44 protein-coding genes, 3 tRNA genes and 2 pseudogenes (1 of these 49 running past the window's edge) are annotated in these 57,671 nt (G+C 71.2%); 22 read left to right on the top strand and 27 right to left on the bottom strand.

The features are described 5' to 3' along the window. Positions 1 to 1,094, top strand: a pseudogene (locus I0C86_RS05325) (hypothetical protein); the annotation flags it as partial. A 27-nt stretch (positions 1,095 to 1,121) separates the two neighbouring features. On the opposite strand, the gene I0C86_RS05330 reads toward I0C86_RS05325, so the two are convergent. Further along, positions 1,122 to 1,553: an uL11 family ribosomal protein gene (locus I0C86_RS05330; RefSeq protein WP_196200072.1), complete on the bottom strand. Its 432-nt coding sequence runs from the start codon at positions 1,551 to 1,553 to the stop codon at positions 1,122 to 1,124. Positions 1,554 to 1,622: 69 nt separating this feature from the next. Then, positions 1,623 to 4,280 (bottom strand): ATP-binding protein, encoded by a 2,658-nt coding sequence (locus I0C86_RS05335; RefSeq protein WP_196200073.1) that lies wholly within the window; start codon positions 4,278 to 4,280, stop codon positions 1,623 to 1,625. Positions 4,281 to 4,560: 280 nt separating this feature from the next. On the opposite strand from I0C86_RS05335, the gene I0C86_RS05340 reads away from it, so the two are divergent. Next, complete coding sequence (locus I0C86_RS05340; RefSeq protein WP_196200074.1) at positions 4,561 to 6,282, top strand: S8 family peptidase; 1,722 nt, start codon at positions 4,561 to 4,563, stop codon at positions 6,280 to 6,282. 309 nt (positions 6,283 to 6,591) lie between these two features. Beyond that, positions 6,592 to 8,016 (top strand): adenylosuccinate lyase, encoded by a 1,425-nt coding sequence (gene purB, locus I0C86_RS05345; RefSeq protein ID WP_196200075.1) that lies wholly within the window; start codon positions 6,592 to 6,594, stop codon positions 8,014 to 8,016. Positions 8,017 to 8,080: 64 nt separating this feature from the next. Here purB and I0C86_RS05350 read toward each other — a convergent pair whose 3' ends face one another. Beyond that, on the bottom strand, positions 8,081 to 8,539 hold the full coding sequence (locus tag I0C86_RS05350) for a YbjQ family protein (RefSeq protein ID WP_407676267.1): 459 nt from the start codon (positions 8,537 to 8,539) through the stop codon (positions 8,081 to 8,083). Between the two features lie 216 nt (positions 8,540 to 8,755). Beyond that, on the bottom strand, positions 8,756 to 9,436 hold the full coding sequence (locus tag I0C86_RS05355; RefSeq protein WP_196200077.1) for a S1 family peptidase: 681 nt from the start codon (positions 9,434 to 9,436) through the stop codon (positions 8,756 to 8,758). A 357-nt stretch (positions 9,437 to 9,793) separates the two neighbouring features. On the opposite strand from I0C86_RS05355, the gene purS reads away from it, so the two are divergent. The 4 genes from purS (at position 9,794) to I0C86_RS05375 (ending at position 14,451) form a co-directional block, all read left to right on the top strand. Further along, positions 9,794 to 10,057 carry a phosphoribosylformylglycinamidine synthase subunit PurS gene (gene purS / locus I0C86_RS05360; RefSeq protein ID WP_196200078.1) on the top strand — a complete coding sequence of 88 codons (264 nt, stop codon included), beginning with the start codon at positions 9,794 to 9,796 and terminating at the stop codon, positions 10,055 to 10,057. Then, entirely contained in the window at positions 10,054 to 10,737 is a 684-nt protein-coding gene (gene purQ / locus I0C86_RS05365; protein ID WP_196200079.1) for a phosphoribosylformylglycinamidine synthase subunit PurQ, read from the top strand. Before purS ends, purQ begins: the two co-directional genes overlap by 4 nt. Next, the gene (gene purL / locus I0C86_RS05370; RefSeq protein ID WP_230393598.1) at positions 10,734 to 13,613 is read left to right on the top strand and encodes a phosphoribosylformylglycinamidine synthase subunit PurL; all 2,880 of its coding nucleotides are present in this window, start codon (positions 10,734 to 10,736) and stop codon (positions 13,611 to 13,613) included. Before purQ ends, purL begins: the two co-directional genes overlap by 4 nt. Before the next feature lie 73 nt (positions 13,614 to 13,686). Next, on the top strand, positions 13,687 to 14,451 hold the full coding sequence (locus tag I0C86_RS05375) for a 2-phosphosulfolactate phosphatase (protein ID WP_196200080.1): 765 nt from the start codon (positions 13,687 to 13,689) through the stop codon (positions 14,449 to 14,451). 82 nt (positions 14,452 to 14,533) lie between these two features. Here the strand turns inward: I0C86_RS05375 and I0C86_RS44885 are convergent, their stop codons facing one another. Beyond that, on the bottom strand, positions 14,534 to 16,381 hold the full coding sequence (locus I0C86_RS44885; RefSeq protein ID WP_196200081.1) for a carboxypeptidase regulatory-like domain-containing protein: 1,848 nt from the start codon (positions 16,379 to 16,381) through the stop codon (positions 14,534 to 14,536). Between the two features lie 271 nt (positions 16,382 to 16,652). Between I0C86_RS44885 and I0C86_RS05385 the strand changes: the two genes are divergently transcribed. The 5 genes from I0C86_RS05385 (at position 16,653) to amcA (ending at position 21,544) form a co-directional block, all read left to right on the top strand. Further along, positions 16,653 to 17,015 (top strand): sterol carrier family protein, encoded by a 363-nt coding sequence (locus I0C86_RS05385; protein ID WP_407676268.1) that lies wholly within the window; start codon positions 16,653 to 16,655, stop codon positions 17,013 to 17,015. A 139-nt stretch (positions 17,016 to 17,154) separates the two neighbouring features. Continuing rightward, entirely contained in the window at positions 17,155 to 18,732 is a 1,578-nt protein-coding gene (gene purF, locus I0C86_RS05390; protein ID WP_323373476.1) for an amidophosphoribosyltransferase, read from the top strand. Between the two features lie 144 nt (positions 18,733 to 18,876). Further along, the gene (gene purM / locus I0C86_RS05395) at positions 18,877 to 20,022 is read left to right on the top strand and encodes a phosphoribosylformylglycinamidine cyclo-ligase (RefSeq protein WP_196200082.1); all 1,146 of its coding nucleotides are present in this window, start codon (positions 18,877 to 18,879) and stop codon (positions 20,020 to 20,022) included. 207 nt (positions 20,023 to 20,229) lie between these two features. Further along, positions 20,230 to 21,336, top strand: a complete 1,107-nt coding sequence (gene amcB, locus I0C86_RS05400) for a cyclophane-forming radical SAM peptide maturase AmcB (protein WP_323373480.1) — start codon at positions 20,230 to 20,232, stop codon at positions 21,334 to 21,336. Further along, positions 21,305 to 21,544 (top strand): multiple cyclophane-containing RiPP AmcA, encoded by a 240-nt coding sequence (amcA, locus tag I0C86_RS05405; RefSeq protein ID WP_196200084.1) that lies wholly within the window; start codon positions 21,305 to 21,307, stop codon positions 21,542 to 21,544. The genes amcB and amcA overlap by 32 nt, the downstream gene beginning before the upstream one ends. A 240-nt stretch (positions 21,545 to 21,784) precedes the next feature. Here amcA and I0C86_RS05410 read toward each other — a convergent pair whose 3' ends face one another. Next, entirely contained in the window at positions 21,785 to 22,000 is a 216-nt protein-coding gene (locus tag I0C86_RS05410; protein ID WP_196200085.1) for a DUF3073 domain-containing protein, read from the bottom strand. Positions 22,001 to 22,277: 277 nt separating this feature from the next. Beyond that, a complete protein-coding gene (locus tag I0C86_RS05415; protein ID WP_196200086.1) occupies positions 22,278 to 23,360 on the bottom strand; it encodes a Glu/Leu/Phe/Val family dehydrogenase in 1,083 nt (360 codons plus the stop codon). Positions 23,361 to 23,554: 194 nt separating this feature from the next. On the opposite strand from I0C86_RS05415, the gene I0C86_RS05420 reads away from it, so the two are divergent. Both I0C86_RS05420 and I0C86_RS05425 read left to right on the top strand, forming a co-directional pair. Continuing rightward, a complete protein-coding gene (locus tag I0C86_RS05420; protein ID WP_196200087.1) occupies positions 23,555 to 24,394 on the top strand; it encodes a hypothetical protein in 840 nt (279 codons plus the stop codon). A 265-nt stretch (positions 24,395 to 24,659) separates the two neighbouring features. Next, positions 24,660 to 24,869: a BldC family transcriptional regulator gene (locus I0C86_RS05425; RefSeq protein ID WP_007073996.1), complete on the top strand. Its 210-nt coding sequence runs from the start codon at positions 24,660 to 24,662 to the stop codon at positions 24,867 to 24,869. A 119-nt stretch (positions 24,870 to 24,988) separates the two neighbouring features. Here I0C86_RS05425 and I0C86_RS05430 read toward each other — a convergent pair whose 3' ends face one another. The 7 genes from I0C86_RS05430 to I0C86_RS05460 form a co-directional block, all read right to left on the bottom strand. After that, positions 24,989 to 25,828 carry an ABC transporter ATP-binding protein gene (locus I0C86_RS05430; protein WP_323373478.1) on the bottom strand — a complete coding sequence of 280 codons (840 nt, stop codon included), beginning with the start codon at positions 25,826 to 25,828 and terminating at the stop codon, positions 24,989 to 24,991. After that, complete coding sequence (locus I0C86_RS05435) at positions 25,825 to 26,808, bottom strand: ATP-binding cassette domain-containing protein (RefSeq protein WP_196200088.1); 984 nt, start codon at positions 26,806 to 26,808, stop codon at positions 25,825 to 25,827. The genes I0C86_RS05430 and I0C86_RS05435 overlap by 4 nt, the downstream gene beginning before the upstream one ends. Continuing rightward, positions 26,808 to 29,624, bottom strand: coding sequence for an FtsX-like permease family protein (locus tag I0C86_RS05440; protein WP_196200089.1), 2,817 nt, complete (start codon positions 29,622 to 29,624; stop codon positions 26,808 to 26,810). The genes I0C86_RS05435 and I0C86_RS05440 overlap by 1 nt, the downstream gene beginning before the upstream one ends. Positions 29,625 to 29,802: 178 nt before the next feature. Continuing rightward, a complete protein-coding gene (locus tag I0C86_RS05445; RefSeq protein WP_196200090.1) occupies positions 29,803 to 33,006 on the bottom strand; it encodes an ABC transporter permease in 3,204 nt (1,067 codons plus the stop codon). Between the two features lie 386 nt (positions 33,007 to 33,392). Next, positions 33,393 to 33,641: a hypothetical protein gene (locus tag I0C86_RS05450; protein WP_196200091.1), complete on the bottom strand. Its 249-nt coding sequence runs from the start codon at positions 33,639 to 33,641 to the stop codon at positions 33,393 to 33,395. A gap of 207 nt (positions 33,642 to 33,848) precedes the next feature. Then, positions 33,849 to 34,478 carry a hypothetical protein gene (locus I0C86_RS05455; protein WP_196200092.1) on the bottom strand — a complete coding sequence of 210 codons (630 nt, stop codon included), beginning with the start codon at positions 34,476 to 34,478 and terminating at the stop codon, positions 33,849 to 33,851. A 124-nt stretch (positions 34,479 to 34,602) separates the two neighbouring features. Beyond that, positions 34,603 to 35,961 (bottom strand): ABC transporter substrate-binding protein, encoded by a 1,359-nt coding sequence (locus I0C86_RS05460; protein ID WP_196200093.1) that lies wholly within the window; start codon positions 35,959 to 35,961, stop codon positions 34,603 to 34,605. A 171-nt stretch (positions 35,962 to 36,132) separates the two neighbouring features. On the opposite strand from I0C86_RS05460, the gene I0C86_RS05465 reads away from it, so the two are divergent. The 3 genes from I0C86_RS05465 to I0C86_RS05475 all read left to right on the top strand — a co-directional run bounded on the left by I0C86_RS05465 (position 36,133) and on the right by I0C86_RS05475 (position 39,715). Beyond that, positions 36,133 to 36,522, top strand: coding sequence for a hypothetical protein (locus tag I0C86_RS05465; RefSeq protein WP_196200094.1), 390 nt, complete (start codon positions 36,133 to 36,135; stop codon positions 36,520 to 36,522). A gap of 124 nt (positions 36,523 to 36,646) precedes the next feature. Continuing rightward, positions 36,647 to 37,363, top strand: coding sequence for a DUF2786 domain-containing protein (locus I0C86_RS05470; RefSeq protein WP_196200095.1), 717 nt, complete (start codon positions 36,647 to 36,649; stop codon positions 37,361 to 37,363). 168 nt (positions 37,364 to 37,531) lie between these two features. Next, complete coding sequence (locus I0C86_RS05475; RefSeq protein WP_196200096.1) at positions 37,532 to 39,715, top strand: FUSC family protein; 2,184 nt, start codon at positions 37,532 to 37,534, stop codon at positions 39,713 to 39,715. Positions 39,716 to 39,758: 43 nt separating this feature from the next. On the opposite strand, the gene I0C86_RS05480 is transcribed toward I0C86_RS05475, so the two are convergent. The 3 genes from I0C86_RS05480 to I0C86_RS05490 all read right to left on the bottom strand — a co-directional run bounded on the left by I0C86_RS05480 (position 39,759) and on the right by I0C86_RS05490 (position 43,514). Continuing rightward, complete coding sequence (locus I0C86_RS05480; RefSeq protein ID WP_196200097.1) at positions 39,759 to 40,283, bottom strand: SRPBCC family protein; 525 nt, start codon at positions 40,281 to 40,283, stop codon at positions 39,759 to 39,761. A gap of 79 nt (positions 40,284 to 40,362) precedes the next feature. Beyond that, positions 40,363 to 42,498 carry an MMPL family transporter gene (locus I0C86_RS05485; RefSeq protein ID WP_196200098.1) on the bottom strand — a complete coding sequence of 712 codons (2,136 nt, stop codon included), beginning with the start codon at positions 42,496 to 42,498 and terminating at the stop codon, positions 40,363 to 40,365. A gap of 506 nt (positions 42,499 to 43,004) precedes the next feature. Continuing rightward, positions 43,005 to 43,514, bottom strand: coding sequence for a hypothetical protein (locus I0C86_RS05490; RefSeq protein WP_196200099.1), 510 nt, complete (start codon positions 43,512 to 43,514; stop codon positions 43,005 to 43,007). Between the two features lie 367 nt (positions 43,515 to 43,881). Between I0C86_RS05490 and I0C86_RS05495 the strand changes: the two genes are divergently transcribed. Further along, on the top strand, positions 43,882 to 44,190 hold the full coding sequence (locus tag I0C86_RS05495) for a hypothetical protein (RefSeq protein WP_196200100.1): 309 nt from the start codon (positions 43,882 to 43,884) through the stop codon (positions 44,188 to 44,190). Between the two features lie 45 nt (positions 44,191 to 44,235). On the opposite strand, the gene I0C86_RS05500 is transcribed toward I0C86_RS05495, so the two are convergent. From I0C86_RS05500 to crtI, 9 genes and pseudogenes are all read right to left on the bottom strand, one after another. After that, positions 44,236 to 44,943: a response regulator gene (locus tag I0C86_RS05500; RefSeq protein WP_196200101.1), complete on the bottom strand. Its 708-nt coding sequence runs from the start codon at positions 44,941 to 44,943 to the stop codon at positions 44,236 to 44,238. Next, the gene (locus I0C86_RS05505; protein ID WP_196200102.1) at positions 44,940 to 46,190 is read right to left on the bottom strand and encodes a sensor histidine kinase; all 1,251 of its coding nucleotides are present in this window, start codon (positions 46,188 to 46,190) and stop codon (positions 44,940 to 44,942) included. The genes I0C86_RS05500 and I0C86_RS05505 overlap by 4 nt, the downstream gene beginning before the upstream one ends. A 278-nt stretch (positions 46,191 to 46,468) precedes the next feature. After that, positions 46,469 to 46,542, bottom strand: a tRNA-Phe gene (locus I0C86_RS05510). Positions 46,543 to 46,646: 104 nt separating this feature from the next. After that, positions 46,647 to 46,723 (bottom strand) — tRNA-Asp (locus I0C86_RS05515). Between the two features lie 39 nt (positions 46,724 to 46,762). Beyond that, positions 46,763 to 46,835, bottom strand: a tRNA-Glu gene (locus I0C86_RS05520). Positions 46,836 to 46,958: 123 nt separating this feature from the next. After that, on the bottom strand, positions 46,959 to 47,765 hold the full coding sequence (locus tag I0C86_RS05525) for a polysaccharide deacetylase family protein (protein ID WP_196200103.1): 807 nt from the start codon (positions 47,763 to 47,765) through the stop codon (positions 46,959 to 46,961). Positions 47,766 to 47,856: 91 nt separating this feature from the next. Then, on the bottom strand, positions 47,857 to 48,786 hold the full coding sequence (locus I0C86_RS05530) for a MerR family transcriptional regulator (protein WP_196200104.1): 930 nt from the start codon (positions 48,784 to 48,786) through the stop codon (positions 47,857 to 47,859). A 148-nt stretch (positions 48,787 to 48,934) separates the two neighbouring features. Then, positions 48,935 to 49,549 (bottom strand): annotated as a pseudogene (gene idi, locus I0C86_RS05535) (isopentenyl-diphosphate Delta-isomerase); the annotation flags it as partial. Continuing rightward, complete coding sequence (gene crtI, locus I0C86_RS05540) at positions 49,546 to 51,033, bottom strand: phytoene desaturase family protein (protein WP_196200106.1); 1,488 nt, start codon at positions 51,031 to 51,033, stop codon at positions 49,546 to 49,548. The pseudogene idi and the gene crtI, both read right to left, overlap by 4 nt. Positions 51,034 to 51,206: 173 nt before the next feature. Between crtI and I0C86_RS05545 the strand changes: the two genes are divergently transcribed. Continuing rightward, positions 51,207 to 52,196 (top strand): phytoene/squalene synthase family protein, encoded by a 990-nt coding sequence (locus I0C86_RS05545; RefSeq protein ID WP_196200107.1) that lies wholly within the window; start codon positions 51,207 to 51,209, stop codon positions 52,194 to 52,196. A gap of 20 nt (positions 52,197 to 52,216) precedes the next feature. On the opposite strand, the gene I0C86_RS05550 is transcribed toward I0C86_RS05545, so the two are convergent. Continuing rightward, positions 52,217 to 53,767: a bifunctional 3-(3-hydroxy-phenyl)propionate/3-hydroxycinnamic acid hydroxylase gene (locus I0C86_RS05550; RefSeq protein ID WP_196200108.1), complete on the bottom strand. Its 1,551-nt coding sequence runs from the start codon at positions 53,765 to 53,767 to the stop codon at positions 52,217 to 52,219. Between the two features lie 202 nt (positions 53,768 to 53,969). Here I0C86_RS05550 and I0C86_RS05555 point away from each other — a divergent pair, with 202 nt between their 5' ends. The 3 genes from I0C86_RS05555 to I0C86_RS05565 form a co-directional block, all read left to right on the top strand. Continuing rightward, positions 53,970 to 55,472, top strand: a complete 1,503-nt coding sequence (locus I0C86_RS05555; RefSeq protein WP_196200129.1) for a dihydrolipoyl dehydrogenase family protein — start codon at positions 53,970 to 53,972, stop codon at positions 55,470 to 55,472. Between the two features lie 52 nt (positions 55,473 to 55,524). Continuing rightward, positions 55,525 to 56,526 (top strand): LacI family DNA-binding transcriptional regulator, encoded by a 1,002-nt coding sequence (locus tag I0C86_RS05560; protein WP_196200109.1) that lies wholly within the window; start codon positions 55,525 to 55,527, stop codon positions 56,524 to 56,526. A gap of 619 nt (positions 56,527 to 57,145) precedes the next feature. Continuing rightward, positions 57,146 to 57,671, top strand: partial view of a glycoside hydrolase family 13 protein gene (locus I0C86_RS05565; RefSeq protein ID WP_323373481.1) — the 5' end (the start) only. Its footprint extends 1,097 nt past the window's final position; the window shows 526 of its 1,623 coding nt (coding positions 1-526); its start codon is at positions 57,146 to 57,148; its stop codon lies beyond the right edge, outside the window.

A 57,671-nucleotide genomic window follows, 5' to 3' on the forward strand; every position in this document is an offset into this window, starting at 1 on the left:
GTCCGGCGGTGCCGGCCGCCCACCCGGGTCGAGGGCTCTACCTCGGGTTGGTCATCGCCGCGCTGGTCGTCTTCCTCGGCATCATCGGCTGGGCGTCCTCGCCCTGGTTGCAGCACGCCGTCGGCGATCCCGGACTACCCCCCGAGATCAGCACCTCGGACGTACTCGTCAACACCTGGCTGCCGCCGTTCATCTCGGCGCTGGTCTCGGTCGGACTGGCAGCGGTTGCCGGCTTCGGCATCGGTGCGCTGCGCCCGCTCGGCCGGTGGAGCGAACTGCTTCTGGTCCCGTTCGCCCCGTGGCTCTTCGTCGGCGTCGGTCCGCTGATGGTCGCCAACTTCAAGCGGGCCTCCGAGGCTGAGCACCTCAACACGTTCATCGGCCTGATCCCGCCGATCTGGCTCTCCGTACCGGCGCTGTTCGTCTTCACGCTGCTGTTCCGGGGGCAGTGTCCGAAGTGGCGGGGCAGCGGCGACGTCGGTCGTACCCTGCTGATGCCGGCGCTGCCGATGGTGGCCGCCGCGTTCCTTCTGACCTGGCTGGTCAATGCCCAGCAGCCGCTCTGGTCGCGGCTGATCGCGTCGGACCCCGACAGGATGTCGGCGCCGATCCTGGCCGAGGTATTCATGGCCCAGCGAGGTGCCGTGGACGCCGACGTCCTGAGCCTGGTCCTGCCGCTGCCACTGCTGGTGCTGTTCCTGCTGGCGTTCGCCGCACTCCAGATCGGCTACCTGGACCGCCTGGCCATCCGGGTCGGCCGCTCGACGACCGAGTCGGCACCGAACACCGGGTTCGGCGTCGCGGTACCGCCGCAGCCGTACGGCCCGCCGGCCCAGGCGTACGGCCCACCACCCCAGGCGTACGGCCCGTCGGCCTATGGCGCTCCGCCGCATCAGTACGGTGCCCAACAGCCCTACGGTGCCCAACAGCCCTACAGTGCTCCGCAGCCCTACGGTGCTCCGCCGCCGCAGGTGCCGGGCGGTGCCGGGCCGGTGCCGCCGCAGTCCGGCCCGCACGGGGCCCCGTCGGCACCACCGGCCCCGCCACAGCCGCCACCGGCCGAGCCACCGCCGTCGGTCGGAAAGGCCGAGTAACGCTGGCTGACGTCACCATCGGTGTGATCACTCGTCGGCAATGAGCACACCCATCGAGCGGGCGGTGCCGGCGACCTGCCGCATCGCCGCCTCCACGTCATCGGTGTTGAGATCTGGCAGCTTGCGCTCGGCAACGTCACGGAGCTGCTGGCGGGACATCTTGGCCACCGCCTGGGTGCCGGGCCTTGCCGATCCGCCCGGCAGCCCGAGCACCTTGCGGATGAGGTACGCCGTCGGCGGCGTCTTGTAGCGCAGCGCGTACGAGCGGTCCTCGAAGACGGTCACCACGACCGGGACGACCTCTCCGCGCTGTGCCGCGGTGGCCGCGTCGTAGTCGAGCTTCAGCGCTCGGGTGTTGACACCGGTCGGGCCGAGCATCTTGCCGACGTCGACCATCGCGGCGTTGCCGGCGTCGAGTTCCAGGGTGATCTCGCGAGAAACCTTCTTCGGTGCAGCCATGCCGGCGACGCTATGGATTCCAGCAACTGGAAGGTCAAAGCGCCTGATCCCCGGGCCGACCCGGCCGGCTCAGCCGTCGTCGCCGGGAGCGGGAAGCGCGGCGAGCAGGGTACGGATGTTGTCGGCCTCCAGGGACTTCAGCTCGCTGTAGCCGGCGAGGGCGTGTTCGAAGTGCTGGCGGGCCCCGGCCGGATTCCCGAGGTCCCGGTGCGCGTAGCCGAGCCCGGCGTGGGCACGCGCCTGCGGTTCCCCGGCACCGATGTCGCCCGCGATGGCCAGCGCCTCGGTGTGGTGGGCGAGGGCGTCGACGTGCCGGCCGGTGCTGCACGCGGCCTCACCGAGACCGTTGAGTACCCAGGCCTGCACCTCCCGGTCGTCGATCTCGCGGCAGAGGCCCAGCGCCTCGGTGAAGTACTCGACGGCCCGGTCCGGCTGGCCGAGGCTGAGATGGACGCTGCCGAGGTTGTCCAGCGAGTTGGCCTGCCCCTGCCGGTGACCGAGCTGCCGGAACACGGTCAGTGCCTGCCGGAGATGCTCGGCCGCCGCCTCGTACCGGCTCAGCCGCTGCTCGGCGAGCCCGAGATTTGTCAACGCGGTCGCCTCGCCCAACCGGTTGCCGCTGCGGCCGAGCAGCGCGGCGGCACGCTCGAAATGTCCGACAGCGGGTTCGTAGCGGCCCCGCTGGGCGTCGACGGTGCCCAGGTTGCTCAGTGCGAGGCCCTGTTGGGCGTCGTCGCCGGTCGAGCGGGCGAGGTTCATGGCCCGGTCGAGATATCCGGCGGCCGGCTCGGGCCGACCCCTGAGCCGTTCCAGGTTGCCGAGGACGGTCAGGACCCGCGCCTGCTGGGTACGGTCGTCCGCCTGCTCCGTCACGGTCAGGGCCCGCTGGAGATGGTCGACGGCCCGCTCGTACTGGCACATGTGCAGGTGGGTGACGCCGATGCCGAGCAGGGCGTAGGCCCGGCCGGCCTCGTCGCCGGTCAGCTCGGCGGCCCGGTAAGCCTGGCTGTGGATGGTCAACGCGTCGGCGTAGTGGCCGCCGTCGAGGTAGCGGTACAGCAGGGCCGACAGGTCGATGGTGTGCGCGGGCCACCCGCCAGCACTGCCAGCACTGCCGGTACTGCTGGCACTTCCAACACCACCGGCTCCGCCGTGCGTGGCGAGGGCGGCCAGGTTGGGCAGTTCGGTGTCCAACCAGGCGCGTGCGACCTCGGGACCGGCCAGGGGACGGCCGGAAGTGGCCGGAGCGTCGACCCGGGGCCGCCAGCGGGTGTCGGTCAGGTCGAGGAGTTCCGTCGCGGCGCGGACCGTACCGAGGTAGGCGTCGAACAACCGTCCCAGGGCGGTGCGTCGCCCGGCATCGGTCTCGTGGGTGACGGCGAGGCGCGTCGCGTAGGCACGCAGCAGGTCGTGCATGCCGTACCGGCCGGTCGCGACGGGATGGACCAGGTGGGCCCGGGCCAGCACGTCCAGCTGACTGCGGGCCGACGCCGGGTCGGTGCCGGCGAGCGCGGCAGCCGCGTACTCGTCGAAATCCGCACCGGGGTGCAGGCCCAGCAGCCGGAAGGTGCGGGCGACCGGCGGCGGTAGGTGCTGCAACGACCAGGAGAAGACGGTGGTGACGGCGGCGCGCGGATCTCCGTCCGCGTCCATCAACTCCAGCCGTCGCTGCCGGTCGGCCAGCTCGGCGGTCAGCTCGGCCAGGGTGGCGGCCGGGTGTGCGGCGGCCCGTTCGGCGGCGACCCGCAGGGCCAGCGGCAGCCGCGCACACAGGTTCGCCAGCGTGGCGACCGCCTCCGGTTCGGTCTCGGCCCGTGACCCGACGAGCTGGGTCAGCAGCGCGACCGCGTCGGACAGCGGTAGCAGGTCGAGGTCGACCCGCCGGGCGCCGTCCCGGGCCACCAGACCCGCCAGCCTGTCCCGGCTGGTCACCACCACCGCGCAGGAGGGGGTGCCGGGCAGCAGCGGGCGGACCTGCTCCACCGTCGCCGCGTTGTCCAGCACGATCAACATCCGCTGGCCAGCCAACTGGGTACGGTAGCGGGCGGCCCGCTCGTCGATGTCGATCGGGATCTCCGCCCCGCTCACCCGCAACGAGGTCAGCAGCCGGGCCAGCGCGTCGGTGGGCGGCATCGGTTGCTCCGGGTCGTAGCCGCGCAGGTTCACGTACAACTGTCCGTCCGGGAAGCGGTCCGCCACCCGGTGGGCCCAGTGCACCGCGAGGGCGGTCTTGCCGACTCCGGCCGTACCGGAGACGGCCGAGATCACCACGGCGGTCGGTGCCGGGCCGGCGAGGATGGCGTCGAGGCGGGCAAGCTGCTCGCCGCGTCCCATGAAGGCGAAGACGTCCGCCGGCAACTGCCGTGGGACGGACCGCCGGCCTGCCTTGCCGGGCCGACGCGGGGTACGCCGTTGCTGTTCGGCGACCCGGTCCCGGACGGTGGCCAACACCCCCTGCTCCACCGGCGTGGCACCGAGCAGCCCGACCAGGACGTCGAACCGGTCGGTGGGCGGCAGGGTCCTGCCGGTCAGGTACTCCGCGACCGCCGCCGTCGACCAGCCGGTACGAGCGGCCAGCTCACGGTAGGTCAGTTCGCCGTCCCGGCGCTGCCGCGCGTGCCGGCGCCGAAGTGTCCGCAGTACCGTGGCCAGGTCGGACAGGGTTCGCACCTCGGACACGTCGAGTGGTGGATGGTCGAAGACGTGCCCATTCGAGCGGTGCGCCATCGTGGTGGGACCCCTCTGGTGTCCGGCCGACGGACGAAGCGTAGACGCCGGCACTGACTGATCAACAGTTGTCTGTCGATTTCTGCTGCTGTCCGGAATCCCGATCCCGTCGCCCGCTGATCCGCGACCATCGCCGGGTACAGCCCGGCGCTGCCGCTCGGATCTCGGGGAGGCGTGGCGGCGACGTGACGACGGCGTCCGTCAGCCCGCCACCCGGTCCCACTCCGGTGATCCGAACCGTGGCGGCCCGGCGCAGTGTTCTGCGGGAAGGAGACCGTCCATGTTCGACGATCACGTTGGCCGGCACGGCCCGGTCGGGAGCCGGCAACCGATACGCCGACGGCGCGGCATCACGGCCGCCGCCGCCCTCCTCGCGCTTCTGGCCGGGAGCCTCGTCGCGCCCGGAACGGCTGCCGGCGCCGAACCCACCCGCCGAGGCGGGCCCGCACCCCTGCTCGCCGCGAGCGGGCCAGCGGTGTCCGGGAGCTACATCGTCGTCCTTCACGGAAAGCCGGGGGCAGCCGCCACCGCACGCGGCGGCGCGGCCGTGTCCCGGGCGACGGCACTCGGCGGACGGGTGGAACACCGCTACCACAGCGCGCTCAACGGCTTCTCGGCGAAACTGACCACCGAGCAGGTCGCCGCGCTGCGCAACGACCCCGACGTGGCATACATCGCGCCCGACCAGAAGATCACTCTCGACACCACGCAGACCCCGGTCACCTGGGGCCTGGACCGGATCGACCAGCGTGACCGGCCGCTGAACAACACCTACGACTACAACCGGACCGGTGCGGGCGTCACGGTCTACGTCATCGACAGCGGAATCCGGGCCAGCCACGCCGAATTCGGTGGACGGGTGGCCGGCGGGTTCACCGCGATCAACGACGGCAACGGCACCAACGACTGCCACGGGCACGGCACGCACGTCGCCGGTACGGTCGGCTCCGCCGCGTACGGCGTGGCCAAGGGGGTACGGCTGGTTCCCGTCCGGGTGTTCGGCTGCTCGCCGAACACCAGCACGGCGGCGGTCGTCGCCGGGGTCGACTGGGTCACCGCCAACCGCACCGGACCGTCGGTGGCGAACATGAGCCTGGGCGGGCCGCCGCAGCCGGCGCTCGACGCCGCGGTCACGAACTCGATCAACGCCGGGGTGACGTACATCGTCGCGGCCGGCAACGACGCCGTCGACGCGTGCGGCCAGTCCCCGGCGTACCTGCCGAACGTCGTCACCGTCGCCGCCAGCGACTCCGGGGACGCCCGTACCTGGTTCTCCAACTTCGGCGACTGCGTCGCCCTGTTCGCCCCCGGCGGGGACATCCTCTCCACCGGGATCGCCTCGGACAACGCCGCCCTGGTGGCCAGCGGCACCTCGATGGCCAGCCCGCACGTGGCCGGCGCCGCGGCCATCTACCTGGAGGCCGATCCGACCGCCGACCCGGCCGAGGTCGCCGAGTGGCTCACCGGCACCGCGACCCCGAACGTGCTCTCCGACGTACGGGGATCGCCGAACCGTCTGCTCTACACCAGCAGTCCGGGTACGCACACGGCGATGACCTGGCGGGTGAAGGAACAACGCGCCGACAACGTCGTACTGGTCGGCTCCGACGAGCAGACCAACCCCTACCAGGGGGACACCCCGGCCACCGCCAGCCTGCCGATCCTCTGCCTGTTGGAGACCGGCGCCGCGATCCCGGCCGGGATCACCCCGGACCAGTACAACGGCTGGGCCGGTGGTTCGGTGCAGCTCACCCCGCCGGTGCCCGGCACCCGACTGACCAGCCTGGCCGAGGCGAACCGGATCTGCGCGACGACCCTCGGCGCCGGCTGGCGGATGGCGGAATTCCACGACGGGTACTACTACCGCACGCGTCCCTTCCCCCGACCCCTGCCGCCCCTGATCGCCCGCAGCGGATGGAACCTCTGGGCGAACGGCACGCTGCCCGGAAACACCCGGTTCTGGGCTCACATCAACGATCAGGCGGGGAACCCCTGGAACTGACCCGGGACCGGACGGGACTCCGGTAACGGCGTACGTCGCCTGGACGGCGCACGGCGGGCATCCGTCGTGCGTCGTCGTTGTCGCCGGGATGCGTCGCGGGAGGCGTTGCGCGTTGTCGCCGGGAGGCGTCGCGCGTTCTCGCCGGGAGGCGTCGCGCGTTCTCGCGGGAGGCGTCGCGCGTTCTCGCGGGGAGGCGTCGTGCGTTGTCGTGGGGACAGGCGTGCGTTGTCGCGTGGATGGTCGCGCAGTGGACCGGTGGCCCCGGTGCCCGGCAGGTGGGCTCGGGGCGGGATGGTCAAGAATAGTGGGGTGACCAGCATTCCCAACGTCCTCGCCAACCGCTACGCCTCGGCCGAACTCGCCGTGCTCTGGTCCCCGGAGGAGAAGATCCGGCTGGAACGGCGGCTGTGGCTGGCCGTACTCCGGGCCCAGCGTGATCTTGGCGTGTCGGTGCCGGACGGAGTGGTCGAGGCGTACGAGCAGGTGGTCGACCAGGTCGACCTCGCTTCGATCGCGGCCCGGGAGCGGATCACCCGGCACGACGTGAAGGCGCGGATCGAGGAGTTCGGCGCGCTGGCCGGCCACGAGCACGTGCACAAGGGGATGACCTCCCGGGACCTGACCGAGAACGTCGAGCAGTTGCAGGTCCGCGCCTCGCTGGAGCTGATCCGGGACCGGGTGGTCGCCACCCTGGCCCGGTTGGCCCGGCTCGCGGTGGAGCACGCCGACCTGGTGATGACCGGACGGTCGCACAACGTCGCCGCCCAGGCGACCACGCTCGGCAAGCGGTTCGCCTCGACCGCCGAGGAACTGCTGATCGGGTACGAGCGGCTGACCGACCTGATCGAGCGCTATCCGCTGCGCGGCATCAAGGGGCCGGTCGGTACCGCCGCCGACCAGCTCGACCTGCTCGACGGCGACGCCGAGCGGCTGGCCGAGCTGGAGCGCCGGGTCGCCGAGCACCTCGGCTTCCAGCGGGTGCTGAACAGCGTCGGCCAGGTCTATCCGCGTTCCCTGGACTTCGACGTACTCTCGGCGCTCGCCCAGACGGCGGCGGCGCCGTCCTCGCTGGCCACCACGATCCGGCTGATGGTCGGCCAGGAACTGGCCACCGAGGGGTTCAAGCCGGGCCAGGTCGGCTCCAGCGCGATGCCGCACAAGATGAACACCCGGTCGAGCGAGCGGGTGAACGGGTTCGCGGTGATCATCCGGGGTTACCTGTCGATGGTCGGCGAGCTGGCCGGTGACCAGTGGAACGAGGGTGACGTCTCCTGTTCGGTGGTCCGCCGGGTCGCGCTGCCGGACGCGTTCTTCGCCGCCGACGGGCTGTTCCAGACCTTCCTCACCGTGCTGGACGAGTTCGGCGCGTACCCGGCGGTGATCGCCCGGGAACTGGACCGCTACCTGCCGTTCCTGGCCACCACCAAGATCCTGGTCGCGGCGGTACGGCGCGGGGTCGGCCGGGAGACCGCACACGAGGTGATCAAGGAACACGCCGTGGCCGTGGCGCTGGGCATGCGGGAGAAGGGCGCCCCCGACAACGACCTTTTCGACCGGCTGGCCGCCGACGGCCGGCTCGGGCTGACCCGGGCCGAGATCGACGAGCTGGTCGCCGACCGGGCCGGCTTCACCGGGGCGGCGTCGGCGCAGGTCCGGGCCGTCGCCGAGCGGGTGGCCGAGGTGGTCGCCGTACATCCCGAGGCCGCTGCGTACGACCCGGCGCCGATCCTCTGACAGGGGTGTTAAGAAGGGGCCCTTCTTCTACAGAAAGCGATAAGAAGGGGCCCTTCCTTACATGTCAGTTGCGGGGGGTGGGGGTGCCGGCGGCGCTGCCGAGGTCCGGTGCGCTGGGCGCCTCCGCGATCGCCCCGGAGTCGAGAGGTTCCGCCAGGTGCGCGGTCTCGGCGGCGACCCTCGGCTGGTCGGTGGGCGGATTCTCCATGGGCTGTCGGACGACCACCACGGCCGTACCGTAGGCGCAGAGTTCCATCCACATCTCGCCGACCTCGCGGTGGTCGAACCGCATCCCGATCACGGCGTTGGCGCCGAGCCGGGTGGCCTCCTCGCCCAACTTCTGCACGGCGTCGGTACGCCAGCGGGTCAGGTTCTCGGGCGCCTTGGGGTCATAGGCACCACCACGGAGGTTCTTGACGCCTTCCCGGTACGGATTCCGGGTTCGGGCCTGGGAAGATACGACCTCGCCGAGTACTGCGCGGATCTCGTACCCCGGTAGGTGATCCGTCGTCACGACCAGCACACGTTGATGCTGGCAGAGACGGGGCCGACCAATTTGCGAGGCCTGTTCACATCGCCTCATTCTGCAAAACGGCGCGGCCACCGTGAAACGCCGTCTGCGACCCGAAGGAGGCGCCGACCTCCTGAACGGGCACGGCGGCCGTGAAACGGCGCGGCGCGGACGCCCCAACCCATCTGGAACGTCCGCGCCGAACCCCTGAGGAGGGTTCAGTAGGGCCTAGACCCCGGCCACCGAGGTGATCCAGGAGCGGTTGTACGCGACGCTGCCGTAGTTCTGGATGTTCGCGCCGTCTGCCGTCGAAGCCACGCCCACCTGGGCGCCGTTGTAGAACTCCGGACCGCCGGAGTCACCCCGCCAGGCATTGCCGTTGATCCGGGTGCTGCGGATCGCCCGACCTCCGTACGCGTCGGTGACGTTGGTGCTGGTCACCCGCACATCGGCGGTCTTGAGCTGGGTCGACGCCGAGCAGCCGCTGTAGCAGGTCATGCCCCAGCCGTAGATCGAGTTGGTGGAGTTGACCGGCGGGTAGGCGCTGGACAGCGGAACGTACGAGGTGTTGATCGAGGTCGACAGTTGGAGCAGCGCCAGGTCGTACCGGCTCGCGGTGGCCGTCACGCTGCTGGTGACACCGCCCGAGGTCCGGTTGACGCTGCCGACCCGCACCGACATCGTGCCGCTGACGCAGTGCCGGGCCGTGAGGACCCAGCGCGCCGCGATGATGGTGCCGGAGCAGGTGAACGAGCCGTTGCTGAACACCGCCGCGGCCCACGGGGCCGACGAGACGGTTCCGCCGCCGATGATGAACGGCGTGACCGGGCCGGCCGAGGCCACGGCGGGCGCGACGAGCACGCCGACGAGGGTGGTGGCGAGCATCACCAGGGTTCGCCGAAGACGCATGGACGGGGCTCCTTCCGGGGGTTCACCCGGGGTCACCGGGTCGGGCGAGCCGCCGCAGGCGGGGGGATGTCCGCCGTACGGATCTGGACAGTCAACGTTCGGCGTGGAGAACCGGACGTTTGACGCAACACGCTAAGCCGTTCGTCACCTATTCACAAGGGTGAACCTCCTCGGCCGGTTTCGGACCCCTGCCGGCGGGTGACCGGGTCCGTGGAAGGGCCCGCTGACCGTCGGCTGTCCACAGGGTTGCCTCCAGGGCTGGCCCGTGCGTCAACTCGCTGGTCCGCCGGGTACGCTGGCTCCGCTCGCCCCTTTCGTGGGCCGGCACCCAACTGCGTACACAGTCAGGAGTGCCCAGTGCCTCGCGTCGTCGTCGACGTCATGCTCAAGCCGGAGATTCTCGATCCTCAGGGCCAGGCCGTCGCGAATGCGCTGCCGAGGCTCGGAGTCACGGACGTGTCCTCCGTGCGGATCGGGCGGCGGATCGAGATCGAGTTCGCCGGCCAGCCGGACCTGGACCGAGCTCGGGAAATCGCCGACAAACTGCTGGCCAACCCCGTGATCGAGGACTTTTCGATCACGGTGGTGGATGCCGCGGATGTCCAGGAGAGCCATCCATGACCGCCCGGATCGGCGTGGTGACGTTCCCCGGCTCGCTGGACGACCGCGACGCGGCCCGGGCGGTACGGATCGCCGGTGCCGAAGCGGTGCCGCTCTGGCACGACGACGCGGACCTGCACGGTGTCGACGCCGTCGTGCTGCCCGGGGGCTTCTCCTACGGCGACTACCTTCGCTGCGGCGCCATCGCCCGGTTCGCGCCGGTGATGGAGACGATCGCCGCCGGAGCCCGGGACGGCCTGCCCGTACTCGGCATCTGCAACGGGTTCCAGATCCTCTGCGAGGCGCACCTGCTGCCCGGCGCGCTGACCCGCAACCAGCACCTGCACTTCCGCAACCGCGACCAGTGGCTGCGGGTGGAGTCGGCCGGTACCGCCTGGACCAACGCCTTCCAGGCGGGCCAGGAGGTGCTCGTTCCGGTCAAGAACGGTGAGGGCTGCTACGTCGCCGACGAGCGCACGCTCGACGAACTGGAGGCGACCGGCCGGGTCGTGGCGCGTTACCTGCACGGCAACCCGAACGGGTCGCTGCGCGACATCGCTGGCATCACCAACGAGGCCGGCAACGTGGTCGGCCTGATGCCGCATCCGGAGCACGCCGTGGAGGCGCTGACCGGTCCGTCCCTCGACGGGCTCGGCTTCTTCACGTCGATCCTCAAGCACCTGGCGGGAGCGCCGGCATGATCGAACGGAGTGAGGTCATGGGCCAGCCCGAGCCCACCCTCGCCGACCAGCCCTCGGCGACCGGCCCGGCCGTCGACCCGGCGGGCCTGGCGGCGCGGCCGGCGTCACCCGTACCCGGTCAGCCCGGGCCGGGACAGAACACGTCGGACACGGCCCGCGCGGGATCGGCGAGCGACGCGGCGGAACTGCCGGTGAACGGCTACCCCAACGGCGTGGACACCGTCCCGCACGCGACGGCGACCGCCGGCGACCTCCAGCCGTACGCCGAGCTGGGCCTCCGGGACGACGAGTACGACCGGATCCGTCAGATCCTCGGCCGCCGTCCGACCCAGTCCGAACTGGCGATGTACTCGATCATGTGGAGCGAGCACTGCTCCTACAAGTCGAGCAAGGTCCATCTGCGACAGTTCAGCGAGAAGGCACCGCCGAGCGACCGGATGCTTGCCGGGATCGGCGAGAACGCCGGCGTGATCCAGATCTCCGACCGGCTCGCCGTGACCTTCAAGGTGGAGTCGCACAACCACCCGAGCTTCGTCGAGCCGCACCAGGGCGCGGCGACCGGCGTCGGCGGGATCGTCCGGGACATCCTCGCGATGGGCGCCCGCCCGGTCGCGGTGATGGACCCGCTGCGCTTCGGCGCCGCCGACCACCCCGACACCGCCCGGGTGCTTCCCGGCGTGGTCGCCGGAATCGGCACCTACGGCAACTCGCTCGGCCTGCCCAACATCGGCGGCGAGGTCGTGTTCGACCCCTGCTACCAGGGCAATCCGCTGGTCAACGCGCTCTGTCTCGGCGTACTGCCGGTGGACCGGCTGCAGAACAAGGCCGCCGCCGGACCCGGCAACATCGTCGTACTGATGGGTGCCAAGACCGGCCGGGACGGCATCGGCGGAGTCTCCGTACTCGCCAGCGCCACGTTCGACGAGGGCAGCGAGCAGCGCCGCCCGTCGGTGCAGGTCGGCGACCCGTTCATGGAGAAGTTGCTGATCGAGGCGTGCCTGGAGCTGTACGACGCCGGGCTCGTCGTCGGCATCCAGGACCTCGGTGGCGCCGGGCTCACCTGCGCGCTGACCGAGACCGCCGCCGCGGCCGGCACCGGGATGCGGGTCTGGCTGGAGCGGGTGGTGCTGCGCGAGGCGTCGATGCAGCCGCACGAGATCCTGGCCAGCGAGTCCCAGGAGCGGATGCTGCTGATCGTCGCGCCGGAGAAGCTCGAGGCGGTACTGAAGATCGCCGAGAAGTGGGGCGTACCGGCCAGCGCGATCGGCGAGGTGACCGGGGCGGCCCAGCCCGCCGCCGACGGTCAGGCCGGCGCCGAGCCGGGTCGACTGCTGGTCACCTGGCAGGGACACACCGTGGTCGACGTACCGCCGGGGTCGCTTGTGGACGACGGCCCGGTCTACGCCCGACCGATGCGGGAGCCCGCCGACCTCATCCTGTTGCAGGCCGACCGGGCCGAGACGCTGCCCCGACCGTCGACTCCGGAGGCACTCCGCGAGACGCTGCTGCGGATGATCGGCTCGCCGAACCTCTGCGACAAGAGCTGGATCACCGAGCAGTACGACCGCTACGTGCTCGGCAACACCGTGCTCGCCCAGCCCGAGGACGCCGGGATCATCCGGATCGACGAGCAGTCCGGCCTGGGCGTCGCGATCTCGGTCGACGGCAACGGCCGGTACGCGCGACTCGACCCGTACAACGGGGCCAAGCTCGCGCTCGCCGAGGCGTACCGGAACGTGGCCGTGACCGGCGCCAAGCCGGTGGCGGTGACGGACTGCCTGAACTTCGGCTCGCCGGAGGACCCGGGCGTGATGTGGCAGTTCGCCGAGGCCGTACGCGGGCTCGCCGACGGCTGCGCCGAACTGGGCATCCCGGTGACCGGCGGCAACGTCAGCTTCTACAACCAGACGGGTGCGGCGGCGATCCACCCCACTCCGGTCGTCGGCGTGCTGGGCGTGCTCGACGACGTCGCGCAGCGGGTGCCGATGGGCTTTGCCCGGACCACCGGCGCCGACCACGATCTGATCTTCGTGCTCGGTGAGACCCGGATGGAGCTGTCCGGATCCGAGTGGGCGTGGGTCACCCACGAGCACCTCGGCGGCGTGCCGCCTAGGGTCGACCTCGCGGGCGAGCGCACCCTTGCCGAACTGGTCGCCGAGGCGGCCCGGGTGGGACACCTCCGGTCCGCACACGACCTGTCGGACGGCGGCCTGGCCCAGGCGCTGGTCGAGTCGACCCTGCGACACGGGGTCGGCGCCCGGATCGCCGTGCCGGAGGGCTTCACCGCCGGCTCGATGCCGTTCGTCTTCCTGTTCAGCGAGTCTGCGGGTCGGGCGATGGTGGCCGTTCCCCGTGGGCACGAGAAGGCGTTCACCGCCCTCTGTGCCGAGCGTGGTGTGCCGTGGACCCTGATCGGTGTCACCGACACCAACGGCGGCGAGCTTGAGGTGCGGGACCACTTCACGGTCGGCCTGGAGGAACTGCGGGCGGCGTTCACGTCGACCCTGCCGAGCCTCTTCGGTGACAACGCCGCTCCGATCGGCAGCACCGTGACCGAGGCCGTCCCGGCCGCTGCCGGCGGAACCGACGCCGGTACGACGGCGACCCCTGTCGACTCCGCTCCGGTCGACTCCGCTCCGGCCACGGCCACGACTCCGGTCGACTCCGCTCCGGCCACGGCCACGGCCACGACTCCGGTCGACTCCGCTCCGGCCACGACTCCGACTCCGGTCGACTCCGCTCCGGTCGACGCCGACGCGACCGGGATCCCGGCGGAGGCCGCTACCGCTCCGACCGCGACTCCGGCCGACGCCGGGTCGTCCGGCCCGGCGCCGACCGGAACGGGACCGGACGCCGGGAGCCGGCCGGCGGGCTGAGCCGGCCGCCGGACGGGCGGTCGAGCGGTGGGCGGTCGACACGGACGACGGGGGCCGTATCGTGACGGGACGGATGGAGCCGACGACCGAATCGGTCTACGCGCAACCCGGTAGCGGCGTCCGGTTGGACTGGGGTCTGGCCGGTGCGACCGAGTTGAGCCGGGTCTGCGCGGTGCTGGTGGTGATCGACGTGCTCTCCTTCACCACCTCGGTGGAGGTGGCGGTCGCCCGCGGGATGCGGGTGCATCCGTTCCCCTGGGGTGCCCAGGCCGGCGAGTACGCGACCCGGGTCGGTGCGGTGGCGGCGGTCGGCCGACGTGCGGTCTCTCCGGAACATCCCTGGTCGCTGTCGCCGGCCGCACTGTCCGCCGCGCCGGTGGTGCCGGACCTGGTACTTCCGTCCCCGAACGGCTCCGCCATCAGCGCCGCCGCGAGCGCGACCGGGCTGCCGGTGGTGGCGGCCTGTCTGCGTAACGCGGGCGCCGTCGGGCGCTGGCTCCTTGACCAGGGGTACGGCTCGACCGAGGCGCCGATCGGTGTGATCGCCGCCGGTGAACGCTGGCCGGACGACACCCTTCGACCCGGTGTCGAGGACCAGCTCGGCGCGGCGGCGGTGCTGGACGTACTGTCCACGGTCTCCGGTGGCCTCTCCGTGGAGGCGGCACTGACGCTGGCGATGCTGAACAGCGTCCACGACATACCGGCCGCGGTCCGGGGCTGCGTGTCGGGACGGGAACTGACTACCAGGGGTTTCGGGCAGGACGTCGAGGTCGCGGTCCAGGTCGGCGTCTCCGACGTCGTACCGGTGCTCGGCAACGGGATCTTCTCCGCAGCCTGACGGCGCGCGTGGGGCCGATGCGAAGGAGCCCGGCTCGCCATCGCGAACCGGGCCCCCTCAGTGCATTCCTGCGTCGGCTCCCTCAGTCGTCCAGCCAGTCGAGCGATCGGCGTTCCGACCGGCCCGGCTGCTGCGGGGCGCCGGACCGACTGTGCCCGCCACCGGCCCGGGGCGAATCGTCGTAGTATCCGCCAGCGCCCTGCTGCTGCTGGTCGTAGTCGCGCTCGTCGTAGCCGCCTGCCGCGTCGTAGCCAGCGCGCTGCGGGTCGTAGCCGCCGCCGGTCGCCGGCTGTTCGTACCCGCCGCGATCGGCCTCGTACCCGGGCTGGCCGTAGGCGTCGGCACGGGTCTCGTAGGCTTCGTTGGCGGCGCCGTACCCGTCGTCGGCCCGGTCGTAGCCGGCACCGGTCCTCGGCTCGTCGTAGCCGCGTCCCCCGCCGTACGCCCCGCCGTCGTAGCCGCTCTCCTGGCCGTACGGCTGTTCGGGCTCGTAACCGCCGGCTGCGGCGCCGGCGGACGGCCGGTAGGCACCGGTCTCGTACGGGTCGGCGGCCGGACCGTAGTCCTCGTCACCCCGTCCGGTGTACCGCCCCGTCGGCTCGTCGAACTGCTCGCCGTAGCCGTCCGCGGGGTCCCGGTAGCCGGGTGCCGCGCCGGAGACGGGAGCGCCGTAACCGGGTGCCGCGCCGGAGACGGGAGCGCCGTAACCGGCACCCGAGCCGGGCGCGTTGCCGTAGCCAGCACCCGAACCCGGTGCGTTGCCGTAGCCGGCACCTGAGCCAGGTGCGTTGCCGTAACCGCCCGCACCCGAACCGGGTCGGTCGTCGTAGCCGTTCGCGCCCCAGCCCTGCTGCCCGCCGCCGTAACCCGGCGTCTGCGGCCCCGGCAGCGGTGCGCCGTAGGGGTCCGGGAACTCCTCGACCAGCGGACTGCTGTGCATCATCGTCGGCGCGTCCGCCAGCGACTGCCGGTTCACCATGGTCGGGTCGGCTCCGCCCCGGGTCGCTACGCGAGTCGCGTCGTCACCGCCCCGGTAGCCGCCGCCACGGCCGGTCGGCCCACCGCCGCGCGGTGCATCCACCCCGTCATCGTCCTCGTCGTCGTTGCCTTCCTTGCGCCGCATCACCAGCAGCACGATGGCACCGACGCCGAGCGCGACCAGCAGGCCGCCGGCGAGGATCAGGAGCCAGGGGCCCGAACCGGAGTCCTCGTTGGCCGCGTTGTCGGCGGCCGGCGCACCACTCTCGGTGGGCGCCTCGGTTTCGCCGTCTTCGAGAGGAGCTTCCTCGACGGCGTCCTCGGTGGATTCCGGAGTGGCACTCGGCGACGCGCTGATGGCGAGTTCGATGCCCTGGTTGTTCAGCCGCTGGCCGGCGCTGGCGTTCACCCGCCGGGTGTCCGTTATGCCGCCCTTAGTGGCCTTGATCTCAAGCTGTCCGGGTGCGATCGGCGAACTTGCCGACCCGGTGAACTTGTAGCTGCCGCTGCTGCTCGTGTTGGTGGTGCGGTCTCGCCCCTGCCCGTCCTTGAGCCGGACGCTGGCGTTGGAAACCGGATCACCGGTGGTCTCGTTGGTGACCCGCCCCGACACCTCGGCCACGGTCTGCACCTCCGGCGGCGGCGGCGCGCCGGTCAGGGTGACCTTGACTGTCGCGCTGGTCGAGGGGCCATTGCCGATAACCACGTTCTGGGTGGCCTGCACGGTGATGGTCGCCGTCTGGTTGCCGGTCAGCGCCGCGGACGTGCGCTTGAAGACGGCGGTGAAGGTGCCAGGTTCGGCGCTCTGGACGGCGCAGCCGTCTTCGCAGCTCAGGCGAGAGTTGTTTGATTCCGCCTTGACGTCGGCGCTCTCCCCGCCGCCTTGGAAGTTCAGCGAAAACCGCACGGTGGTGGTGCCGTTGGGGCCGACCGCGATTGGAGACGCGGTCACGTTTCGAAGCACTGGGTCTGCGAGGGCTGGTGTGGCGGGGAGAGCGAATAGTGCGCTGGTTGCCAGCGCCACTACCACACCGGCCCGGGAGATCCAGGCTCGTCGGTGTGCTGTCACGTCCACCGCCTTCCGGTTCACCACCGCCGACCCGTTTGCCGACAGAGGATCAACCCATACGAGTACACCGTCGGCAACTATGCCTTGTCTGACCGGATGAGCGCGACCCAGGGGCGCCGGGAAATGCGATAAAGCTGGGTCGTATCGTCCCGACGTGTCCTCTCCGCACAATAAGTCCTCACCGATCGTGGTCGTCCTGGCAGAGCTCGACGCTGGGCGTACGCCCGATCGAGCGACCTTGCGGGACGCGGTCCGTACCCTTCTGGGCGATCTGGCCGGGCGGGCGCCCGGCCGGGCGGTGGAGGTTCGCGTTCCACCCTATGGCGCGGTCCAGTGCTGCGCCGGGCCGCGACACACCCGTGGTACGCCGCCCAACGTGGTCGAGATGGCTCCGGTCACCTGGATCCGGCTCGCGACCGGGCGAATGCCGTGGTCGGAGGCGGTGGAGCAGGGCCTCGTCCAGACGAGTGGCAATCGTTCGGATATCTCCGCTTATCTGCCGATTTCTCCGTATTAATCAATCACCATCTGTCACTTACAGAGGTCAAAACGTGGCTCTCTGTATCGGCCTCGGTTCGCGTACACTCTGACTCGACGGAACTCCGTATCACCCGGGCGACAGGCGAGTCCGAGCAGATCAGCAAAGGGAGCGGCAGGTGCCCCGAGGCGACGGCCGGTTGAGCCATGACCTCGACCCCCAACGACCCGGTCCACAGGACGCGTGCGGCGTGTTCGGGGTCTGGGCCCCGGGCGAAGAGGTGGCGAAGCTCACCTACTTCGGTCTCTACGCGCTCCAGCACCGTGGCCAGGAGGCTGCCGGCATCGCCGTCAGTGACGGTTCGGGCGTGGTCGTGTACAAGGATCTCGGCCTGGTGGCCCAGGTCTTCGACGAGCCGACGCTGGCGAGCCTGCGCGGTCACCTGGCGATCGGGCACACGCGGTACTCCACGACCGGCGGATCGACCTGGGAGAACGCCCAGCCGACCATCCGGGCAACCTCGGCGGGCACCACGATCGCCCTGGCGCACAACGGCAACCTGGTGAACACCGCCGAACTCGCCCGCGACGCGGTCGAGCGCGGGATGGACTCCGACGGCTCGACCTCGGACACCGCCCTGGTGACCACCCTGCTGGCCAGCCGGCCCGACCTGTCGGTCGAGGCGGCGGCGCTCGAGGTGCTACCCACCCTGCGCGGCGCGTTCAGCTTCGTCTTCATGGACGAGACCACCCTCTACGCGGCCCGGGACGCCCACGGCGTCCGACCGCTGGTGCTCGGCCGGCTGGAGCGCGGCTGGGTGGTGGCCAGTGAGACCGCCGCCCTGGACATCGTCGGGGCGAGCGTGGTCCGGGAGGTCGAGCCCGGTGAGCTGATCGCCATCGACGAGCACGGGCTCCGTTCGGCCCGGTTCGCCGCGCCGGAGCCGAAGGGCTGTCTCTTCGAGTACGTCTACATAGCCCGGCCGGACACCACGATCGCGGGCCGCAACGTCTACGCGGCCCGGGTCGGCATCGGCCGGAAACTCGCCCGCGAACACCCGGTCGAGGCCGACCTGGTGATCCCGGTCCCGGAATCCGGCACCCCCGCCGCGATCGGCTACGCGGAGGAGTCCGGTATCACCTACGGTGCCGGCCTGATGAAGAACCCGTACGTCGGGCGCACCTTCATCCAGCCGTCGCAGACCCTCCGCCAGCTCGGTATCCGACTCAAACTCAACCCGCTCCGGGAGAACGTCCGGGGCAAGCGGGTGGTCGTGGTCGACGACTCCATCGTGCGGGGCAACACGCAGCGGGCGATCGTCCGGATGCTGCGTGAGGCCGGCGCCCTGGAGGTGCACGTACGCATCTCCTCCCCGCCGGTCAACTGGCCCTGCTTCTACGGCATCGACTTCGCCACCCGGGCCGAACTGCTCGCCAACGGACTGGACAACGAGGGCATCCGGCGCTCGATCGGGGCCGACAGCCTCGGGTACGTCTCCCTGGCGGGCCTCATCGCCGCCACCGAGCAGCCGAAGACCCGACTCTGCCGGGCCTGTTTCGACGGCGAGTACCCGATCGACCTGCCTGCCGGGAACCTGATCGGCAAGCACGTACTCGAAGGAGTTGACCGTCGGGTTGCCGCCGTCGGGCCGGGGGAGGTGGATCGTGACCGGGTGGCCGCGTCCGCGTCCCGTGGTTCGGGCGGTCAACCGTTCGTGAGCAGTTCGAGCGGCGGTGAGGTGCCGTCGCACGCGTAGGCACCAGGCCGGGCGCGGCTTACGAGTTTCGGCCGGCGACCAGGACCGGCCTGGCTGGGAAAATCCGGCCAGGCAGTACGACAGTCGAGTGATCCTCGACCGCTACCGACGCGGCCAGCCGCGAGAACCACTAAGGGGAGAACCGTGACGCACGTGACCGAGCGCAGTGGTGCTGGAAGCGGCCCGGGTGGGACCCATCAGCCCTGGACGGCGGGTATGGGCCGGTCCGGCCGCAAACGCACCGTCTCGTACGCGGATGCCGGCGTCTCGATCCACGCCGGTGACCGCGCGGTCGAACTGCTCCGCCCCAAGGTCAAGAGCACCCGGCGTCCCGAGGTGATGGGCGACATCGGCGGGTTCGCCGGCCTGTTCCGGCTCGACGTGCAGAAGTACAAGAACCCGATCCTGGCCTCGTCGACCGACGGGGTGGGTACGAAGCTGGTCATCGCGCAGCAGATGGACATCCACGACACGGTCGGGATCGACCTGGTCGCGATGGTGGTCGACGACCTGGTCGCCTGTGGCGCGGAGCCGCTGTTCCTGCTCGACTACATCGCCTGTGGCGAGGTCGTTCCGGACAAGGTGGCCGAGATCGGCGCCGGTATCGCCGACGGCTGCCGGTACGCCGGCTGTGCGTTGCTCGGCGGCGAGACGGCCGAGCACCCGGGCGTGCTGCGTCCGGACGAGTACGACGTCTCGGCGACCGGTGTCGGTGTGGTGGAGGAGAGCGAGATCCTCCGGCCGGAGCGGGTCGAGATCGGCGACGTGGTGATCGCGATGGGCTCGTCGGGCCTGCACTCGAACGGTTACTCCCTGGTCCGGCACGTGCTGCTCGGGGCGGGCCGGATGCGGCTGGACACCGTGATCGAGGACTTCGGCCGGCAGCGGACGCTCGGTGAGGAGCTGCTGACTCCGACCAAGATCTACGCGCAGGACTGCCTGAAGTTGATCGCCGAGGCCGACGTACGGGCCCTGGCGCACATCACCGGCGGGGGTATTCCCGGCAACCTGGTACGGGTGCTGCCCGAAAACGTCGACGCGGTGGTCAACCGGGCGAGCTGGAAGCCGGCGCCGATCTTCGATCTGGTGCAGTCGAAGGGCCGGATCGAGGATTCGGACATGGAGTCCACCTTCAACATGGGTGTCGGGATGTTCGCGATCGTGTCCGCCGAGGACGCCGATCGGGCCCTGGCCTGTCTGACCGGGCGCGGCGTCGAGGCGTGGCACGCTGGTGAGATCATCGAGGGCACCGGCGAGGTGCACATGATCGGGCAGCACACCCGGGGCTGAATCGGCGAGCGAGCAAGGGTCGGCCGGGAAGCGATTCCGGGCCGACCACAACAAGAATGCCAAAACCCGCATCCGTGATCTATGCCCGTGATTGACGGCATACCTGGTCAGGACTTCGCCAGAGTGGCCACCGCCACCTAGCCTGAGGGGCACCTCAGACGCGGGGAGGAGGGGCCGATGGCTGTCCGGCGACAGGAGTTTTCCGGAATGCGGGGGATCGCTTCGGTCCCCAGCTACGTGGTCATGCAGCCGACGACGCTGTGCAACCTCGACTGCGCGTACTGCTATCTCCCGCTCCGGTCGGCGGACCGCCGGATGCCGGTGCCGGTGGCGGCCGCCGTGGCTGGGCCCGTGAACGACTGGGCCCGGCAGGGGCGGTTCTCGGTGGTCTGGCACGGCGGTGAGCCGCTGGCGGCCGGACGGGAGCACCTGGCGGCCCTGCTGGCGCCGTTCGACGACCGCGTCGAGCACCACGTGCAGACCAACGCGACCCTGATCGACGACGCCTGGTGCGAGTTCTTCGCCGAGCACCGGATCCGGGTCAGCGTCAGCGTCGACGGGCCCCGCGAACGGAACGGGGAGCGGGTGACCAGGGGCGGTCGGCCGTCGTACGACCGGATCATGGCCGGGGTCGAGGCGCTGCGCCGGAACGACGTGACCTTCTCCGCCCTGTGCGTGGTGAGCCGACCGGAGCCGGGGCTCGCCACCGAGCTCTACGACTACTTTCTCGATCTCGGGTGCGACGTGCTGGGTATCAACATCGAGGAGACGGAGGGGGTCAACACCCGGCTCAACGCCCATCCCGCCGGGGTGGTCAGCGGTTTCTGGGCGGAACTCGTCGCCGCCTGGCGTCGGGATCCCCGGATCCACCTGCGCGAGGTCGAGTGGTCGCTGCGGTACACCGCGGCCGTGCTGGACGGCGCCGAGGACGACGTACTGCCGCGCCATCTCGATCCGATCCCGACCATCGGGTACGACGGCTCGGTGGTCCTGCTCTCTCCGGAGCTGGCCGGCTTCTCCGATCCGGAATACGGTGACTTCACCAGCGGAAACGTCCTGAAGACCCCGCTGGCGGACATCCTCGCCACGGCAGCCGTGGACACGCCGTGGGTGGCCGAGTTCCTGGCCGGGGTGGAGTCCTGCCGTTCCCGGTGTCCGTACTTCGGGTTCTGCGGGGGTGGGCACGCCGCCAACCGCTACTTCGAGCACGGGCGGTTCGACGGTACGGAGACCGACCACTGCCGCAACAGCAAGATCCGTCTACTAGAGGGAGTGTTGGACCATGCCCGAGATCACGAGCCAACGCCCGCCTGAGCGCGTCGAGGCGGGTCCGGACGACCTGGTGGCCGCACGGATCCAGGGTGCTCGGGCTGGCCTCACCACGCTGCTCCAGGAGGCGGCGGAGGCGCGGCGCCTCCGGGCGGAGGTGGCCACCACAGGAGACGGCACGAGTGCCGTGTGTGCGTGGAACCACTTCGAGAACATCCCGACCTTCTACAACTGGAACAACCGCCCCCGCTGAGGTCGGCGTCCCCGGACGTACCCGGTCAGGTTCGGCGTCCCCGGACGTACCCGATCAGGTCCGGCGTCCCCGGGCTTCCCCGACCGGATCGGCGGTAAAGGACCTGCCACCGGCATCGGAGTCGGAGCTCCGAGGCGTGGCAGGTCCTTACCGGTACGTGCGATCGGCGGTACGGCCGCCGCATTCACTCGGACACGCGTGAGCACGCGGCGTTACCGCGTGCTCAGATGTGACCAGAGGTCAGCGGGTCGGTACCCAGTTACCCGGGTCGTCGTCCGCGTCGTGATCCTCGTCATCGTCGTCGACGAACTCTTTGTAGTCGTCGTCAACGACGTGATCCGACTTCCGGCCGCCGCCGAGTTCTCGCTGCAAGGCGGCGAGGTCGGTGTTCGGGGAGTGGTACTTCAACTCCCGGGCCACCTTTGTCTGCTTGGCCTTAGCACGGCCGCGCCCCATGGCTCGACCCCCTCGCACAGAATTCGGGGCAGCCCGAAGGCGGGCCCCGATGACGTCAGGCATCTCTCGTGGCTCTTACGGTACATGGGGATGCCCAGGTTCGGCACCTCGGGTTACCACCGTCCGTGCCCGCGCGTCGCGCGGGCATCGGCCAGAGGTCCCATACTACTCAGTAAGGAGCGCTTACCCGGCCTGGCCGTGACGCCGATCGGGACGAGTGGTTAAGAAGGGCCCCTTCCTCTACAAAAAGCGATAAGAGGGGGCCCTTCCTTACACGTCAGCGGAGGTGGATGCTGCGGAGCCGGCCTACCTCGGCCATCCGGCGCTCGGCCAGGCGGTCGGCGGCGACGGCCGGTGGGACGCCCTCGGCGTCGGCCAGCCGGAGGATCTGCCGCGTGGTGTCGTAGATCCGGGTCGCCCGCAGCTTGGCCCGCTCGAAGTTGAAGCCCTCGATCTCGTCGGCGACCTGGATCACACCGCCCGCGTTCACCACGTAGTCGGGTGCGTAGAGGATGCCCCGGTCGGCGAGCACCTTCTCGATGCCGGGATGGGCGAGCTGGTTGTTTGCCGCGCCGACGACGACCGAGGCGCGCAGCGCGGGCACCGTGGTGTCGTCCAGGGCGCCGCCGAGGGCGCAGGGGGCGTACACGTCGATGTCGGAGCTGACCAGGGCGGTGGCGTCGGAGACCAGGTCGACCTGCGGGTGGGTCTGCCGGACCCAGGCCAGGGCGGCCTCGCTGACGTCGGTCGCCACCACCGAGGCGCCGTCGTCCACCAGGTGGCCGACCAGGTGCTTGCCGACCTTGCCCAGCCCGGCGACGCCGACCCGGCGGCCGGCGAGGGTCGGAGAGCACCAGGCGTGTTCGGCGGCGGCCCGCATGCCCTGGAACACACCCCAGGCGGTCAGCACGGACGAGTCCCCGGCGCCGCCGTGCTCGACGCTGCGACCGGTCACGTAGCGGGTCTCCCGGGCGATCACGTCCATGTCGGCGACGTAGGTGCCGACGTCACAGGCGGTGTAGTAGCGGCCGTTCAGCGACTCGACGAAGCGGCCGTACGCCCGCAGCAGGGGCTCGGTCTTGATCTGCTCCGGGTCGCCCCAGATGACCGCCTTGCCGCCGCCGAGGTCGAGACCGGCCAGCGCGTTCTTGTACGCCATCCCGCGCGACAGGTCGAGCACGTCGTGCAGCGCCTCCGCCTCGGTGGCGTACGGGTAGAACCGGGTGCCGCCGAGGCCGGGGCCGAGCGCGGTCGAGTAGATCGCGATGATCGCCTTGAGCCCGGTCTGCTTGTCCTGGCAGAACACGACCTGCTCGTGGCCGTCGGATTCCGGGCCTTCGGTACTGGCGAATACGTCCATGGTCGCTCCCGATGAAGGTGGACATCCTCGTGGGATGTGGAGGGAGGGGGCCTCCCGCTGTGCCGGCGGGGGATGTTGCCGACCTGCTGCGAGCCTAATCGCGCTCGCAACCCGGGTGGATCGGGCCCGGTGCGCGGAAGTCCGATTGCAGATGCGCGGGGCGACGGAGTCGCGTTTCGTGGGAGGATCGCGCCGTGCCGTCGCTCTTCGCTTCCTACCTGCGCGTGTACGAGCCGTTGACCGCCTTCGACCGTGATCGGCAGATCTTCTGGCGCCGGTACGTCAAGGAGGGCAGGGCAGTGGCCCCGTTGGAGGGGCCGGTACGGCAGCGAACGGCGGTGATCGAGGCGCTGGGCGCCGGTTGGACCAGGCTGCCGGACCTGCCCGAGGAGGCGTACGTCCTGGAGGCCGACGACACGTTGCTGGTCTGCCCCTGGAACCTGCGGGTCCGGGTCGCGGAGGCGGCGCTGAGCGCCCGGGACGGCGTACCTCCGGTGCTGGCCGACGCGTTCGTGCCGCCGGTCCTCGCCGGACAGGCGAAGGCCGTGGTGGAGGACTGGCGCAGCGGTGCCCGGGTGTTGGAGCACGGGGTGCCCCGGCTGCACGAGCAGATCGCCACCTGGGGGGTGCCGCTGCGCTGGTTCGTCTTCGTCGATCCGGAGGAACGTGACCTGACCACCCGGCCGGACCGGCGGGTGCTCCGCTACCGCACCGAGATCTCCAAGGCCCGGCGGCGGGCGTCCCGGGGCCTGTCGGTGCTGCGCAAGTCGGTGGGGGACGCGCCGATCACCGAGGCCGTCGAGGAGGGGGCCCGGTGGTTGGAGGAGTTCCATCCGCGCTCGGTGGTGGAACTCGACTACGGCGGCCTGGTCCACCTGCTCTCGGACGAGGCGCTGACCGCGGACGACTCTCCGGAACTGGTCGCCGCGGGGCTCGCCGGGCTGTCCCGGGGCGACACGGAGGCCGCGACCGAGGCGTACGAGAAGCTCGTCGCGCGCTGGCGGGCGGTCCAGTTACTGGAGCGTTGCAATTAGCGAACAATGGGGCGCAAAGCCCATTGGGAGCGTGAACAGGTGAGTGCCGCTCGTAATATCAGCGTCACGAGGGGCAATCGGCCGTCCGGTTAAGTCTTTTTCTGGCATAAAAAAGGGCCATATATCGGTCATTGTTCATCCGTCCATCCAAGGACCTTCGGCCGTTCGGCCCATGTCGGACATCGGGGACTAGCCGGACCATGGGAGACGCGTCGGCCGGCGGGACCCCGGCCGATGTCTATAGGCACCTGTGGAGGAGTGACCGATGGCATCGCGTACGCATGAACCTGAGCCGCTACTCACGCCGGCAGAGGTCGCGTCGATGTTCCGTGTCGACCCGAAGACCGTGACCCGGTGGGCGAAGGCGGGGAAGCTCAGCGCTATTCGGACGTTGGGCGGACACCGCCGTTACCGCGAGTCGGAGGTTCGCGCCCTGCTGCAGGGGCAGATACCCCAGCAGCGCCAGGGCGACTGAGACGCGACTCGCAACTCGCACGTCGACTCAGGGGTGGGTTTCGTACGATCGTACGAAACCCACCCCTGAGCCATGTGCGGACTAACGGCCCCGACCGGAATGGCCGCCCGCCACTCCGGTCAGCCGAGCGCGGCCGTCAACGCCGTCCCGTTCTGCGCCCCGTCCACCAACCGGCCGTCCCGCAGGGTCAGTACCCGGTCGGCCAGGTCGATCAGGGTCGGGTCGTGGGTGGCGACCAGCGCCGTCATGCCCCTGGCGTGCACCAGGGCACGGAGCAGGTCCATGATCGAACGCCCGGTCTCCGAATCCAGCTGCCCGGTCGGCTCGTCGGCGATGAGTAGCGCCGGATCGTTGGCCAGCGCCCGGGCCACCGCGACCCGCTGCTGCTGACCACCGGACAGCTCGTACGGCCGCTGGGCCGTCTGGGCGCCCAGACCGACCAGCTCCAGCAGCATGGCCACCCGCTCCTCCCGCTCGGCCCGGGGCCGCTTGGCAAGCCGCAGCGGCACGCCCACGTTCTCCGCCGCGGAGAGGATCGGGATCAGTCCGAAGGACTGGAAGACGAACCCGATGGTGGACCGGCGAAGCTCCAGCAGTTCCCGGGCACCGGCGGCGGTGACCTCGTGACCCGCCACGTGGATCCGTCCGCTGGTCGGCCGGTCCAGCCCGCCGATCAGGTTCAACAGGGTGGTCTTGCCGGCGCCGGACCGGCCCCGGACCGCGACCAGTTCGCCCCGGCGGGCCGTGAAGGAAACCTCCCGGACGGCGTGCACCACCCGGTCCCCGGCACGGTAGTCCCGGCCGACCCCCTCGACCCGGAGCAGCTCCTCGCCGACCGGCCGCCCCCCGTCGATCGACGACAACCCCTGCGCGTCCACCGGACGTTCCTCCTCGGCCATGTTCCGTCCCTCCCCGTTCGGCAGGGAACCCTGCCGGTGCCGTCCCCGCTCGCCACTCACTCGCCCGCCTCCGTACCGGCGCCGGGGCGGACCTCGACGTGATCGGGTTCCAGGTTGAGCCTGACCCGGTCGCGCAGGCTCAGCGCGTCCACGAAGGCGGCCGGAAGCTGCATCCGGCCCGACCGGTCGAGCAGGGCGTACTCCTCGGTGACCAGTTCCTCCACCCCGTCCGCGCCGAGCCGGGTGGAGCGGCGTACCTCGGAGGCGGTCCGGCCGTCGCGGATCGCGACCGTCCGGCGGACCTGCGACGCCACGGCGTGGTCGTGGGTGACCACCACGATGGTGACGCCCAGTTCGGCGTTGATGGTGCGCAACGCACCGAAGACGTCGGCCGCGGTCGCCTCGTCCAGCTCACCGGTCGGCTCGTCGGCGAAGAGCACCTCGGGGTCGTTGGCCACCGCGACCGCCACCGCGCAGCGCTGCTGCTCGCCGCCGCTCATCTGGTCCGGGCGACGGTCGGCGCAGTAGCCGACGCCGACCATCTCCAGCAGCTCCATGGCCCGGCGCGAAGCCGCCCGGCCGCGCGGGCCGTGCGCCAGCCGCATCGGCAGCTCCACGTTCTCCCGGGCGGTCAGGTACGGCAGCAGGTTGCGGGCGGTCTGCTGCCAGACGAAGCCGACGGTGCGCCGGCGGTACTGGAGCCGGCGCTTCGGGGACATCGTGAGCAGGTCGAAGTCGGCGACCCGGGCGATACCGGCGGTCGGCACGTCCAGCCCGGAGAGGATGTTGAGCACGGTGGACTTGCCGGATCCGGAGGCGCCGACGAGGGCGAGCAGCTCGCCCCGGTCGACCACCAGGTCGAGTCCCTGCAGGGCGACCACCTCGACGCCCTCGGTCTTGAAGATCCGGACCAGTCCGTCGCAGACGATGTGTCCACGGAGCCGGTCCTCGCCACCGGCCCGGGCCGCCGCGCGCTCCGCGGCCCGCCGCTGGAGTACGGCGAGATCCGGTACGGCGGCGCTGGTTGTCGGGCTGGCCATCAGCTCTCCTCTCCGAGTCGGAGTACCTCGCCGAGGCGCATCCGACGGTTGATCACGTTTTCGATGCCCAGGGCGGCGGTCAGGGCGACCAGCACGAGTAGCGGTACGCCGAGGATCAGGTATGGATCGAGATGGGTCCGCGCGGGAATCCCGCCGGTGAAGCCGGACAGCCCGAGGGCGGGTCCGAGCAGTCGCGGCAGCGCGACCCCGACGAGTCCACCGGCGACCACGGCGACGCCGAGCAGCGGCACCAGCTCGTAGACCAGCAGTCCACGACCCTGTCGTCCGGACAGGCCCATCGTGCGCAGCCGGGAGAGCATCCGCCCCCGCCCCCGCGCCTCGGCGAGTACGGCGAACCCGACCGCGAGCAGCGCCAGGATGGTCGCCCCGGCGACCCCGGTGGAGAAGGTGAAGCTGAGCAGCCGGTTGACCCCGCTCTGTTCGAGGGTCTGCCGGTGTGCCTGCCAGGTGGTCACCACGGCCGGCGACGCCGGCCGTACCGAATCGGCCGGTCTCCCCAGGATCTTCGCCAGGTAGTCCCTGGCGCCGGCGCCGGCGGTGTCCCGCAGCGCGTCGGTGGGCAGGTCCTTACCGGCGACGAGGAACTGGTTGGGGGCGATCGGCTGGAAGTCCGGGATCGGCAGGGACTGCCAGGGCAGCACCACGAACCGGCGGGCGTTGACGTCCAGCCCGGGGAAGCGGGCCACGACCCTGTTCACGGTGAACTGGTACCGGCGCCCCTGGACCTCGGTGACGGCATCGGTACCGACGTCGGCGGCGACGTCCGGCGAGACGATCGCCGGGACCGGGCCGTCGATCCGGCCCGAGCGGGTCAGTTCGGGCGGAAGGGTGTACTCGACACCGCTCCGGGCGAGCACCCGGGCGAAGGTCGGACCGTCGACGACGACGATCTGGGCCTGCCCGAGGTCCCGGCCGCCGACCCCGGTCGGGGTACGGGAGAGCAGCGGCTGCCCGACGCCGACCGCGAGCGGGCTGACCGCGGTGACCCCGGGGAGCCCGGCCATCCGCTGCGCGGTCTCCGCCGTGGTGTACGACGCGGTCACCCGGGCGTCGGCGGCGACCTCCTGGTCGCTGACCAGGTCCCGGGTCTCGCCGATGGTGCTGGTCACGACGCTGGTGAAGACGCCGGTCGCGATCGCGATGACGAGTACGGCGAGCGGACCGACGGTTACCGGCGCGCCCCGCCCGGCGCGGGCCAGGCCGATGAACGGCACGGCGGCCCGGGCCCGGCCGGCGAGGCGACCGATCTGACGCAGTGGCCACGGAACGAGCCGCAGAGCGATCAGCGCGGCGGCCACGGCCAGCAACACCGGCACGGAGACCAGGTACGGGTCGACCCCGCTGGCCTGGCTCAACCCCCGTCGTTGCAGCAGTACGACGCCCAGCACCGCGAGCAGCAGGAGCAGCAGCTCGGCGGTGAGCCGCCGGACCGACGAGCGCTGCCGTACCAGGTCCCGACGCTGGCTGATGAAGATCGTCCGGCGCTGTCTGAGCATTGCCAGCAGGGGGATGGCCAGCGTGGTGCCGGCGACCACCAGCGCCACGCCCAGCAGTTCGGCTCCGGCCGGCCGGCCGGGTGACAGCGTGCCGAGCAGCCAGCCGGCCAGGACGGCGGCCGGCAGGACGACGACCGTCTCGCGCAGGGACCGGGCGCCGATCTCGGAGACAGTGGCGCCACGCGCCCGGAGCAGGGTGAACTCCTCCCGGCGACGTTCGACGGCGAGCCCGGCGGCGAGCGTGACCAACCCGAGCAGGGTGGCCAGGATGCCGGCCTGCACCACGGCCAGCAGCGCCCGCACCGCGCGAAGCTGCGTGTCGAACCGCGCCAGTGAGTTGTCCAACCCGGTGGCCAGGACCAGCCCGCTCTCCGGAGGCGTACGGCGGGTGGACGCGATCGCGGTCATCAACGGGGCGATGGTCGAGGTCGTCAACTGCGCGGAGTCGACCCGGTAGCGCCACTCGAGGGCCACCGCCCCGACCTTCGTACCGGCGGTGGTCAACCCGGGGATGTCGGTCAGCAGCGTGGCCTTGTCGGTCATGCCGTCGGTCGGGTTCTGGCACGACGTCTCCGCGAGCCGGATCGGCTCCCAGGTCGGTGCGCCCGGGTCGATCGGCTCGTACACCCCGACGATCCGGACCATGGTCGATCCGCCGACGAAGCCGGTACCGGACATCCTGAAGGCGGTGCCGACCGGCAGTCCGATCACGGACGACGCATCCGAGGAGATCGCGGCCTCGACCGCGTCGCCCTTGGACGCGGGCCACCGCCCGTGCACCATCCTGACCTCGTGCTCGGCGCCCGGCTGCGTCCGCAGCGACAGGACCGGCCGGCAGCTGCCGTTGAACGGCGGCTTGTCGCCCGAGAGACGTACCGCCTCGGGGCCGACCTGGGCGGCGAACCACTGCTGGTCGATCAGCGCGGGCAGCGGCGCGGGCAACCGTTTCCGGTACGGGTCGAGCGCCGCCGCCCCCTCGCCCACGTCGGACGCCTGGAGCGTGCGCGGACGCACCACGTAGGTGACATCGCGCACCTGGTACGGCAGCGCGGCGACGTCGTTCCGCAGCCCCTCGTCGGCGAACTCGTTCGCCAGCCGTGGCGCGCCGGTGACCAGCAGCGACGCGACCAGGCCGAGCAGGCCCAGCAGGCCGAGGTATCCGGCGAACACCCGGACCCGGCGCAGCGGTCCGGGCAGTCGTGCCGAGAACCCGCCGCCCGGTTCCGTCACCGGTCCACCCTTCCCCGCTCCCCGTTGCGCCACCGGCTCACCCTTCTCCATCCCGTGTTTCCTGCTCACCGGTCTACGCTTTTCGTTCGCGACTGCGGGGCTCGCAGACCCGGCTCACTCCTCGCGCTCGCGGGTCTGGCTTTCGTTCGCGACTGCGGGGCTCGCAGACCCGGCTCACTCCTCGCGCTCGCGGGTCTGGCTTTCGTTCGCGACTGCGGGGCTCGCAGACCCGGCTCACTCCTCGCGCTCACCGGTCCTCCCCGATTCGGAGTTGGGCCGCCGTCAGCCGCTGCCGAACGGTGGCGGCGGTCAGGCCGCTCAGTCCGAGGGCGACCAGGAGCAGCAGCACGGCGGTCCCGCCGACCGGCAGCCAGGTGATGTCCAGCAGCGGTGCCGGCACCGGCCGCTCCGCCGACGGAGTGAGGATCACCAGCGGTGCCATGGTGGCGGCGACGGCGATTCCCACGCCCAGGCCGACGAGCACGCCGATGCCGGCGAGGAATCCCTGCTCGACGATCAGGGACCGGGCCAGCAGCCGGGGTCCGGCGCCGAGGGTGTGCAGCACGGCCAGCTCGGTGACCCGGCGCCGGGCGGTGGCCCGGACATCCACCATGATGCCGACCGCGGCGAGCAGGAGCGCGCCGAGTGCCGCCGCGAACAGGGCGGCCCGGGCGCCGACTCCGTACGGGTCGCTGCCCGATCGGCCGGCGATCGCCTTCCGGTCGGCGACCTGTAGACCACCGAGTGCCTCCGCCGCCTCGGCCGTCGCCTCGTGCCCGCCGGGGCTGGTGTTCAGCCACCATTCCTGGGTGGCCGGGATGATGCCGTACTGGTGGAACAGTTGGGTGCTGAGCGAGGGGAGGTCGACCAGCAGCGCCGCCGCCTCCGAACCACCGGGTACGGCGGCGACGGTGCCGGTGACGGTGATGTCCACGCTGGCACCGGCGAGCACCAGCCGGGTGCTCTGGCCGACCGCCAGGCGGAGCGCCGACAGCGCCTCGGGGGTGGCCACGATCGGCACCTGGCCCTGCGCCGGCATCCGGGCGACCGCGAACTGGATCGGGGAGTTGCTGGGGAAGAACCGGCCGCTTCCCAGCGGGAACTCGTAGCGGACCGCCAGCGCGTCGTCGCGCAGCGGCATCAACGGGCCGGGTTGCACCCGGTCGACCGTCCGCCACTGCCCGCCGTCGGCGAGCGGTACCGGCGTACCGGCACCCTGGGCGGGCGCGGCACGCAGGTCGGCCAGGCGCCAGTCGACGCCGTGTCCGGGCGGTCCCAGGGTGTCCACCAGGAAGCCGGACAGCCGGGCCGGGGCGGCTACTCCGGCCAAATCCACGTCGAATCGCAGCGACCTACCGTCGCTGCTGGCGCCGAGGGCGATCCGGCGGTGACCGCCGCCCGGTTCGACGAAGACGGCGCTGGTGCGTACCGCCGATGACGAGTACTCCCCGAAGTTGGTGGTGGTGATCCGACCGGTGAGCCGGCGGGTTCCGGCCGGCAGTTCGGTCAACGGAGCGGTGATCCGGTCCGCCGTCATGTCGTCGAAGATCGCGCTCGGGCTGCCGTCGACCAGATCATCGCGGAACTGGACGACCTGGCTGGCCTGGGCGGCGTCCAGGGCGATCATCGAGCCCGGCAGGCCCTCCACGCCGAGCCGGGGGCTTTCCCGCCAGGCCGGCAGCACCTGCGGCTTACCCGGCAGCCCGGCGAGCTGCCCCGCCCGCGCCGATGGTGCCTCGCGGTTCGCCTCGACGAGCCGTAGGTCGGCGCCGACCTGGTGGTTGGCCTGGTCGGTCAGGGAGCGTTCCGAGGTGGCGGCCAGGCACCAGGCGAGGGTGCTCACCGCCACCGCGAGGGCGAGCAGGAGTACCGGGCCGGCGTGCGGTCGCCGACCGGCCTGCCACATTCCGAGCATGGTGCCGGTCCAGGACCTGCGGTCGACGTACCGCTCGGCCAGCCGGGCCATCGGCGGCAGCCCGCGCAGCGCGAGGACCGCACCGGCGAGTACGCCGACCGTCGGGGCCGCCGCCAGCAGCGGGTCGATGCCGAGGGTGTCGGTGCCGGCACCGGCGACCGGCGAGGAGTACTGCCGCAGTTGCAGCCAGCCCAGAACCGCCAGCACGATCAGCGCCAGGTCGAGCCCGGCCCGCTGGGCGATCGTCCGACGGCTCGGGCGGGACCGGCTGGCCATTTCGCTGACGTAGCTGTCACCCTGGCGCAGCGCCGGGCCGAGCATCGCCAGCGCACAGCCCGCCGCCGCCACCCCGGCGACCAGCCAGGTCAGCGCGTCGAGCCGGGGACTCAGGTGCAGTGCGGCCGCCAGCATCGGAATGCGGTCGGCGAGCCGGATCACCTCGGTGGCGAGCACCGGCGAGATCACCGCGGCCGGCAGGACGACGAGCAGCGCCTCCCGGGCGGCCAGCCCGGTGACCTGTCCACGCCCGGCGCCCCGGGCCCGGAGCAGTGCCGTCTCCCCACGGCGCTGCTCGCCGAGCAGCAGCGCCACCAGCAGCAGGGCGTACCCGCCGAGCACCACGACGAGCAGCATCGGGGTGACCAGGGCCGACCGGCCGACCAGATCGGCGCGTCCGAGCCGCTGCACCAGCTCGTCGAGTCCGGTGGTGACCAGGCCGGATGTGCCGAGTCCGGTTTCCGCCGGCAGGGTGGTGCTGGCCTGGTCGGCCGACCTGCCCAACCGGGTCAGCGCGGTCATGGGCATCCCGGCCAGGTCGGGCTCCACCAGCCAGGCGGCGGACGAGTTGGCGATGAAACTGGTCAGGAAGTCGGCCCGGTCGACGACCAGCGGGCCGTAGGTCGCGGACCCCGTTCCGACCCCTGTGAGTACGTCGGGAACGAGCCGCCAGTACGCGTCCCGCACGTCGTGGGGCTTCCAGATGCCCGCCACGGTGACCTCGGTGACCCGGTCGGTGACCCGGTCGGTGATCGGGATGGCGTCGCCGACCCGTACGCCGAGGATCTTCGCGACCGGCTCGGCGAGCGCGGTCTGCATCTGCCGGCCGCCCGGACGCGGCCATTCGCCGGAGGTGAGCTGGGCGTGTTCGGCGAGTTCGTCGAGGTACACCACCGAGGCGAAGACCACGCCCTGGGCGTCCGGAACCGCGTCGCCGGTCCGGCCGGAGAGTTGCCGACCGGCGGCGTACCCGGCTCCGACGACGGTGGCGGGAACTCCGGCGAAGCCGTCGGCGAACCGGGCCCGTACCGCCCCGTCCCGCTTGGTGAGTTCGTCCTGTGACCCGCCGGCGGTGCCGCGTACCAGGAGTGACCGCTCCTCGGGGGAGGCGGAGGCGACCGCGCTCTGCGCGCCGGAGTCGATCACCTGCCGGCTGTAGTTGGCGAGGCCGGTGAGCAGGGCGGTGGCGATCAGGGTCGCCCCGGTCGCCGCGAGGAGCAGACTCTTCGCCCCTCGGGCGCGCCGCAACACCAACCTCATCGTTCTGTGTCTCCCCCATGGCGAGAAGGGCGGCGTGGGTCGTCGCCCCTTCTGGCTGGCGAAGCGCCCGAGGGTGAGCGAAAGGTTGGCCTGCCTGACTGTGATCTGTCAGACAGACAGCTTCGTGATCCGTTGCTGATGCAATCGAGACCAATTCGTTATGGAACGGCATGGACGGCCCGCGGAATGCGGCCCGGCTGCTCGCCTGGCTCCTCCCGTGGAGCGGGTCTGCCCGGCCCGGCCCGGCGACAATGCCCCTCGACCACCGCCACGACGACGGCCGGCGGCCGTCCGGGGTCGTACCCGAAAAGCCGCCGGCCGTCGTCGTTCGATCGGTCCGTCAGGACGACCGCCGAGCGCCTCAGGGGTCGGCTCGGCGGCGTGGGTCAGCTGAGGGGCGGGTGCCCGCCGTCGCCGTCCACCACCTCGTCCGGCGTGCCATCCTCGTTGGAGTCGACCATCGTGATGTCCACCTTGCCGTCACCGTCGGTGTCGAACTGGAAAAGATCGGCCTTGCCGTCACCGTCGGTGTCCACCACCCAGACATCGGTCTTGCCGTCGTTGTTGGTGTCCGCCCGGAGCAGCTCGATCCGTTCGTCACCGCGCGTGTCGACGGTCTCCTGCGACTCGCTCATCTGTTGCCCTTCCGTCAGCTGAAGTACTGGCCACGCCGGAACACGCGATCTCCGTGCCGCCCGGACGCCCACGGGCGCGTCCCGGACACGCATTCCTGACTGTGCCATCCCCCACTACCCCGGCGCGGCCCCGAACATGCCGAGGCCGGCTTCGGACGGGTCGAACGACACCGTCCGGGGCGAGGAACGCGGCGTGCGGCCGGGTGGTCAGTTCGTGACGTACGGGTTGGTGTCCCGGTCGTGGTAGTTGGCCTGGTCCACCGTTCCGTCGTGGTCGGTGTCCACCAGGAGCTGGTCCGCCTTGCCGTCCTCGTCGAGATCCGTCCTGATCTGGTCCGGATGCCCGTCGTGGTCGGAATCGGTCAGCCAGGTGTCCGTCCGGCCGTCGAAGTCGGCGTCGGCGACCACCTGGTCCACGATGCCGTCGCGGTTCGTGTCGGTGACGATCGAGTCGATCCGGCCGTCCGAGTTCGCGTCCTCCAGCACCCGGTCGACCTGACCGTCCAGATTGGAGTCCTGCTCGACGGTGTCCAGCCGGCCGTCCCAGTCGGTGTCCTGGTAGGTGACGTCCGCCACCCGGTCGCCGTTCACGTCGAACTGCAACATGTCGGCGTAGCCGTCGCCGTCGATGTCCCTGGCCACCTCGGTCGTTCCGTCGGCGTAGGTCGTGACGACGGACGTGGCCGCGGGCGGCTCGTACAGTTCGAGCTGCTCGGGCGCGAGCGGATCCGCGCCGAGCCCCAACGCCGGCCCGGCGTCCAGCTGGTCGTCGACCCCGGGCAAGTCCTGCTCCGGAAGATCGTCACCCAGCAGACCGGGTTCACCGTCGTAACTCATGTCGTACCTCCCCGGGTGTCGCTGCGGTCCGGCGAACCCGCCGGCACCACAGCAACGCTAGGGGTACGGCGCCGTCGCCGACTCCCGGAAATGTGCCACTCTGACCCCGGCCGGGGCCAGAGTGTCACTCCTGCAGGCTGATCCCGGCAGCGGCGAGCGCCTCGATGACCTTCGCCGACTCACCGAAACCGATGATCAGGACGGCATCCGCGCCGAACTGCTTGATCTCCTGCGCCCCGGAGCTGAAGTTGACCGGCGGCGAGTCGGGGTTGGGCGGCGGGTCGTAGCTGAACAGCCGGACCTGTTCCGAGCCGTGTCCGGCGCGTTCCAACTCGGCCCGGACGTTGCCCTGCAGGCCCTCGCCGTACGAGTCCTTCCGGGCGACCAGCGCGATCCGGCGCGGTCCGTCCCGGAGGATCATGTCGGCGAGTGCCCGACCCTGGAGGATGTCCGACGGGGCGGTACGGAAGTACAACCCCTTGTCGTCGATGGTGCTGAGTCCGGCGTCGGTGTTGCTCGGGGAGAAGAGCACCAGGCCGGCGGCCACCACGTCGGGAAGGACCGCCCGCGAGATGCCGGAGGCCCCCGCGCCGATGATGACGTGCACGCCCGCCCTGACGTGCTGCGCAACGGTCGCCTTCGCGGTGTTCGGGTTCGTCCCGTCGTCGCCGTCGACCCAGACCACGTCCTTGCCGAGTACGCCGCTGGCACCGTTGATCTCGCTGATCGCCAGTGCGACGCCCGCGGCCATCGGCGGGTAGGCCAGCGCCAGGTCACCCGTGCGGGGCAACAGCCCGCCGAGCTTCAGCGGTGCACCGCTGCTCTGCTCGACGGCCTTGGTCTGCTTCTTGCCGGCCGGCGGCCGCTTCACGCTGGCGGAGGACTCGTCACCGGCACCGAGGAACTCGGTCTTGCCGTCGTCGAGCTGCTCGTCGCTGCCGAAGTGCAGGGTCGCGTAGCTCGCGGTCGACGGCTCACCGATGTCGGTGAACCCACCCCGGCTGAGCGAAACCCCCCGGTAGGCGATGTCCGTGCCATCCCGGGCCAGTTCCAGGCATGCCGCGATCGAGTCGCACCGCTCCCCGCCCGTGGTGACCCCGATGATCTGCTTCGCGATCTCGGCGGGTTCGGTCGAGCCGGCGAGCTGCGCGGCGAGCGCGCTGATCGCGACCGCGTCGTACGACTCGGCGGAGTAGAGGAAGTCGGAGAGCTTCGGGTTCAGCTTCCGCAGCCGGTTCTTGAAGTCCTCGGACAGCGGGGTGAGTGGCGTCGTGCCCTTCATTCCCTTGAGCAGCCCGGCCTTCTGGTCGAACTCCGCAACGAACGAGTTCTGCATGTTGCCGTCTGTGCCGTAGAGGCGTACCTGGGTCGGCTGAGGCTGCGCGGCCTCGCCCTCGCCATCCGAACCGCAGCCGGCAAGCAGCAGCGCGGCACAGGCGGCGGCGGTCAGAGCGGCGCGGCGTGGGCCGCGTGATACGAGCATTGGGTCGTCCTTCCTCCCCGGAGATCCGCTGCGCACATTAGCGTGCCTGCCTCCGGAACCGTGCCTGCGGTCGAATGCCAACCCGTCGGGGGCTGGCATTATCATCCGAGATAGGTGCTGGTCGGGCGGTTTGTCGGACACGGCTTGACCTGGCGGCATACCCTTCCGCACGTGACGGACGTTCCGCAGGAGACGCTCGATGACGCCACCGCGGTGCTGACTTCCGCGTTGGCCGGCGACAGCGACGCCGTGGTCGGCACGTTCGATGCGGTGGTCGACCGGTCCGGCGTCGCCGGGGCGTACGAGGTCGCCTGGTGCCTGGCCGCGACGATGGTCGGTGACGGTGTGCCGCGGGGGGCGTGGACGCTCGACTTCCCGGGTATCGACGAGGCCGGCTACGACGCCCGCTGGGTCGCCCGCTTCGTCAGCGCGTACGCCAACTCCGACGGCGACACCGGTGCCGCGCTGTTCGGTGCGGCGATCGCCGACGGGCAACTGCCGGACTGCCTGCTGACCCTCGCCGGCTCCGCCGTCGCCACCCTTCGGCACCGCGCCGGATAGCGCACGGCCGTGCGGCGGCGGCAGGGCGGCTCCGGTCTCCTTGCTCATCGACGACCATCTTTCCATGTCCCTCATCCGGTTTGTCCAGGGGGCAGCCGCCACGTGGTTGTGATAGCTGTGGTGCATGTCCGACGCGATGCTCAGCAAAATCCGAAAGCTGCTGGCCAAGGCGGAGGATCAGGCCTGCACGGCGGCCGAGGCGGAGGCGTTCACCGCCAAGGCCACCGAACTGATCGCCCGGTACGGCGTGGACCGTGCCCTGCTGGCCGCCCGCGATCCGGGCACCGATCCGGTGGGAGACCGCGTGATCGACGTGCCCGCGCCGTACGCCCTGGACAAGACGGGCCTGCTGGCCGGGGTCGCGGACGCGTTGCGCTGCCGGTCGGTGCGCCGACGCGGGGGCGACGGGTTCGTCATGCACCTCTTCGGTTTCGGCAGCGATCTGGAACGGGTGGATGTGTTGTTCACCTCACTGCTGGTCCAGGCCGCGCACGGGCTGTCTGCCGCCCGGGTGCCGCTCGGCGAGCACCCGGCGGCGTTCCGTCGCTCCTGGCTGGCGGGCTTCGCCGGGGCGGTCGCCGGCCGGCTGCGCCAGGCGGAGGCGGCGGCCGCCTCGACCCCGCGCTCGGGATCGGCGCCCTCCCTGGCACTGGTGCTCGCCGACCGTTCCGCCCTGGTCGAGCGGCGGCTCGCCGAGACCTATCCCCGACTTCGTACGGCGGGACGGCGGCGCCTGGTCGGTGGCGGTCTGGACCAGGGCGCGGCGGCGGGCCACCGGGCCGATCTCGGCGGCACCGGCCTGCGGTCGGCCCGGTCCGCGCCGCTTCCTCCGTCGACCTGACGCCGACCCCGGACGAGGGCTTCCGGGAGCCGCCCGCCGACCTCGGCCCGGTGCACGCCGTTCGGGAGTCGCGCTGAGCCGGCCCCGGCGTGCCGCGTAACGCTGCCGCACCGATCTCCGTTGGCTCGTTCAGAGGCCAATCTCGGTGTGGAGCGACGGAGGGCACCCATGACCAGGATTGGGTTCGTGGACTGGCTGCGCCGGCGGGATCCGGGCTATCGGGTCCTCCGGCGGGGCGTCCGACTGTCGCTGGTCGCCGCCGCCGGGCTGTTCGGCGGCAGGTACGGCCTCGACAACCCCCTGCTGGGGCTCTACACGCTGTTCGGCGCCATCGCTACCGGCTTCATCTCGCAGCTACCCGGCGGTCCCGTCCAGCAGGCCCGAACTCTGCTCACGGTGCTCCCCGCGACCTGGGTTCTGGTCACCGTCGGTTCGTTCCTGGCCTTCGACACCTGGGCGGCGGTGGCCGGCATGCTCCTCGTCGGGTTCGTCGTCCCGTTCGCCGGGGTCGCCGGGCCACGGGCACTCGGGCTCGCCACCGGGCTGCAGCTGTTCTACATCGCGTCCTCCTTTCCGCCGTACGCGCCGGAGTCGCTGCCGTCCCGGCTCGCCGGGGTGACGGTGGGCGTCGGTCTGCTCGCCGTGGCGGAACTGGTGCTGTGGCCGGATCCGGCGCCGCCCAGCTACCGGGAGCGGCTCGCCGGGGTGGCCGCGGTCATGGTCCGGTTTCTGGAGCTGGCGGCCGGGTTGCCGGGGGGTGCGCCGGTGGACCGGGCCGAGTTGGCCAGGCGGCGGACGGACGCGACACGGGCATTGGCGGGGATCTGGCTGCCGAACCTGCCTCCGGCACATCGGCCGGCGTCGGCCGCCGCCCAGGACCGGGCGCTGCGGCACGGTGACATGCTGCTTCGCCAGGTGCTGGACCAGGCGGACCGGGTGTGCGGCGTCGCCGGAGACCTCCGGGACGACGAACTGGCCCGCCTGCTGCGTCAGGTGACCGACGTCGTCCGGGACGCCGGCCGCACCCTGCACGGCGGTACGGCACCGATCGGGCTGGAGCAGCTGGCCGGCCTGGAAACCCGGATCAGGGCGATCTACGAGCGACCGACGGTGCCGCCGGACGGGCAGGAGGGGCAGGACGGCACGACGGTTCCCCGGCTACGGCTGGACGCGGTGGTCCTGCACGTCGCCGACACCGCTGTGGCATTCGGCATCGCCGCCCGGATCGCCGTCGGACTGCCACCGCCGGCACGGTCGCCGAAGATGCTGGACCGGGACGAGTTCTGGTACGCCCGGCGGTCCCCGCTGTCGCTCTACTGGTGGCAGTTCAGGTACCACCTGACGACCCGCTCGGTCTACCTCCAGGGTGCGGTACGGGTCGCCCTGGCCCTCGGCGCGGCCCGGGTGGTCGCCGGTTTCCTCCACCTCAACCACGGGTTCTGGGTACTGCTCGCGATTCTGACCCTGATGCGGACCTCGGCGGTCGACACCCGGACCGCGCTGCGCCCCGTACTGCTGGGCACGCTGCTGGGCGCGGTCGTCGGCAGCCTGCTGCTGACGACGGCCCGGACCCCACAGGTCCTGCTGGTGGCCCTGCCGCTGTTCATGGTGCTGACGTTCGCGGTCAGTCCGCTCCTCAGGCCGCTCTGGGGGCAGTCCCTCTTCACCGTGCTGTTCATCCTGGTGTTCGCCCAGGCCGGCCCGGCCAGCCTGCGGATCGCCGGGGCCCGGCTGCTGGACGTCGCGATCGGGGCCAGCGTCGGGGTGCTCGCAGGGCTGCTGCTCTGGCCCAGGGGCGGCAGCGGCGAGATGCGCCGGGCCATGGCCAGATATCTGGAGGTGAGCGCCGCCGCGGCGCAGGAGGCGACCCGGCTGCTGACCGGTCGGGAGTCCCGCCAGGACGCGCTGACCGAGGCGCGTCAGGCGTCGGTGCTCGCGGACGCCTCGTTCTCCCAGTACCAGATGGAGCGACACGACCCCAAGCTGCCGCCGGTGAACTGGCAGGCCGCGCTGACCGCCGGAAATCGGATGTACCTCGGCGCCGAGTCCCGGCTGCACCGTGGCGCCCGGGCCAGACTGCCCCGGGTCGGGGACGCCGCCGGTCCGCTCGACGAGTTCGCCGGACGACTACGGCACCGGTACGGCGAACTCGCCCGACAGTTGCAGGTCGGCCGACTCGACCAACGGGCGGTGCCACCACCGCCCCCGGACGACTTCCCCGACCGGCTGCGGGCTGCCCTGGCAGCGGGTGAGTCCCGCGAGGCCGCGTTGAACCTGGTCGACGTGGAGGTGTGGCTGACCAGTGCCGGCAACAACCTCGATCTCATCCAGCCGACCCGGTCGACGGGCTGACCCGCTCGGGTGACCTGCTCGGCCGACCTGCTCGGCGGGTCGGTCAGTCCTCGTCTTCGCCGCCGCCCTCGACCGTCGCCGCGTACCGGGAGAGCAGCTCGTGCCAGCCGGCGGTGAGCGCCTCGCGGTAGCCCTCGGCCGCCTCGCCGTGCCGGTCGAAGTCGCGGTGCTCCACCTCGACCAGGGTGGTCCCGTCGGCCTGCGGCGCGAATCGGGCCTCGACGACGCTGCACTGCGCCGGGTCCGGCACCGGCGCGCGGTCCGGGCCGATCTGCCAGTTGAAGACCAACCGTCGGGGCGGCTGCCAGTCCAGCACCCGTCCCCAGTCGGCGCGGAAGCCGTGCGGCCCGATCTCGTACGCCATGCCGCCGACGCCCGGCTCGAAACCGATTTTTGCCAGCTTCTGCGGGCCCGACCAGGTGTATTCCTTCACCCACCAGTCCGCGAGGCGGTCCGTGAACACGGCGAAGGCCCGGTCGACCGGGCCCGGGACGCGCAGCGTGCTGCGCACGGAGTACCTGGTCGAGTCCTGCCGGACATCGGAGGCGTTCGTGGTCTCCTGTCCCATAGGCCCGGACGATACCGGCTGCTACAGAGGTGTGCATCTTTGCATCGGCGGGCGGTCGATCCCTGCGCCGAGCGGTAGATCATCGATGGGTCGTCGACACCGGCTCCGGCTCCGTACGCTGCTCCGGTGCTGTCCGCAGCAGCTTGGCCAGCGGTGCCGGCAGCCACCAGTTCGCCCGGTCCAGCAGCGTCACCAGGGCCGGAGCCAGCACACTCCGGACCACCACCGCATCGATCGCGATCCCGAGCGCCAGTGCGGTCGCGAGGATCCGGACCTCGACCGTCGGCACCGTGGAGAGCGCGACGAACGCCAGGAACAGGATCAGACTCGCCGAGGTGACCAGCCGACCCGTGTACGAGATGCCGTCGACGACGGCCCGGTTCGTGGACCCGTGCCGGTCGTACTCCTCACGCATCCGGGCCAGGATGAACAGCTCGTAGTCCATCGACAGTCCGAAGAGGAAGGCGAAGACCGCGATCGGCACCCAGGCGATGATCGCGCCGACGGGTTCCATGCCGAACAGCACCTGGGTCAGCCAGCCGTGCTGCCAGATCAGCACGGTGACGCCGTACGCCGCACCGATCGACACCACGTTGAGCAGTAACGCCTTGATCGGCAGTACCACCGATCGCAGGGCCCGGGCCAGCAGGAGCAGGGTCAGGACGACGATCACCGACAACACGATCGGAGCGCTGTCGTACAGGGCGGAGACGAGGTCCATGTCCTCGACCGGGCGGCCGCCGACCTGGGCGCCCGGGATGTCGTCCACCGCCGAACGGATCCGGTCGATGGTGGCCACGCCGGCGCCGCCCGCCGGGTCCCCGGCCGTCCAGACCTGCACGAGCGTGGAGTCCGCCACCTGCCAGCCGGGGCCGGTCGGTGCCAACACCGCCGCCACGCCGGGCAGGTCACGCAGCCGCTGGACCACCGCTCCGGAATCGGTGCTCAGCACCTCGACCGGGCGCAGCGCGCCCGGCGGCACACCGGCGTCGGCGAGGGTCGCGCTGGCCCGCCCGGCCGGGTCGTCCGTCGGGTACGAGCCGACGGCGGGGGCGCCGAGCCGCAGGGTCAGCACCGGTGCCGCCATCGCCAGCAGCAGGATCGTGGCGGCGGTGGCGGCCAGCACCGGCCGGCGGGTCATCGCGGTGGCGATCCGGGCCCAGCGGGCACTGCGCGGGTCACGGGGAGCGCGTCGCGGCCATTCCAGCCGGGGACCGAACCGGGCCAGGAGCACCGGCAGCAGGGTGGTGGCCACCGCGACGCTGAGCAGCGGAATGAGCAGGCCGCCGTACCCGATGCCACGCATGAACGGCACCGGCACCACGATCAGCGCGGCGAGCGAGACCGCGACGGTGACCCCGCTGAACACCACCGATCGGCCGGCGGTGAGCATCGCGGCGCGTACCGCGTCGACGTTCTCGGCCCCGTGCGCGCGCTCCTCCCGCCACCGCATCACGATCAGCAACGCGTAGTCGATCGCCACGCCCAGCCCGATCAGGGCGACCAGGTACTGCACGACGAACGAGACCTCGGTGACGGTGGTGAGGCCGAGCAGGCAGAGGAACGAGGTCAGGATCGACACCGTTGCGACCAGCAGCGGTACGCCGGCCAGCAGGGACGCGAAGACCAGTGCCAGGACGACGAGCGCGCCGCCGGCCCCGAGCAGCACCTCGACGAGTACGCCCCGGTCGCCCTCGCCGGTCGCGGTCTCGAGCGCCGCGATCCCGGTCACCTGTGCCGGCGCCCCCGCCACGGTGGCGCCAGCGGTCACCGACTCCAGGACGGGCAGTGCCTGGGCGTACGGCTCGGGTCCCGGAACCGGCCTCGGATAGACCAGCGCGAAGGTGGTCCGTCCCCCGTCGGCCAGCAGCGCCGGATCGTCGGTGCCGGGGTACGCCAGCACCCGGGCACCGGGCAGCGCCGCCCTGGCCCGCTCGACCATGGTCGAGAACTCCTGCCGGGTCTGCGGTTCCCGAAGGGACCGGTCGGGTGGCACCGTAACGGTGAGCACCAGCGGTTCGTACGCGCCGCCGGTGCCGAACCGCTGGAGAATCTCCCGGTTGGCCTCGTAGCCGGGCTGTCCCGGCAGCGCGAACTCGAAGCCGAGCGCGTCGACGGTACGACCGGCCAGGGCTCCGCCGAGCGCGGTCAGGACGAGCCAGAACAGCACCACAGTCTTGCGGTAGCGGAGCACCCATTCAGTCCACGTGCCCATGTCGATCCCTTCATCGCCGCCTCGATGGCGGCATCCTCGGGAACTGCCCACTACCCCGTCCGCGTGCCGGTCAGACCAGCATGGTCGGGACCACCGCCGGGACTACCACCGGCCGGAGACTCTATTCGAGGTACGGGCTCGGCTCGGGGACGACGACGGGCCGGTCTTCCGGGGTGACGGTGTCCGGCTTCGGGGAGACAACGTCGAGGAGGAGGTTCGACCTGAACCGACTCCGGCAGCGCGTAGAGGCCGGCCGGTGGTGGTGGCCGGTGCCGCCGCCGGCTTCGGATCGGGTCGCCGGGGCTGAGTTGACCATCCGTCACCTGACCGAGAGTCGGTCACTCCGCTGAGCTTTGCGTTCGTAGCCCTGAGTCGTCCTGGTTGGTCGCCGTTCCGCACGGGCACCCGCACCCGGCCGTGCGGAGCGTGGAGATGCCGGTCGGGCCGAAGCTGGTAGGAGCCCCGTCCGGATGCGGACGGGACTCCCAGAAAAGGCGGCGTTCTGGTCAGCAGGCGTACCAACTGCTCCATGAGGTGCGGTAGGAGCTGCACCACAGGACGTGGCTGGCCCAACTGACATAGACCTGGACCGTGGGAAGGCCGTTGCTGTAGAAGGCGTTGTACGTGTCGCTCGCGGATCCGCCCATGCTCCGCCAATTGCTGAAGGACGCCGTGATGTGCCAGACGGCGTAATCGGTGCCGATCCCGAAGTATTCCTCGTGACCGTCGCTCCAGATGACCCGGAGGATCGTGTCGCAGATGAACCGGCCCTTGTGACCGAAGCGGGAAAATTCGCAGATTTGGGCCGCTGCGGCCCGGTCTGACTGGATGACGGTGCCGGTGACTCGGGTAATTACCGGGTCCTGACCTACTGCCGGGACGTTCGTGACGGCTGCCGATCCGGTGTCGGGACCGGTGGCCGCCGCGCTGGCCGTTCCAGCGAGGTTGCCAATCACGAGCGGCACGCACATCAGAACTCCGGCCGCCATAGCCACGATTCTCTGTCGAGTCTTCACGTCCAGCTCCCTTTCATCGCACGATCGGTACGGGGACCGCCGTTGGAATTCGAATTGCCCTGTCCACCCGTGTCTGGGCCTTCGAAGCCTACGAAGCAGTCAATGGCCCGTCGTCCGACCACGGATTGACGTTCCTCTAGCTCTTGGCGGTACCTCGAGGCGGAGGCTACAACCCTTGTGGTATTCCGCGACCGGATGACGCGGCCGACCGGCACCACACCCGTATACCGCCGAAGTCGCATTCGGACTCAGGCGGTGGTATGACTACACCCCGGCATCGAAGCCATACGATTCTGGCTCGGGCAGATGACCGGCTCGGTCCATCGTGGATGCTGGCTTGGTCGGCGCGAAGGGAGGTTGCCAGAAAATGCGTACCGCACTGAGGATGGTCGGACTGGGAATCGTGCTGTGTGCCACCCTCGGTGGATGCGGCGGCGGATCGGTCGAGAGTGCGGAGATCTGCGACGAGGTGAGCGCGTTGATCCCGCAGATCGCCAACCAGGACCGCGAGACCCTGGGCGCGCATCTTGACGACTGGCACCGCATTCTCGATCTGACGATTCGGGCCAGCGACCCCGAACTCGCCGACTACGCCGAGCAGGTCAACAAGACCGACCGGCAGACCCTGTCCATGTACGTCCCGCTCAGAGACATCCAGGACCTGGCCTGCAAGTGATCGGCCGACCAACCGCAGGGCCGCTGTCCGGCCGACCTCGCCTCCTCATTGCCACGGGCCGCCTCGCCGGGCGGGGACCACCAGCCCGGCCTCGTACGCGATCACGACCGCCTGAGCACGGCTGGACAGATCCAGCTTGGTCATGCAGCGGTTGAGATGTGTTTTCACCGTGGCCTCGCTCAGCACCAGGAAGTCGGCGATGTCGCCGTTGCTCATGCCCTTCGCCACCAACCGCAGCACCTCTGTCTCCCGGGCGGTGAGCAAGCTCAGGTCTACTGCGGGGATCCGCTGTGCCTTGTGGCTCCGCGTGTACGCCTCGATCAGCCGACGGGTCACGCTCGGCGCGAACAGGGTGTCTCCGTCGGCCACCAGCTCGATCGCCGCCAACAGCCGGTCCGGTGCGACCTCCTTCAGCAGGAAGCCGCTGGCTCCGGCCCGCAACGCCGCGAAGACGTACTCGTCGAGGTCGAACGTCGTGAGAACCAGGATCCTCGGCACGGGTGCGCCGGAAGGCGGGCCCGTGGCTGCGGCGCCGGCCGCGGTGAGAATCCGCTCGGTGGCTTTGACGCCGTCCAACACCGGCATCCGGATGTCCATCAGGATGACGTCCGGCCGACAGGTGGGGGCCAGCACCGTCGCCACGTGACCGTTCTCCGCCTGGCCCACCACCTCGAGACCGGGCGCGGCGCTGATCAGAGCGGCCAGGCCGGCCCGGATCAGCACTTGATCGTCGACGACCAGCACCCGTGTCATGAGTAATCCCTCTCCGCCTGGGCCGCGCCGGCCGGTTCATCCCGACGCCGGCCCTCCATGGTCGCTATCGTCGGCAGGGTCAGGACCACCTCGAATCCTCCGTCGGGACGCGGTCCGGCACGCAAGGTCCCACCGTAGAGCTCGGCCCGCTCCCGCATACCACGCAGGCCGTGCCCGCTGGAGGCCGCAGTCGAAGGCGCCGGGGCGACGGCCACGCCATCGTCGCTCACCCGGATCGTCAGGCGATCCGCACCGTAGCGCAGGACGAGCGTCGCCCGGGCCTGACCCGCGTGTTTGAGCACGTTGGTCAGGCTCTCCTGGATCACTCGATAGGCACAGAGGTCGGCACCCCCCGGGAGCGGTCGGGCATCCCCGTCGCGGCGCACTTCCAGCCGCAACCCGGCGGCACGTACCCGGTTCACCAACTCGTCGAGCTGGCCCAGGCCGGGGGTCGGTCGGTAGGAATCATCGACGTCCTCGTCGTCGGACCCGAGCCGCAACACGGACAGCACCCGGCGCATCTCTTCGAGAGCTTCACCGGTGGTGTCCAGCACCGTGCCCAAGGCGGCCCGCGCGGTATCCGGATCGGACTCGAGGACGTATCGGGCAAGACCGGCCTGTACCGATGCCACCGCCATGTGGTGCGCGACTACGTCGTGCATCTCCTGGGCGATGCGGACCCGCTCCTCGATCACCGCACGACGAGCCCGCAGCAGCTGCTCACCCTCCAGTTGTGCGGTCAACCGGGTCAGCTGCTGGTTGCGTATGGTCAACTGCCGCGCCCCGTGCCCGATCCAGAGGATCACAAACATCCAGACGACGCCCTGCACCGCCGCCAACACGATGCTCTCCGCGCCGCCGTAGGTCCACACGGCCGCGGACAGGGTCGCGGCGGCCACTGCGGTGCGCACGCTGCAACGGGCGGCGACGGTGTACAACGCCAGGAGCAGGCCTGGGCTGTTCACCACCGGCCAGTAGCCGATCGTGACCCAGCCGGCGAACAGCGCACAGTAACCGACGAGCACGAGCACGGGCGCCCGCTGGCGGAACAGCAGCATGCCGTTCATCAGGCCGGTGAGCAGGTAGCCGCGCAGGTCCATCGGCAACAGGTCACCCGGCGGATGTTGGCTGGCCAGCGCCAGCCCGACCGTTATTGTCGCTGCGACCACGAGCCCGTCCAGCAACAGCGGATGGCGATCCGTCAGCCGCCGGACGAGGTCCGCGCTGGCTGTCGACGGGGCGGGCATGAGCGCAGGGTAGCGCCCCCGGTCCGGTTCGTCGTCAACCCGACGCAGGCCTCCGGCTACTACGAAGGTTTGCCGGCGCGGTAATGGACCCACTCCTGGAATCCATTGCTTCCGCAGGCCGCAGTCTGACCCGCAACGCAACCGGCCCAGCATGTCAAACCCCACCCCGGACTGACAGCCCGACCCGACCCGTGAGGACGGGGGCACGAGAATAGAGCCGCCCCCGGTCAGCGTTTCCGCTGGTGGGGGCGGCTCTGATAGCCCGGCGAAAGGCTATGTGGCCAGGGGCGGGGTCGAACCGCCGACCTTCCGATTTTCAGTCGGACGCTCGTACCAACTGAGCTACCTGGCCCGGCTTGCTCGGCTCATGTTACCCGTCCGACGCACTCGGCGCCGACTGGGTAACCTGCTCCGAAACGCAGAACGCCGCGCGTACCTACGCGCGGCGGCCGGCGCTGGCGGTCCTGACGGGACTTGAACCCGCGACCTCCGCCTTGACAGGGCGGCGAGCACTCCAACTGCTCCACAGGACCTTGCTCTTGCCAACTGCTACCCGGTCGAAACCGGGGTCGTGCCCCCAACGGGATTCGAACCCGTGCTACCGCCTTGAAAGGGCGGCGTCCTGGGCCGCTAGACGATGAGGGCGGCCCCGCCATCATTGCACATGACAACTTCAGCGGCTGTGCTCCCATCCGGCCCCGCCGGAGGCTTCGAAAGCATACGTGATGGCCGGCCGCCCGACCAAACCGGTATTGCGAACGGGGCAATCTACCCCAAATTACTCGACCGCAGCCGTACGATACCGAACTTCTGCCGCAAATAGGTGAGTATCTGGGGGCAGGCGCCGACGGTGCGACTCCGGTCACCGCCCCCGTCGTGCATCAGCACGATCGAACCGGGTCGGGCCTGCTGGGCGATCCGCTTCTTGATCTCCGGCGTGCTGGCGTCATCCCAGTCCGACGGGTCGACGTCCCAGTGCAGCGGCGTCATGCCCATGTCCCGGACCACCGCGACGATGCCGGGGGTCCACTTGCCGCCGGGCTGTCGGTAGTGCGGGATGCGTACGCCGGGTACCGCGCGTCGAATCTCCCGGTTGGTCCGCAGGAGGTCTTCCCGGATCTGCGCGTTCGTCTTCTTCCCGAGCTGGATGTCGTGGTTCCAACTGTGGTTGCACACGGTGTGGCCCTCGCGGACGATCCGCGCCATGATCGCGGGGTACTTCCGGACCTTCACTCCCACCACGCAGAACGTGGCCCGTACCTTGGCGCGACGGAGATGGTCGAGCACCTTCGGGGTCCACTCGGGATGCGGGCCGTCGTCGAAGGTGAGCGCGACCGCCCGTACCCCGGTCAGCCGCACGGTGTTCAGCGGCCCGACGGTGCCGCGCGCGCCGGGCTTCTTGGCCGGTTTCCCGGTTGGCGGCGGGGTCGGCGTAGTCGACGGGGACGCGGTGGACTCGACCGGGATCGGTGGATAGTCCAGCACTTTCCTGGGCGGCGGCTCGTCGGCCGCGCAACCGCCGCTGAGCAGCACGAGCAGGGCGAGCCCGGCTGCCAGGGCCGCGCGTGGGGTCATGGGGCGGCTCCCGAGAGGGGTTCGGGTTACGGCTGACCCACGTTAGCGGAGTGCTGGCGACAATGGTGTACCGATTGCTCCGCAGTTTTGCTTAGCGTCCCGAAGACCCGGGTACGTCCCGCAACAGCGCGACCGCCTCGGCCAGCGTCGCCGGGACGAGTACGCCGTCCGGAAGCGCGCCGGCGGACCAGCCCGGTCCGGCGGCGAGCAGCAGCACCGGGCGCCGGGGAGCGGACAGCAGCGTGGCCAGCTGGGCCGGGTCCGCCGTGTGCCGGGCGTGTGACCACACGACGACCGCCTCGGGAGCGGTCCGGGCGACGGCACCGACCAGCGCGGTCACCGGCACCCGGGCGCCGAGCAGCCGGCAGTGCACGCCGAGCTCGGCGAGCGCGGCGGCAAGGGCCTCCAACGGAAGAGTGTGCTGCTCCTCGTCCGCGCAGGAGAGCAGGATCCGGGTCGGCGCGGGCGACCGGGACGGCCGGGGCACCGCGGCCAGCACCTCCGACACGCACCGGGAGAGCAGGTGCTCCACCTCGATGAACCGGGCGCCGGCGGCGTGCCGTTCCCCGACGCCGACCAGGACCGGTCGGAGCATGGCATCCCAGGTGGCGACGACGCCCGCGGCGTCGACCGCCTCGGCGATGCTCGCGCGCATCGCGACCGCGTCGAGCCGGACGGCCGCGCGGGCCAGTCCTCGGGCGGCCGGGCCCGCCCGACCCACCGGTATGACGGCCCCGCCGCCGTCCCGCGCCCGAGGCGGCCGTTCTTCCGCCGGCTCCCCATCCGGTACGGCCGGAGCCCCGCGTGCCCAGCGGGCGGCCTCGGCCGGGGTGACCCCCTCGGTGGTGAGCCGGCGCATGACCTCCAGCCGGGCCAGGTCGTCGGCGGTGTAGCGACGGTGCTGCCCCGGCACGTGTCGGCTCGGACCCAACCCGTACCGCTGGTGCCAGCTCCGGAGTGTCGTGACGGCGACGCCCAGCCGCCGAGCGACGGCTCCGGCGCTCAGCCCGTCATCGGCCACCCGACCGCTCCGCCGGGTTGTCCTCCTCCGAACCGGTCGCGCTCCTGACGTGCCACCGTCCGTCGTTTCCGGGCCTCCGGGACGATCCGGTGGGCGCTGCGGCAGCAGATGGTGCGGCAGCCGACGGTGTCGCGGGCGGTGCGGGAGCCGATGGTGCGGCCGATGTCGGTGCCGCCTCGACGGCCGGTGGTGCCGTCGGGGGCTGGCCGAGCCGGCCGAGTACGCCGCCGAGCCAGGGTGCGTACGAGTCCGGATCGACCTCCAGCTGGGCCCGCAGCTCGTCCGGGTGCACCCAGCGCAGGTCGGCAACCTCGTCCGGGTCGGGCAGCACCGGCCGGTCGCGACCGAAGTCGCCGCGCAGTACGTGGTCGTACTCGAATTCCACCCGGCCGGTCTCGGGATCCTCCGCGCGGTAGAGGTACACCCCGATCTCGGTCAACCGAACCCCGCCGACGCCGAGTTCCTCGTGCAGCCGCTGGCCCGCGGCGCTGTCGAGGGACTGGCCGGGAGCCGGGTGCCCGCAGCAACTGTTGGCCCAGCGCAACGGGAAGCGGGTCTTGGCGGCGGCCCGCTGCTGGAGCAGGACCCGTCCCGCCGGGTCGACCAGGAACACGGAGAAGGCCCGGTGCAGCAGGCCGGGGAGCCGGTGCGCCTCGTCGACCGTCCGGGCGCCGATCGGGTTCCCGGCCTCGTCGACCAGTTCGACCAGGTGCGCCTCGCGGCCCGAGGTCTCCTGGTCCGCGACATCGCGATCCGAGGTCATCGGCCACCTCCAGTCACCCGGGCGGCGGCGAGCTTTCCGGAGATCAACACCATCGGTACCCCCACCCCTGGCTGCGTACCAGAGCCGACGAAGACCACATTGGACAGCGTGCGGTGCAGGTTTCCCGGCCGGAACGGGCCGGTCTGGGTCAGGTTGTGCGCGGCGGCGAACGGCGTACCGGCGGCCAGGCCGGCGTCGGCCCAGTCCGCCGGGGTGACGATCCGGGCGACCTCCACGCTGTCGGCCAGGCCGAGGTAGCCGCGCTGCTCCAGGGTGTCGAGCAACTCGTCCGCGTACCGCTTCGCCAGCCCACCCCGCCAGTCGAGCCCGGCGCCACGGTCGAGATTGGGTACCGGGGCGAGGACGTAGTAGCTGTGCCGGCCGTCCGGTGCGACCGACGGGTCGGTCCGGCTGGGATTGGTGACCAGCAGTGAGGGGTCCGACATCAGCCGGCCCTGCCGGATCACCTCGTCGAAGGTGCCCCGCCAGGCCCGCCCGAAATGGATATTATGATGCTTGATCTGCCGGTATTCCTGCCGGGAGCCGAGATGTAGTACCACGCAGGACGGCGAGTAACGGAGTCGTCGCGGCCGCCCGGCGGGTGGCAGCAGGTCGCGGTAGGCGACCGGCAGGTCGGGGTTGAGCACCACCACGTCGGCCGGCACCCGCGTCCCGTTGGCGGTGTGCACCCCGGTGGCTCGCCCGGCGGAGGTCTCCACCCGGGTCACCGTGGTGTCGTAGACGATCCGGACACCGTGCTTCTCGGCGGCGTCAGCCATCGCCCGGGACACCGCGTGGATGCCGCCGCGCGGGAAGTAGACCCCGGCCACCGAATCAAGGTAGGCGATCACGGTGTAGATGGCGAGCGCGTCGTGCGGGGCGAGGCCGGCGTACATCGCCTGGAACGAGAAGATCCGACGGGTGCGGGGATCGGTGAAGAACTGGTCGATCTTCGTCTGTAGCCGCCGGAAGGCGCCGGCGGCCATCAGCCGGAGGAGGTTCGCGGTCAGCAGGTCGCTCGGGCGGTCCAGGTTGCGGTCGATGAAATCGGTGCGTTCGAGCTGCCAGAGCCGGCGGGCGTAGTCGACGAACCGCAGGTACCCGTCGGCCTCCCGAGGTCCACAGACCCGCGAGATCTCCGTGGCCATCCGGACCGTGTCGGTATGCACGTCCAGGATGGACCCGTCGGGGTAGTGCGCCCGGTAGGCCGGGTCGAGCGGAACGAGGTCGAGCCAGTCGGTCAGCTCCTCACCCACCGCGGCGAGCGCCTCGGCGAGAAGGTCGGGCATGGTCAGCACGGTCGGGCCGGTGTCGAACTCGTACCCGTCGAGGCTCAGTCGCCCGGCCCGGCCACCGGGTCCGGACTCGCGCTCCAGGACGGTGACCTGCCGACCGGCACCGGCCAGGTGCAGCGCGCAGGCGAGGCCTCCGAGCCCGGCGCCGACGATCACCACGCGATCGGTCCGTCCAGGAACGGTCCGCACCCGCCACCTCCTCCACGCCGTTCTCATCATGGGCTCCTGGCGGCCGCGACCTGGGCAACCGCCGCGCCGGATGGATGTGGCGAGCCGGGAACCGCTTTCTCGGACCCGTCGTCGAGCGTACCCTAGGACTACGAGTTGCGTCGATTGATGCGTCGATCAGTCCAGGAGGGTCGGTGGACACCAGCCTCGGCAGGTCCTACGAGTGTTGTCGTGAGCTGCACAAACGGCATGGCCGCACCTACTATCTCGCGACCCGGCTGTTGCCCGCCTGGAAACGGCGACATGTGCACGCCCTCTACGGCTTCACCCGGTACGCCGACGAGATCGTGGACCAGACCGACGAACTGCCCCCGAAGCTTCGGGCCGCCCGGCTCGCCGACTGGTCCGACCGGTTCATCGCCGGACTGGGTGGCGCGCCGGTCGACGACCCGCTGCTGCCGGCCGTCCTGCACACCATCGCGGTCTTCGATCTTGACCGGGCGGACTTCGCGGCCTTCCTGCGCAGCATGGCGATGGACCTGACCGTGACCAGCTACCCCCGCTACGCCGACCTGCTCGACTACATGGACGGCTCGGCCGCCGCGATCGGCACGATGATGCTGCCGATCCTGGGTAGCGCCGATCCGGCCGCCGCCCGCGAGCCGGCCCGGCAACTCGGCTTCGCCTTCCAGATGACCAACTTCATCCGGGACGTCGCCGAGGACCTGGAGCGGGGCCGCGTCTACCTGCCCGCCGAGGACCTGGCCAGGTTCGACGTCAGCCACGCCGACCTGGTCGCCGCCGCCGGGCGAGGGGCCGTCACGCCCCGGATCCGGCAACTGATCGAGTACGAGGTGGATCGCGCCCGGGCGCACTACCGCGCGGCGGCGCCCGGCGTCACCCTGCTCGCCCCCGCCTCGCAGTCCTGCATCCGCACCGCCTACGTGCTGTACGGCGGCATCCTCGACGAGGTGGTCGCCGCCGGATACGACGTATTCGCCCGGCGGGCCGTGGTGCCTCGGCGACGCCGGGCGGCGGTCCTCACCCGAGCGCTGCTGACCCCGACCGGCACTCCGGTGGTCGTACCCGGGTCGGGGCCCGGGACGTGGCGCGGGAAACGCTGTGGAGGGACCCTGGACCGCGATCTCCCGACCACGGCCCAACCGACCGCCACCATCCCCTAGCCGCCGCCGGCCGCACCGAATCAACCGGCGGCGGTTCCGCCGAGGCTGCGGATCGCCCGGTCGAGGTCCCGGCCGGACAGCGGTGGCGGCATGACGCCGAGCAGGAAGCGGTCCGGGCGTACGACGAGAACGGCCGGACCGCCGCCCAGCGCGCCGGCGCCGTCCTCGATCCACCCGCTGCCCGGTCCGCGCGGGTCCGCCGCCCGGTCGGTGGTCAGCGTCACCGCGTCGCGGGCACCGATCCAGGCCCGCGCCGCGGCGTCCGCGACGGACAGTGGATCGCAGTCGAGCCCGATCACCGCCCAGCCGGGACCGAGCAGCTCGTCGAGCCGGACCGGCCCGTGGTCGGCGGTCCCCACCAGCGGATTGGGCAGCATCCGACCACCGCCGGGCAGTTCGCCGCCGGTGCCCTTCGGCAGCGCCGGCCGTGGTCGGCCCTGCCGGGCGGCGCGAGCCGGCATGCCGGGAATCGCGGCCACCGCCCGGACCAGCAACCGGAGTACGGCCGACAGGGCCCGGTTGCGGGTCTGCAACACCCGGCCGACCCCGAGGCTCACCCGGATCAACTCGGCGACGTGTGGCCGCCGCTCCCGCTCGTACCCGTCGAGCAGCCCGGCGACGGCGAGCCCACGGAGCACGTCGGTGAGCCGCCAGGCCAGGCTCTGGACATCCCGGATGCCGCTGGCCAGGCCCTGGCCGGCGAACGGCGGCAGAAGATGCGCCGCGTCACCGGCGAGCATGATCCGGCCCCGGCGCCAGTGCTCCGCCTGCCGGGCGTGGAAGGTGAAGACCGTCACCCGGCGGAGCCGGATCGTGTCCGGGTCGACCCAGTCGGCGACGAGCCGGCGGACGGACTCGGTACCGCCGAACTCGGCCGGATCCTCGTCCGGATGCAGCATCCACTCCCAGCGACGCCGACCGGGGCTGGCCATCGTGACGAGCGGCCGGCGCGGGTCGAGCACCATCGAGGTGGACGCCTCGACGTCGGTCTCGTCGGTTCCGGCATCGACGACCAGCCACGGCACGGCGTACGTCTGGCCGTGGAAGGGCAGGTCGGCCAGGCGTCGTACGGTGCTGGACGCCCCGTCGCAGCCGACGACCCAGCGGGCCCGCACCGTCGTACCGTCGTCGAGCCCCACCCGGACATGGTCGTCGGCCGGTTCGAGGGCGGTCACCGAACGGCCGAGCCGGACCGAAACGGCGGGCAGCCCGTCGATGCCCTCCCGCAGCGCGGCCTCCAACTCCGGCTGGTCGATCAGCGCGGCGGCGGGCAGCCCGAACCCGCTGTCCGTCGGCGACATGCTGATCAGCACACTGTGGTCGGGCCCCAGGAACCGGGAGTGGCGCACCTGCACCGCCCACCGGTCGAGGTCGGCGGCTCCCGGCAGCCCGACCAGGACCCGCAGCACCTCGGCGTCGAGTACGGCGGCCCGGGGCAGTGGACAGGGTCCGCCGCCGGGATCGACCACCATCGTGGGAACGCCCCGGCGGCCCAGCAGCGCCGCCAGGACGGCGCCGACCGGGCCGTACCCGGCGACGATGACGTCCACGTCCACGTCGACATCGGTCATCGGCAAGCGCGCCTCCCCGTGGCCGTGGGCCGGTCGGTGCCCATTCGGCGGTCGGCGGTCGGTGTCCGGGGCGTCGATCCGGCCATCCCGACCAGCGTAGGCAGCGGGGCGCGCGTCCGAAACGCCGTACGCCGAGGATCCGATCCGCGTGGTCGGTCGGCGGTGGATGAGGAAAGCTGGCGTCATGGCGGAACCAGAGCAGATGCACGTGGACGTCGACGGCACCGTGGGCGCGGACGTGACCGCGGACGTGGACGTCGTGGTGATCGGGCTGGGCGTGGGTGGCGAGGAGACGGCGAACCGGCTCGCCGCCGCCGGCCTTTCGGTCGTCGGCATCGAACACCGTCTCGTCGGCGGGGAGTGTCCGTTCTGGGGGTGCGTGCCGAGCAAGATCATGATCCGGGCCGGCAATGCTCTGGCCGAGGCGCGCCGGGTCGACCACCTGGCCGGTCGGGCCCAGGTCGAGCCGGACTGGACCACGGTGGCCAAGCGGATCCGGGAGGAGGCCACCGCCGGCTGGACCGACGACGCCGGCGCCGAACGGTTCACCTCGAAGGGCGGCCGTCTCGTCCGTGGTACCGGCACCCTCGCCGGCCCCGGTCTGGTCCAGGTCGGCAACGAGGTCTACCGGGCCAGGGTCGGTGTCGTCCTGGGTACGGGAACCACTCCGGTCATCCCGCCGGTACCGGGGCTGGCCGGCACCCCGTACTGGACCAACCGGGAGGCGATGGAGCTGGCCGAGTTGCCCGAATCGCTGGTGGTGCTGGGCGGTGGGGCGATCGGTGTGGAACTGGCCCAGGTGTTCGCCCGCTTCGGCGTACGGGTCAGCGTGGTCGAGGGCGGTGCGCGGGTGCTGGCCCTGGAGGAGCCGGAGTCGTCGGAGCGGGTCGCCGCGGCGCTGCGCGCGGACGGTGTCACGGTGCACACCGGGGCCCACGCCGAGCGGGTCGAGCACGACGGCACCGGATTCACCGTCCACCTGGCCGGGGGCGACCGGTTCCGCGGCGAACGGCTGCTGGTGGCGACGGGCCGGCGCGCCGTACTGGAAACGCTCGGCCTGGAGACCGTCGGGCTGGATCCGACGAAACGGTTCCTGGAGACGGACGACCGGATGCGGGCGGCCGACGGGATCTGGGCGGTCGGCGACCTGACCGGACACGGCGCCTTCACCCACATGGCGATGTACCAGGCCGGGATCGCGATCGACGACATCCTGCGACGGGCCGGCATCGGGACCGGTCCGGACGGTGCCGGACCGGCAGGTGGCGGCGGCGTCGGTGGCGTCGGTGTCGGTGGTGGCGTCGACGGCGGTGGCCTCGACGGTGGTGGTGGCCGGCGGGCCGACTACCGCGCCCTGCCCCGGGTCACCTTCACCGATCCCGAGGTGGGTGCGGTCGGGCTGACCGAGCGCCAGGCCCGGGACCGGGGACTGAACGTCCGGGTCGGCTTCACCCTGCTCTCCGACTCGACCCGGGGCTGGATCCACGAGGTGGGCGACGAGGGCTTCATCAAACTGGTCGGCGACGCCGACCGTGGGGTACTGGTCGGGGCGACGTCCGCCGGCCCGGTCGGCGGCGAGGTGTTGAGCGCACTGGTCGTGGCGGTGCACGCCGAGGTCCCGGTGACCACCCTGACCGGAATGATCTACGCCTATCCGACCTTCCACCGGGCGATTGAGACGGCGGTACGCGGTTTGTTGCAGTAGCGCGGCGAACTTTGGTTCGGTTTTTGCAAGCCGCTGTCGTACGATCGCGGCCGTGACCAGAAGACTCACCGAGGTGGCCCAGAAGGCCGGGGTCAGCGAGGCCACGGTGAGCCGGGTGCTCAACGGCCGGGGCGGCGTCTCCGAGAGCACCCGGGTAGCCGTGCTCACCGCCCTGGACGTGCTCGGCTACGAACGGCCGAGCAAGCTGCGCGGCGAACGGGCCCGACTGGTCGGGCTCGTCCTTCCGGAGCTACAGAACCCGATCTTCCCCGCGCTGGCCGAGGTGGTCACCGGTTCGCTCGCCCAACGCGGGTTCACCCCGGCACTCTGCGCCCGGACCATCGGCGGAATCTCCGAAATGGACTACGTGGAGATGCTGCTGGACCACCAGGTCTCCGGGGTGATCTTCGCCGGTGGCTCGTACGCCCTGGCCGACGCCCAGCACGACCACTACCGGCGGCTGACCGATCGGGGCCTGCCCGTCGTACTGGTCAACGCCGGCGTCGACGAGTTGGGTTTTCCGTGCGTGTCGACCGACGACGCGGTGGCGGTCGAGCAGGCGTACGGACACCTGCGGTCGCTCGGACACGAGCGGATCGGTCTGGTGCTGGGTCCCGCCGACCACGTGCCGTCCCGTCGGAAGTTGTCCGCGATGGCGAACGTCGCCGGCTGGGCCGAGGGCGAGGAGTGTGTCGAACGCTCCAGCTTCTCGATGGAGGGCGCCCGGGTCGCGGCGAGCAAGCTCATCGAGCGCGGTGTGACCGGGGTGATCTGTGCCAGCGACGTCATGGCGCTGGGCACGATCCGGGCCGCCCGTCGGCTCGGCCGGTCGGTACCGGCGGACGTCTCGGTGGTCGGCTTCGACGATTCGGCCCTGATGACCTGTACCGACCCGCCGCTGACCACGGTCCGGCAGCCGATCGAGATGATGGGCCAGGCGGCGGTGGACCTGCTGGTCAACCAGATCGAGGGTGCCGGGGTGCTCGCCGACGAACTGCTCTTCGAACCCGAGCTCGTGGTACGCGGCTCGACCGCGCCGGCGCCCGGCCACTGACCACTTCCCCCACCACCGGCCTGTCTCTCGGCCCGCGCGCTGACCGGTCCACGATCGGCTGCCCGCCGCATTCGCACCCTCACCCGCCCGCACCCGGGCTCCTGCCCGTAACTCCCCAGCTCAGTCCGGGCGCGGTCGCGGGGGTGACCGGCCCCTGTCCTGTCCTCCGGCGGGGAACCTCGAGCTTCCGGCCGCCTCCGCTCGGCGTTTACCGTCACGGGTACCCAGCTCGCCGGCTCTAGTCGTTATCTTTCAGAGTACTGTCGGCTTATTGCAGTCTTCCGCGCGGGTTTGTATCGTCATCGACACGAAACAAGACACGCGCGGAGACCCTGCATCAGACTCCCGCGCGCCACCCCAAGGAAGGGTGTCGTCATGAAGAGATCGAGGCCGGGCAGCGCGCTGCGGCTGCCGCCGACCCGGACGACGGCCCGACCGACGGTTCCGTCGGCGGGCAGTATGAAGGGCTGAGCCGATCATGGCCGTATCCGGCTGTTAGAACCTCACATCCGTGGGGGTCAGGTTCCTCATCCGATCGGTGGTCGACGACGACCGGTTGGACCCCAGCGCGCAGGTGCCGGTGGCAGCGACCCCGGACCGATCCAGAGAGCAGGTACTCGTGTCCACATCAGAGCGCCCCCGGTGGTGGCGAGACGCGGTGATCTACCAGGTCTATCCCCGCAGCTTCGCCGACGCCAACGGAGACGGCATCGGCGACATCGCCGGCATCCGGAAGCGGCTGGGCTACCTGTCCGAGCTCGGTGTCGACGCCATCTGGTTCGGCCCCTGGTATCCGTCCCCGATGGCCGACGCCGGCTACGACGTCGCCGACTTCCGGGCCATCGAGCCGGTCTTCGGGACGCTCGCCGAGGTGGAGGACCTGATCACCGAGGCGCATGGACAGGGGCTGCGGATCATCGCAGACCTGGTGCCCAACCACTGCTCGGACCAGCACCCCTGGTTCCAATCCGCACTCGCCGGCGGGCCGGGTGCACCAGAGCGGGACCTGTTCTGGTTCCGGCCGGGACGCGGCCCGGACGGTGACCAGCCCCCGACCGACTGGATCGGCGAGTTCGGCGGCGGGACCTGGACCCGGACCACCAACCCGGACGGTACGCCCGGCGACTGGTACCTGCACCTCTTCG

The sequence above is a fragment of the Plantactinospora alkalitolerans genome (genome assembly GCF_015690345.1).
Classification (GTDB): Bacteria; Actinomycetota; Actinomycetes; order Mycobacteriales; family Micromonosporaceae; genus Plantactinospora; species Plantactinospora alkalitolerans.

Coding starts and splice junctions, on each gene's coding strand:
- I0C86_RS05330 (WP_196200072.1), bottom strand. CDS start 1,553: ATGGCTGCACCGAAGAAGGTTTCTCGCGAGATCACCCTGGAACTCGAC.
- I0C86_RS05335 (WP_196200073.1), bottom strand. CDS start 4,280: ATGGCGCACCGCTCGAATGGGCACGTCTTCGACCATCCACCACTCGAC.
- I0C86_RS05340 (WP_196200074.1), top strand. CDS start 4,561: ATGTTCGACGATCACGTTGGCCGGCACGGCCCGGTCGGGAGCCGGCAA.
- I0C86_RS05355 (WP_196200077.1), bottom strand. CDS start 9,436: ATGCGTCTTCGGCGAACCCTGGTGATGCTCGCCACCACCCTCGTCGGC.
- purQ (WP_196200079.1), top strand. CDS start 10,054: ATGACCGCCCGGATCGGCGTGGTGACGTTCCCCGGCTCGCTGGACGAC.
- purL (WP_230393598.1), top strand. CDS start 10,734: ATGATCGAACGGAGTGAGGTCATGGGCCAGCCCGAGCCCACCCTCGCC.
- I0C86_RS05375 (WP_196200080.1), top strand. CDS start 13,687: ATGGAGCCGACGACCGAATCGGTCTACGCGCAACCCGGTAGCGGCGTC.
- amcB (WP_323373480.1), top strand. CDS start 20,230: ATGCGGGGGATCGCTTCGGTCCCCAGCTACGTGGTCATGCAGCCGACG.
- amcA (WP_196200084.1), top strand. CDS start 21,305: ATGCCCGAGATCACGAGCCAACGCCCGCCTGAGCGCGTCGAGGCGGGT.
- I0C86_RS05410 (WP_196200085.1), bottom strand. CDS start 22,000: ATGGGGCGCGGCCGTGCTAAGGCCAAGCAGACAAAGGTGGCCCGGGAG.
- I0C86_RS05415 (WP_196200086.1), bottom strand. CDS start 23,360: ATGGACGTATTCGCCAGTACCGAAGGCCCGGAATCCGACGGCCACGAG.
- I0C86_RS05425 (WP_007073996.1), top strand. CDS start 24,660: ATGGCATCGCGTACGCATGAACCTGAGCCGCTACTCACGCCGGCAGAG.
- I0C86_RS05435 (WP_196200088.1), bottom strand. CDS start 26,808: ATGGCCAGCCCGACAACCAGCGCCGCCGTACCGGATCTCGCCGTACTC.
- I0C86_RS05445 (WP_196200090.1), bottom strand. CDS start 33,006: ATGAGGTTGGTGTTGCGGCGCGCCCGAGGGGCGAAGAGTCTGCTCCTC.
- I0C86_RS05450 (WP_196200091.1), bottom strand. CDS start 33,641: ATGAGCGAGTCGCAGGAGACCGTCGACACGCGCGGTGACGAACGGATC.
- I0C86_RS05455 (WP_196200092.1), bottom strand. CDS start 34,478: ATGAGTTACGACGGTGAACCCGGTCTGCTGGGTGACGATCTTCCGGAG.
- I0C86_RS05460 (WP_196200093.1), bottom strand. CDS start 35,961: ATGCTCGTATCACGCGGCCCACGCCGCGCCGCTCTGACCGCCGCCGCC.
- I0C86_RS05470 (WP_196200095.1), top strand. CDS start 36,647: ATGTCCGACGCGATGCTCAGCAAAATCCGAAAGCTGCTGGCCAAGGCG.
- I0C86_RS05475 (WP_196200096.1), top strand. CDS start 37,532: ATGACCAGGATTGGGTTCGTGGACTGGCTGCGCCGGCGGGATCCGGGC.
- I0C86_RS05480 (WP_196200097.1), bottom strand. CDS start 40,283: ATGGGACAGGAGACCACGAACGCCTCCGATGTCCGGCAGGACTCGACC.
- I0C86_RS05485 (WP_196200098.1), bottom strand. CDS start 42,498: ATGGGCACGTGGACTGAATGGGTGCTCCGCTACCGCAAGACTGTGGTG.
- I0C86_RS05495 (WP_196200100.1), top strand. CDS start 43,882: ATGCGTACCGCACTGAGGATGGTCGGACTGGGAATCGTGCTGTGTGCC.
- I0C86_RS05500 (WP_196200101.1), bottom strand. CDS start 44,943: ATGACACGGGTGCTGGTCGTCGACGATCAAGTGCTGATCCGGGCCGGC.
- I0C86_RS05505 (WP_196200102.1), bottom strand. CDS start 46,190: ATGCCCGCCCCGTCGACAGCCAGCGCGGACCTCGTCCGGCGGCTGACG.
- I0C86_RS05525 (WP_196200103.1), bottom strand. CDS start 47,765: ATGACCCCACGCGCGGCCCTGGCAGCCGGGCTCGCCCTGCTCGTGCTG.
- I0C86_RS05550 (WP_196200108.1), bottom strand. CDS start 53,767: ATGACCGATGTCGACGTGGACGTGGACGTCATCGTCGCCGGGTACGGC.
- I0C86_RS05555 (WP_196200129.1), top strand. CDS start 53,970: ATGCACGTGGACGTCGACGGCACCGTGGGCGCGGACGTGACCGCGGAC.